The organism is Agriterribacter sp. (assembly GCF_035445465.1).
Taxonomy (GTDB): Bacteria; Bacteroidota; Bacteroidia; order Chitinophagales; family Chitinophagaceae; genus Agriterribacter.
In genome coordinates this window covers 57,672-115,342 of sequence record NZ_DAOMQT010000001.1, presented here as the reverse complement: position 1 = coordinate 115,342, position 57,671 = coordinate 57,672, and the positions used below count along the sequence as shown (strand labels likewise).

37 protein-coding genes and 1 pseudogene (1 of these 38 only partly in view) are annotated in these 57,671 nt (G+C 44.2%); 13 read left to right on the top strand and 25 right to left on the bottom strand.

The features are described from left to right. From PLE34_RS00475 to PLE34_RS00420, 12 genes and pseudogenes are all read right to left on the bottom strand, one after another. Positions 1 to 1,375: the beginning of a SusC/RagA family TonB-linked outer membrane protein gene (locus PLE34_RS00475; RefSeq protein ID WP_324552949.1), read on the bottom strand. The gene continues 1,682 nt to the left of window position 1, outside the view; only the first 1,375 of its 3,057 coding nucleotides appear in the window; it begins with the start codon at positions 1,373 to 1,375; the stop codon falls past the left edge of the window. Between the two features lie 439 nt (positions 1,376 to 1,814). Next, positions 1,815 to 2,030, bottom strand: a pseudogene (locus tag PLE34_RS00470) (RagB/SusD family nutrient uptake outer membrane protein); the annotation flags it as partial. A 41-nt stretch (positions 2,031 to 2,071) separates the two neighbouring features. Continuing rightward, positions 2,072 to 2,929: a fumarylacetoacetate hydrolase family protein gene (locus PLE34_RS00465; RefSeq protein WP_324552946.1), complete on the bottom strand. Its 858-nt coding sequence runs from the start codon at positions 2,927 to 2,929 to the stop codon at positions 2,072 to 2,074. Positions 2,930 to 3,048: 119 nt separating this feature from the next. Further along, positions 3,049 to 4,275, bottom strand: coding sequence for a DUF6786 family protein (locus PLE34_RS00460; RefSeq protein WP_324552943.1), 1,227 nt, complete (start codon positions 4,273 to 4,275; stop codon positions 3,049 to 3,051). A 143-nt stretch (positions 4,276 to 4,418) separates the two neighbouring features. Continuing rightward, the gene (locus tag PLE34_RS00455) at positions 4,419 to 5,165 is read right to left on the bottom strand and encodes a peptidase associated/transthyretin-like domain-containing protein (RefSeq protein WP_324552940.1); all 747 of its coding nucleotides are present in this window, start codon (positions 5,163 to 5,165) and stop codon (positions 4,419 to 4,421) included. A gap of 87 nt (positions 5,166 to 5,252) precedes the next feature. After that, positions 5,253 to 7,013 (bottom strand): glycoside hydrolase family 9 protein, encoded by a 1,761-nt coding sequence (locus tag PLE34_RS00450; RefSeq protein WP_324552938.1) that lies wholly within the window; start codon positions 7,011 to 7,013, stop codon positions 5,253 to 5,255. An 8-nt stretch (positions 7,014 to 7,021) separates the two neighbouring features. Next, on the bottom strand, positions 7,022 to 8,764 hold the full coding sequence (locus PLE34_RS00445; RefSeq protein WP_324552936.1) for an alpha-L-arabinofuranosidase: 1,743 nt from the start codon (positions 8,762 to 8,764) through the stop codon (positions 7,022 to 7,024). A gap of 100 nt (positions 8,765 to 8,864) precedes the next feature. Next, on the bottom strand, positions 8,865 to 9,929 hold the full coding sequence (locus PLE34_RS00440) for an IPT/TIG domain-containing protein (RefSeq protein ID WP_324552933.1): 1,065 nt from the start codon (positions 9,927 to 9,929) through the stop codon (positions 8,865 to 8,867). Between the two features lie 19 nt (positions 9,930 to 9,948). Then, a complete protein-coding gene (locus tag PLE34_RS00435) occupies positions 9,949 to 11,523 on the bottom strand; it encodes a RagB/SusD family nutrient uptake outer membrane protein (protein WP_324552931.1) in 1,575 nt (524 codons plus the stop codon). Between the two features lie 29 nt (positions 11,524 to 11,552). Then, a complete protein-coding gene (locus PLE34_RS00430; protein ID WP_324552928.1) occupies positions 11,553 to 14,726 on the bottom strand; it encodes a SusC/RagA family TonB-linked outer membrane protein in 3,174 nt (1,057 codons plus the stop codon). A 36-nt stretch (positions 14,727 to 14,762) separates the two neighbouring features. After that, the gene (locus PLE34_RS00425) at positions 14,763 to 17,651 is read right to left on the bottom strand and encodes a TIM-barrel domain-containing protein (RefSeq protein WP_324552925.1); all 2,889 of its coding nucleotides are present in this window, start codon (positions 17,649 to 17,651) and stop codon (positions 14,763 to 14,765) included. A 256-nt stretch (positions 17,652 to 17,907) separates the two neighbouring features. Beyond that, on the bottom strand, positions 17,908 to 18,726 hold the full coding sequence (locus PLE34_RS00420; protein WP_324552923.1) for a polysaccharide deacetylase family protein: 819 nt from the start codon (positions 18,724 to 18,726) through the stop codon (positions 17,908 to 17,910). Between the two features lie 97 nt (positions 18,727 to 18,823). Here PLE34_RS00420 and PLE34_RS00415 point away from each other — a divergent pair, with 97 nt between their 5' ends. From PLE34_RS00415 to PLE34_RS00400, 4 genes are all read left to right on the top strand, one after another. Continuing rightward, complete coding sequence (locus PLE34_RS00415; RefSeq protein ID WP_324552919.1) at positions 18,824 to 20,797, top strand: sialate O-acetylesterase; 1,974 nt, start codon at positions 18,824 to 18,826, stop codon at positions 20,795 to 20,797. A 539-nt stretch (positions 20,798 to 21,336) separates the two neighbouring features. Beyond that, entirely contained in the window at positions 21,337 to 24,453 is a 3,117-nt protein-coding gene (locus PLE34_RS00410) for a PVC-type heme-binding CxxCH protein (protein WP_324552916.1), read from the top strand. A 75-nt stretch (positions 24,454 to 24,528) separates the two neighbouring features. After that, the gene (locus PLE34_RS00405) at positions 24,529 to 25,452 is read left to right on the top strand and encodes a hydroxypyruvate isomerase family protein (protein WP_324552913.1); all 924 of its coding nucleotides are present in this window, start codon (positions 24,529 to 24,531) and stop codon (positions 25,450 to 25,452) included. 384 nt (positions 25,453 to 25,836) lie between these two features. Continuing rightward, positions 25,837 to 26,628 (top strand): M90 family metallopeptidase, encoded by a 792-nt coding sequence (locus PLE34_RS00400; protein ID WP_324552910.1) that lies wholly within the window; start codon positions 25,837 to 25,839, stop codon positions 26,626 to 26,628. A gap of 191 nt (positions 26,629 to 26,819) precedes the next feature. Here the strand turns inward: PLE34_RS00400 and PLE34_RS00395 are convergent, their stop codons facing one another. From PLE34_RS00395 to PLE34_RS00370, 6 genes are all read right to left on the bottom strand, one after another. Further along, on the bottom strand, positions 26,820 to 27,365 hold the full coding sequence (locus PLE34_RS00395) for a transposase (RefSeq protein ID WP_324552907.1): 546 nt from the start codon (positions 27,363 to 27,365) through the stop codon (positions 26,820 to 26,822). A gap of 72 nt (positions 27,366 to 27,437) precedes the next feature. Beyond that, a complete protein-coding gene (locus PLE34_RS00390; RefSeq protein ID WP_324552903.1) occupies positions 27,438 to 27,884 on the bottom strand; it encodes a GNAT family N-acetyltransferase in 447 nt (148 codons plus the stop codon). After that, positions 27,856 to 29,400 (bottom strand): carbon-nitrogen hydrolase family protein, encoded by a 1,545-nt coding sequence (locus tag PLE34_RS00385; protein WP_324552900.1) that lies wholly within the window; start codon positions 29,398 to 29,400, stop codon positions 27,856 to 27,858. Before PLE34_RS00385 ends, PLE34_RS00390 begins: the two co-directional genes overlap by 29 nt. A 131-nt stretch (positions 29,401 to 29,531) precedes the next feature. Then, positions 29,532 to 30,266, bottom strand: coding sequence for a YggS family pyridoxal phosphate-dependent enzyme (locus PLE34_RS00380; RefSeq protein WP_324552897.1), 735 nt, complete (start codon positions 30,264 to 30,266; stop codon positions 29,532 to 29,534). Positions 30,267 to 30,312: 46 nt separating this feature from the next. After that, the gene (locus PLE34_RS00375; protein ID WP_324552894.1) at positions 30,313 to 31,218 is read right to left on the bottom strand and encodes an alpha/beta hydrolase; all 906 of its coding nucleotides are present in this window, start codon (positions 31,216 to 31,218) and stop codon (positions 30,313 to 30,315) included. A 180-nt stretch (positions 31,219 to 31,398) separates the two neighbouring features. Continuing rightward, positions 31,399 to 32,682: a Gfo/Idh/MocA family protein gene (locus PLE34_RS00370; RefSeq protein WP_324552892.1), complete on the bottom strand. Its 1,284-nt coding sequence runs from the start codon at positions 32,680 to 32,682 to the stop codon at positions 31,399 to 31,401. A gap of 168 nt (positions 32,683 to 32,850) precedes the next feature. On the opposite strand from PLE34_RS00370, the gene PLE34_RS00365 reads away from it, so the two are divergent. Then, on the top strand, positions 32,851 to 35,406 hold the full coding sequence (locus tag PLE34_RS00365) for a glycoside hydrolase family 20 protein (protein WP_324552889.1): 2,556 nt from the start codon (positions 32,851 to 32,853) through the stop codon (positions 35,404 to 35,406). On the opposite strand, the gene PLE34_RS21810 is transcribed toward PLE34_RS00365, so the two are convergent. The 3 genes from PLE34_RS21810 to PLE34_RS00350 form a co-directional block, all read right to left on the bottom strand. Further along, positions 35,400 to 35,612: a hypothetical protein gene (locus tag PLE34_RS21810; protein ID WP_502875854.1), complete on the bottom strand. Its 213-nt coding sequence runs from the start codon at positions 35,610 to 35,612 to the stop codon at positions 35,400 to 35,402. The genes PLE34_RS00365 and PLE34_RS21810 overlap by 7 nt on opposite strands. Positions 35,613 to 35,895: 283 nt before the next feature. Further along, positions 35,896 to 36,528 (bottom strand): response regulator, encoded by a 633-nt coding sequence (locus tag PLE34_RS00355; RefSeq protein WP_324552886.1) that lies wholly within the window; start codon positions 36,526 to 36,528, stop codon positions 35,896 to 35,898. Between the two features lie 20 nt (positions 36,529 to 36,548). Then, positions 36,549 to 38,564, bottom strand: a complete 2,016-nt coding sequence (locus PLE34_RS00350; protein WP_324552883.1) for a tetratricopeptide repeat-containing sensor histidine kinase — start codon at positions 38,562 to 38,564, stop codon at positions 36,549 to 36,551. 175 nt (positions 38,565 to 38,739) lie between these two features. Between PLE34_RS00350 and PLE34_RS00345 the strand changes: the two genes are divergently transcribed. From PLE34_RS00345 to PLE34_RS00325, 5 genes are all read left to right on the top strand, one after another. After that, entirely contained in the window at positions 38,740 to 39,270 is a 531-nt protein-coding gene (locus tag PLE34_RS00345) for a hypothetical protein (RefSeq protein WP_324552880.1), read from the top strand. A gap of 98 nt (positions 39,271 to 39,368) precedes the next feature. Then, the gene (locus PLE34_RS00340; RefSeq protein WP_324552877.1) at positions 39,369 to 40,064 is read left to right on the top strand and encodes a hypothetical protein; all 696 of its coding nucleotides are present in this window, start codon (positions 39,369 to 39,371) and stop codon (positions 40,062 to 40,064) included. A gap of 20 nt (positions 40,065 to 40,084) precedes the next feature. Further along, positions 40,085 to 40,825, top strand: coding sequence for a hypothetical protein (locus PLE34_RS00335; protein ID WP_324552874.1), 741 nt, complete (start codon positions 40,085 to 40,087; stop codon positions 40,823 to 40,825). 19 nt (positions 40,826 to 40,844) lie between these two features. Beyond that, a complete protein-coding gene (locus PLE34_RS00330; RefSeq protein ID WP_324552871.1) occupies positions 40,845 to 41,642 on the top strand; it encodes a hypothetical protein in 798 nt (265 codons plus the stop codon). Between the two features lie 76 nt (positions 41,643 to 41,718). Continuing rightward, entirely contained in the window at positions 41,719 to 43,620 is a 1,902-nt protein-coding gene (locus PLE34_RS00325) for a thiol-activated cytolysin family protein (protein WP_324552869.1), read from the top strand. A gap of 505 nt (positions 43,621 to 44,125) precedes the next feature. Here the strand turns inward: PLE34_RS00325 and PLE34_RS00320 are convergent. From PLE34_RS00320 to PLE34_RS00305, 4 genes are all read right to left on the bottom strand, one after another. After that, on the bottom strand, positions 44,126 to 47,377 hold the full coding sequence (locus PLE34_RS00320; protein WP_324552866.1) for a PVC-type heme-binding CxxCH protein: 3,252 nt from the start codon (positions 47,375 to 47,377) through the stop codon (positions 44,126 to 44,128). A gap of 169 nt (positions 47,378 to 47,546) precedes the next feature. Beyond that, positions 47,547 to 49,853, bottom strand: a complete 2,307-nt coding sequence (locus PLE34_RS00315) for a DUF7133 domain-containing protein (RefSeq protein WP_324552862.1) — start codon at positions 49,851 to 49,853, stop codon at positions 47,547 to 47,549. Positions 49,854 to 49,974: 121 nt separating this feature from the next. After that, the gene (locus PLE34_RS00310; protein WP_324552859.1) at positions 49,975 to 51,360 is read right to left on the bottom strand and encodes a Gfo/Idh/MocA family protein; all 1,386 of its coding nucleotides are present in this window, start codon (positions 51,358 to 51,360) and stop codon (positions 49,975 to 49,977) included. A gap of 89 nt (positions 51,361 to 51,449) precedes the next feature. Beyond that, positions 51,450 to 52,334: a TIM barrel protein gene (locus tag PLE34_RS00305; protein ID WP_324552856.1), complete on the bottom strand. Its 885-nt coding sequence runs from the start codon at positions 52,332 to 52,334 to the stop codon at positions 51,450 to 51,452. A gap of 116 nt (positions 52,335 to 52,450) precedes the next feature. Between PLE34_RS00305 and PLE34_RS00300 the strand changes: the two genes are divergently transcribed. The 3 genes from PLE34_RS00300 to atpG all read left to right on the top strand — a co-directional run bounded on the left by PLE34_RS00300 (position 52,451) and on the right by atpG (position 57,666). Beyond that, positions 52,451 to 53,218, top strand: coding sequence for a 3-keto-disaccharide hydrolase (locus PLE34_RS00300; protein WP_324552854.1), 768 nt, complete (start codon positions 52,451 to 52,453; stop codon positions 53,216 to 53,218). 111 nt (positions 53,219 to 53,329) lie between these two features. After that, complete coding sequence (locus PLE34_RS00295; protein ID WP_324552851.1) at positions 53,330 to 56,158, top strand: TonB-dependent receptor; 2,829 nt, start codon at positions 53,330 to 53,332, stop codon at positions 56,156 to 56,158. A 623-nt stretch (positions 56,159 to 56,781) separates the two neighbouring features. Then, positions 56,782 to 57,666 (top strand): ATP synthase F1 subunit gamma, encoded by an 885-nt coding sequence (gene atpG / locus PLE34_RS00290; protein ID WP_324552848.1) that lies wholly within the window; start codon positions 56,782 to 56,784, stop codon positions 57,664 to 57,666. Positions 57,667 to 57,671 lie beyond the last annotated feature (5 nt).

Below are 57,671 nucleotides of genomic sequence, written 5' to 3'. Positions count from 1 at the left end.
TGTAATGATTGGCATCTAACCCGAAATTCGCTTTTAATTTCAATCCTTTAATAATTTCCAGTTCGGCATTTAAATTTCCCAGTATGCGGTTATTAATATTAGACGCATCCGTATTATTGGCAGTGAAAACCGGGTTGTTGATATCTCCGTATTCATTTGATGCTTTTGATGTGCCCCAGGTGCCATCGGCATTTTTAACCGGTATAAAAGGCATGAAACGGATAGCGCTCCATATAATACCATCCTGCGCTGATAAAGTATTGAGACTATTGTCTTTTGAATTGGTTAACTGGATGCTTTCGCCAATTTTCAGGCGTTTGCCTACTTTATGATCAGAGTTTACCCGTAAGCTTACCCTGCGGAAAAAAGAATTGGTGATCAGCCCTTTTTCATCGTAATAGCCGCCGGATATCATGTAAGATGATTTTGCGCCGCCGCCCGAAATAGCAATGTCGGCGTTATTTACTTTACCCGTGCCGAATAACTCCTTCTGCCAGTTGGTGCGTTGCACTGCATTGTCGGCATTGTTCCACACTTCGTTAACCGGTAAGCCATCGTTGGTATAACGTTCGCGTTTTAATTCAACCAGCGTAGCCGCATCCAGCATATCCAATGTTTTTAGCGCATTGGAAAAGCCGGTATAGGCATTGAGTGATATGGTGGAGGGTTGTTCAAAGCCTCCGCGTTTGGTAGTAACAATTACCACGCCGTTAGCTGCACGGGTACCATAAATAGCGGAAGCTGAGGCATCCTTTAATATTTCAATAGACTCTATGTCGTTGGGGTTAACCGAATTAAGACCTCCGGCAGGCACGCCATCTATAATAACCAATGGATCGGCATTGTTAATAGTGCCGGTACCCCTGATGCGGATAGAGCCCGCATTACCCGGACTGCCGCCGCTTCTTACCACGTTTACGCCCGCAGTTCTGCCCTGCAGGGCTTGTGTAACACCTGATACCGGGAGGTTCTGTACTTCAGTGCCTTTTACAGAGGCCACAGCACCGGTAACATCTTTCTTCTGCTGTGTGCCATAGCCTACCACCACCACTTCCGATAAGGAGGCAGCAGCGCTTAAAAGTGTAACATCAACCTGCGTTCTGCCGGTTACGTCAATTTCTTTTGTAGTATAGCCTGTGAAAGAAAATACCAAAACCGATTCATTGGCGGCTAAGCCAATACTATAACTGCCATTGGCATCTGAAACCGCTCCCTTGGAGGTTCCTTTTACCATAATATTTACAGATGGCAGCGCTTCACCGGAAGATTCATCCGTTACCCTGCCTGTAACAACCGTTTGCGCCATGGCAAAAGCGGAGAAAAAGATGCCGGAAATAAGCAGAAAGAGCGTTTTTGGAAACAGAAATCGTTTCATAATTGTTTGGAGTTAAGTAATGAATGACAGCAAAAACAAATGTCTTTTATAAATGCATCCTGGCATATTAAGTTTGTATGAAGCTTAATAGCACGGAAGCTATTATATCCGCTTGCGGAAAGGTTACAATAATGAAGAAGGCTAAAAAACTGCTGTAGCAAGAACAACCGGATAAACGGGTCGGGTATGGTGTTGTAACCGGAATAAGATTACATTCACAGGCATCAGCCATTTTCTCTTTTCCTGACTATTGCCGTTCGCACAACTGGTAATATTTCATCTCCGTGTATTCCCGTATAATAAAATAATAAATATACTGCCGGAGCCGGTTGCCTTGTAAAATTAATATAAATAGTTAACTACTTGTTAACCGGGGTAAACTTACTCAATATTCAATAGATAAAACGTGATAAAGGGATTGCAAACGTTTGCAATTTTTTTATTGCGGATATCCCGGATTTTGAGGTTTAAGGTTCGGATTATTAAGCATCTCCTGTACACCCAGCGGGAACAGCAGGTGTTTTTCCTGTAAAGCCTCGTTGGAGCTTTTACTGATATGTCCCACAAAGTTATCGAAGCCGTTGGTGGTTTCGTTGTATACTTTTCTGAGGCGCACCATATCAAACCAGGTAATACCCTCGTAGCACAACTCGTGCCAGCGTTCTCTCCAAAACGGGCTTCATGCCATGATATCTTCTATGCCGGAAGCGGTTTATGCATAATCCTGTTCGACAGCGTACCAATTTCATCAATGCTGATATTTACGATATCATTTTCAAGAAGCGTAAAATCGTTATCCGGCACTAAGCAGGTACCCGTCATTAAAAAACAACCATGCGGGAAGTCGGTTTCCCTGAATAAAAATGCTGCCAGTTCGGCAAGCGAGCGCTTCATCATGCTAATGGTGATGGCGCCATCAAATATGGGTTGGTTATTGCGAAGAATGCTCATACTGATGGTTGTGCCCGGATCAACGGGCTGCTCGGGGATATACAGGCAGGGGCCAAGCGCGGCGCTTCTTTCATAGGTTTTGGCCTGGGGCAGATATAAGGGATTTTCTCCTTCAATACTGCGTGAGCTCATATCATTTCCTATAGTGTAGGCCTGTATATTGCCCGCGCTGTTGATAAACAGCGTGAGCTCCGGTTCGGGAACATTCCAGGTAGAATCCCTGCGGATATACACATCCTCAAAATGACCGGCAACGCGGTGGGGTAGCGATTTGAAGAACAATTCCGGCCGTTCCGCTTCGTATACCTTATCATAAAAGGTAGCCCCGCCCGATTCTTTTGACTCTTCCATACGGGCATCGCGGCTACGCAAATACGTTACCCCCGCGGCCCATACTTCCTGGGTTCCAATAGGCGCTAAAAGCGGACGTGTTAAAAATACAGCCACTTCTTCCTCCGATAGTTTGGGAAACTTAGCCAGCGAATCCGTGAGGTATTCATAAAGGTTATTCCTGTTGATGAGTGTGTCAAAAGCCGCGCCTGATATATAATATCCGCCATCGTGCTCCAGTACAGTTCCGTTCTGCGTTTTATACAATTTCATTTGAATAATGTTTTTAAAATGTAAGAGACCGTTGTATGGCATATATACTACCGGTACATAAATTAATGCTGTGGTGAATAGTGAATGGTGAACAGGATTCACTATTGCCAATTGCCTGTTTACCTCATTTTAGCATGGTCAAGGTCAACCCCAAGAAGGTGCTGCGCCAGCGTTTTTAATGCGGCATAATCACCTTCAAAATGACAGGTAGCCTGCCGGTAGATTTGTGCTTCCCCCGGCTGTAAGGGTTTAGCGGCAGAGGACGATTCCAGTTCGTAAAAAGGTCCTAACTGGGAGCCATCTTCTAACGGTCCGTCGTTATAAGCGTTTACCACATCACCTTTATACGGCTGCTTTTGCAGTTCCCACTTGGAGTTTACGTAATCACCGTTCGGATCAATGTCGAAAAAAATGATGGTCAATATATTTCTTTTAAAATCGAAGCTGGCGGCAAGCGGCTTGGCAATAGCAGGCAACAAACCTAATTTGCTGCGGTGCTTTCCATCGCATTTTAATAGCAGCACGCTGTCTTTTATAATGAGCCGGCCGGCTGGAATTTGACCGAAATAATTGTCGGTAATAAAATCCTTAACATCCTTACGGTTGTGAAAGGGAACAATGGCAACCGTTTCATCAGAGGGCGTAAACATGCCCAGCAACCAGATGGAAAGTAGCCCCGTTTCTTTTTTCCAGGCATTTTCACCCATGTTTTTTATGATGTTTTCCGTTTCATAGGCCACCCATTTTACATTACCCGGAAGACTGGTTTGTAAGCGGCTATTGAGCGCCGCTTCATTTAACAGGCGGATATTCCTGTTGATGAAAATATTAAATTCGGTTCCGCTGTAGTTGGTAACAATGGCCTTTTGTGAAAATTCAACACTTGTGCTGTCGGAATGGGTTATCTGGTAGGCTACGGTATCAATAACAGGAGGCACCTGCCAGTTTTTGATATGGAAAGTGTCTCCTTTTTTAAAATAAAAGGAATACTGTCCGCCTTCCGGTCCTATCCATAACCGCTCCTCCCCGCCAACGGGGTTAAACTGATCCCTGAATTTTCCGGCAGCGATCAGTTCGTAGTTGATCCATCCGGCACTATTGCCCGAATCGCCGCTTGTGCTGCTGGTCATTACGCGCCCCTGGTAATCGGCGGTAAGTAATACCCTCGCGCCATGTTCATTCCATAGTTCTACTGTATTATTGATATGTTTTTTCAAAAACGCAGCATCATAGCCATAGCTGCCTTTTGCATATTCAACTGCCTTTTCAGGTTGGGTGTCATTACAAGCCATCAATACAAAAATTAAAAAGGATACGCCTGACAGAGAAGAAAAGTACTTCCTCATACTATTGCCATTTAAAAAATAAAGGATGTTAAGGTAGTAAAGTTTATAAGGACGGACAGCACTGATGCAGATTTTTTATTGCAACAGCGATCAGTCTTCAGCTTAAACCCCATACCTCACACCTTACCCCCTACTCCCTACTCCTATTTTTCCTTCCCATCCTTATCAGCTCTCCCTTTCCTTTGCATGAATGCCCGGTAGCTGTCATTGATATACAATAGCATATCTGCATTGTTGCTTCGCCGGCAAAAAGCATAGCTTGGCCGGTATTGCAGCATAAAAGTTTGCAGGGAATTACCCCGCAATCCTGTTATTTTGGAAATATAATCAAAAGGAAATTTGTAATCAATGTATAATTCTTCTTCCTGGTGTTCAAACATTTTTTTAAACCTGCGTTCGTTTCTTTCATTTTTAGAAAAAAAGCTTATAGGACTAAAAGTAATGCCCACGCCGTCTGTTGGCGTATTACCCCTGCCACCAACCAGCTTAGTGTTTCGTTTGGTGAGCACATCATTAAACTCCTGCCGCCTGCTGATGGAATCTGCCTGGTAGCGGTTCAGTCCGCCAATCTCTACTTTTTCTAATTCAATTACATGGCGGGCAAGAAAAATATCAAAGGGAGCGGTGAGTGTATTTGCTGTAACTACTATGGTATCTGTAATATAGCCCGCAGAGGAAAAAGAAAGCACATCTCCTGCAGCGGCGGGTATCCTGTAATTGCCGCCCATATCGCTTTGCGCCGTTTTGTTTTGCGATAAATTTTTTACGGTAGCGGCCATGATTACCCGGTCGTACCATTTATCCAATACTTTACCTCTTAAATGGGTTTGCGTAAAAGCAGCATGACCACAGAAAAGAAAACAGGTAAAAAATAATACAACCTTTATCATTATACCTGCAAGATATACAGGATGCTATATTGTTGTAATGTGGACGCTGGCTGTTTCAACATTATTAACATTGTATTAAGCGCGGTTTTAATGTACAGAAAACCCCGCCTCATATTGCAGTGCTTCCAGCGCCGCGGAAACATATACGAGCGGCGCGTTCCAGTTAATAGCTGTTTCATTAGAGGCGTAAGAGCAATCTGCATCTGTATAAGCTGTTTCAGGTTCTGTATACCGGTATGTACATTTATCCTGCATACCGGGGTTGGGCCCGCCGGCCAGCAATCCGGGTACAGGTTCCGCAATGCCATCGGCGACGGACAGGCGGTGATGAATATGCATGGGCGAACGGCTACCCGTTCCCGTTACAAAACAGAAGCCGGTGGCGTTTCTGCCCATTATATAATCTGCGTTGGTCAATGCCGCGTTTATAAATTGTTTGTCCCTGGTAAGCAGGTAAGCATTCAGGAGCGCGATGCCCTGGTTCAATGCCACGGCGTTGCTGCCCCATATAAAATCTCTTTTGCTTTGACCCATAATGGTGCGAAAGGCTTTGTTGCCTCCGTTGCTGATCAATGATGCGGCAAAATCAATCACCTGCTGCTGAACGGCAGGCAAAGCGAGCTGCTGATATGCTGATAATGCTTTTTTATAACGTAAAAGCGTATACGATCCCAGCATTGCAACACTGCTCCATGAGGGAAGCGGAGCTATGGCAGGCTTATACTGTTGGATGTCCTGAACATAATCTTCTTTTTTTGTTGTGGCCAATAATTCACACGCCGCCCGGAACCATTCATCCTTTACATTGCTGTCGCCGTAAGCGCCTGTGGTTATAACGGGTTGGTATAAAGCATTCATGGCATGCTGATCGTACAATACCCCCGGGTTTTCCTTCGCCCATTGCCATGCATATTGCGCGGCATGCAGGCAACTGTCGCTTAAGCCGGGCAATTGCTTTTTGAATTTTGAAACTATCCTTGCAGCCTGTGCCATTACCGCGGTAAAATTAAGCGCCGCCGCTGTGGATTTTTGTACTACATACCTGGGCTTATGGCAATCGACGGGCATGATCATTTTATCGAAAGCGGCATTGGTGCATTTGTGGTATACGCCGCCATCGTGGGGATCCTGCATGGTAAGCATCCAGCGCAGGTTGTACAGGGTTTCATTAATAATGTCCGGCAGGCCGTTACCGGTTTCGGGGATATTCGTTTGCAGGGTATCGAAGTACAACGGGAAGTCTTCATAAGCCGACAGCAGCGTGCCCATGGTAATGCCGGAGTTAACGATATATTTATTATAATCACCCGCATCATACCAGCCGCCGGGCGATGATATAACGGTATTGGCTGGCCGCTTCCCGGAAGCTGCAGAAGGATGAATGTGCACCTCTTTATCAGGATGTCCGCCCTTCCGTGCCCATTTCCCTGCATATTGCGGCAGTATAGGTGCAGACATCCGCTGGTAATAATAACTTTTTAACGCTGCTGTACCAGGGGCATGATAAATATTATTTTGGATGCTGAAAGGGTAGGAGTAGCCTGCGCCCTGTACAAACAGTATGTATTTTCCCACAGCAGTGAACGCTGAAAAATCTGCTATGCGTGTAGTAGTGGAAGAGTAGACCGAAGTTTCAGGAGTTGACAGTATGCCTTTATATACCGTATCTTTTTTACCGGCAGCCAATAAGTAAAATGTATTGGACTCAACAGGGCTTGTAACCACTGCTATTTTGGGTGAATGCGTGTAAAAGCCATGCTGGTTAAGCTGTATGCCGGTTAATGGCTGTGCCTGCAGAAAGTGGTTCCATGCTATAATGAAAAAGAATGTTGTTGCTGTTCTTTTCATAATTTTTTTTATTTTTTATCTATTACCATACATACCGCGCCTAATGGCGGCACTATAATTTTAATGCCATTAAGCGTTGTTGCAGCATAGGCTTTCAGGGTGGCATAATCGGCAGGCCCGCCGGCTGCCAGTGCCGGCCCGTTGCCGTTGACCAAAACTTTCCTGGAAAATTCTCCATTGTCGTTGCTGCCTTCCAGGCGGTACCAGTAAAAGCGATTGCCGGCATTAAAATTATTTATTTTCACTTCTGTTGTCACCGGCGAGGCGGAGGTATTGATCAAAGTAATATTTACCTCTCCCGAACTGTAAGTAGATGCATACGGGATAATAGCATTGGTATTTTTAACAGTAGCGGGTATGAACCGGTCGCCCAGCATTTTTTGAAAGAAGTACATGTAATAAAAAGACGGTCTTGGTGTCCATTTAGGAATACCAGGTTCGTTGCCATCGCTGAAAAGCCCATGGTCGTTGCCATTATCCCAGCCGTTGAGCAGATCCCACCGGGCTGCCATGCCATATTTATTTTTCAACGCTTCCCCCATGATCAGTAGAGCAAAAACACCGCTGGTATTGGATACCTGCTGTTTGGAATCCCTGGCCCACATGTTCCATTCGGTTAAGGCAACGGGCTTCACAGGAGCTCCTGTTGTTTGCAGGGTTTGCAATACAAAATCCATCATATTAGAAGGAACCGTAAACGATGCGTTAAGCACTTCAGCCGCATTGGAATTGGCGTTATAGGTTGTAAAATAATTGTGTACCACATAAAAATCATGCTTACCATCCAGTTCCGGGAGCATACCGCTGTTCCATGTTTTTACCGTGTTGGTTTGCCATGCTTCGGAAGGCGATTCTACCAATGTTGCCCCTATATAAATTTTTTTACCAATTTCCGTTGCAGCTTTTTGCATGGAATCAACAAATACCTTAAAGTGCTGCGCGTATAATTTACCGGTTAAATATTCAGGTTGCCCGTCTTCATTTTTAGTGAGGTCTATACGATAGCCCCATTCCCAGTCGCCGTAATTTTCGTTGCCAATTTCCCAGTATTGCGTGCGGCCATTATCGTAGCGTACCCAGTCGGCGGCAAGATGAGCTGCTGCTGCAACGGGGTCATCGCTTGTTCCATACCGGGCATAGCCGTAGTTAACGGTAATCATTCCCCGGTTACCGCTTTGCTGCAGCATGGCATAATATTGATCGAGGCTGGCGCTCCAGTTGGTGTTTATTTTGCCATACCAGTATCCGGGGTCTTTCAGTACCCCGTCTTTATCCATTATCTGCTGAGGAACATCCGGGGGGAGTACGTCCTGAGGCTGGTTCCAGAAATACACATCGCTTCCGCTGCCGGCGGGCCAGCGGATAATATGCGGGTGCAGGTTAGTGATATGATTCATAAACAGCGGCTCCGTTACCATAGGTGTCATCCAGGTATTGGCATTATGCCCGAACAGGGAAAGGGGTATTTTGGTAATGATAGCGCCGGCATCAACGGTTACTACGTTGGCGGTAACGGCAGTGGGAGCTGTGGTTTCATTATAAGCCGGGGCTGTGAAGGTTTTAGCCTGCCAGTCATCTAAAAAAAATCCCATAGTAGTAGCCACGGGCGGATCCGTTACCGGTTTCACCACTACCGGCGTATCGGTTGGGGGAACAGGATCGGGTGCAGGCGTTTTGGTTTTTTTGCAGGAAAATATACCTGCGCATACAAGGAGCAGCAGGGGTATAAAAATGGCAAAGGCTATCCTCATTCGTTTATTTGTAGGGATGATGCAATATGCTATAAAACAGCGGCAACTTTTCAGGGTTACCGCTGTTTATTGTATAGGGCAGTGTCAAAAGCTTTGGTTACTATTTAATAAACATAATATTGTCGAAATATAATGTTTTTCCTTCGTCGTGTATCTGGAAAAGGATAACACTTATTGAATTGATGCCCGGCATTAAAGTGGCAATTTCTTCTTTGAAATAGGTCCATTTTCCCGCTGGTATGGTCAATGTTTTTTCAGGTGAGCTAAGTGACCAGTTATTGCCCTGAACCTGAAGTTTTACCTTCTTTTCCACATCAGCTCCTTTCACCCAAAAAGTAAAATATTTGGTTCCGGCCGGAAGGGGCAGCTCGGAACCCATGCCTATTTGCAAACCACCCCAGGTTTCTGCGGGATTGTATGCTGCTTTCAGACTTTTTCCTCCGCTTACAAAATCATCAGCAGAAGCTGAATAGGTTCCTCCCCATGACCAGCTTTGCGCCGGATTAACAAAATCATTGGTAAATATCTGCAGGGCTTTGTCTACGTTCACGAATATAATATCAGTAGTCTTATCACCTCCCGTAGTAGTTAGTACCAGCTTTGTTTTATCTGCATCAGAAGCAGGCATCTGAATAACCATCTCGTTTAATGATTGTGAAATGATAGTTGCTTCATCGGTAGTGCCCTCCAGGATCACTTGTGTAACCAGGTCGAGATTGTTTCCATTGAGCTTAATGGTAGAGCCTGATTCAAATTCTGAAGGGAAGGCATTATTAACAAGCGCAAGCGGTATTACATCAAACGGAATAGTTAAGGATTTGCCCTGGCTATTGGTGAGCACAATGTTTTGCGGCCCCCTTGTAGCTGTATCCGGCACCCTGAATAAAATGGCGGTTCCGGTATTTAGTGTTGACTGAAATAAAGAAGGCGCATTGTTTTTGTCGAAGATAATACTACGCATATCACCCAAACCGCTGCCTTTAAGTGTTAGAAGCGTGCCTGGTGCTCCGCTGGAAGGTGTAATGTTTTCTAATTGCGGGTTACCGGGCTTTATATCCGGGCTGCCATCCTTCATGTCTTCTTTTGTACATGCACTCATTGTCCAGGCCATTGTGAAAACAATAACAGCAAGCACCTGGATTTTGTGAACAAATATTTTTTTCATATCAGTATGTTTATGCTTTTTAATAATATGGTACAGGATCTTTACTTAATTCCGGATCCTGCAGCACTTCTACGGCGGGTATGGGCAGGTGCATCATGCTTTCCGTGAATGTGGTTATATAAGACGGGTATTCGGCTGTGCCCCTGTTTTGCGCGCTTATAATAGATTTAGCTTTAGCAAATCCCTGTCGCTGAATATCAAACCAGTAATCGCCTTCAAATGCAAACTCAACACGGCGTTCCTTCAGAATGTCATCTGCTGTAATGGAAGATTTAACAGGTACATGTGCACGCGTACGTACTTTGTTGAACGCAGCGAGCGCTTCCGTATCGGTAGTAGATGCGTTGTCTGCCAAAACCGCTTCGGCGTAGATCAATAATATGTCTGCATAGCGCAATATCATGGTGTTGATACCGGTATTCATTCCCAATACCGTTTCTCCCCCGTATTTAGCGCCGGGGCCTACCACGTATTTTGCAATATTGGAACGGGTGTCATTTTTCTGTCCGCCATCGCCTACGGTTTGCGTGGTATCATATTTATACCCGCCTGCCATAAATGCATTGTACGTAGCATTTGAGTTTTGAGGTTTCCATGCAGACTTGCTCCAGCCATGTTCCATCATGGAGCCCTGGCGCCGCATATCTCCGCTTTCATACGCTTCCCGCATGTCCATAGTGGGAAGGTATAATTCCCACATGCTGGCTTCATCGGTTTGTAAATTCCCGGGGCCTCTGTCTGGATTTTTTTGATTACCCGAACCCCACGGATTACCTGTAAGCTGGTGCTGAACGGCAAAAATGGATTCTTTGTTATTGTTATTGGCGCTGGAATTAAACATACCGGCGTAATCTTCCACCAGGTCGTATTTGTTGGATTGGATGACTTCCAGCGCTTTTGTTTTTGCACTGTCGTAATCTTTACGGTATAAATATAGCTTAGCCATCATGCCTTTGGCTGCATATTTATTCAGCCTTCCGGGAACAGGATCGGTTTCGGGTAAACCCGCTTCAGCCAGCTTTAATTCTTCGAGCGCAAATTGTAAAACGTCTTTTTTCAAATACCGGGGAACATTAAATTGCCCGCCCAAAGCAGTTTCACCCGGATTGTTGATAATAGGCGCATCACCCCATATGCGTGCAATAAAAAAGTAAACGGTTCCTTTAAAGAAATGGCATTCGGCAATAGCCGGATCAATAAAGGAGGCATCTCCACCCATGGCTTTCTTTTGCTCCAGGGCTTTCATATACTCGCTTGTCCATCCGCCGATTTTATAAAACACTTTCCATGCGTCTGCAACGCGAACAGCCGTAGAAGCAAGCGTGAAGTTTAAAAAAGGCGCGTCATCGGCATTGCCCCCACCGGTATATTCATTGCCGGCCATTACATCGCCAATTACATCCATGGCACGATTTTCATAACCCGACCAGGGAAGCCCATACAGCGTACTGGTTAAGCTTCTTACTTCTTCAGCCGTATTGTAATAATTGGTGAGCGTTGTTCCATCAAGGGATGAACGTTCAATAAATGTTTTTTTACACGATGCCGTTATTATCACGATGGCTAATAAGGCATACAATTTTTTATTTTTCATCTTAAAAAATTTAATCTTTAAAATTCACTTTACAGTTCAATATTAGCACCCACCGTAATGGTACGCGGATTGGGATAATGACCCGCATCTACGTTCATTAAGCGGATATTATTATTGAATGCTCCTATTTCGGGGTCATATCCGCTGTATTTTGAAAAGGTGAGGAGGTTTTGTACAGACAGGTAGAGCCGTATATTATTTATTTTTGCACGATCCGTAAGGGTCTTGGGTATCCGGTATCCCAGCGTAACATTTTGTATGCGCAGGTAAGAGCCATCTTCCACATAGCGGTCAGACATAGCCACATTATTCACCTGTCCGCTTACAAACCGCGGCAGTTTGCCATTTGTATTGGCATCAGTATACCTGTCCATTACAGTGCGCAACTGGTTATGATAGATGTTATCCATCTTTTCCAGCTGCCAGCGCAGGAAGTTAAAAATTTTAGCGCCATAGCTTCCCTGTAAAAACACGGTGGCGTCAAAATCTTTGTACTGAAAAGTATTGGTAAAGCCATAAGTGAATTTGGGAAGCGGGCTGCCTATATAAGTGATATCTTTTTCATCTATCACATTATCAGGCTTGCCATCAGCGCCACCCACATCTTTAAACCGTATATCACCCAGCCATGTATGACTTTCGTCTACCGAATAGCCGAATTGCGGAAGGCTGTTATCCAGGTCCTGCTGTGTACGGAACAACCCATCTGTTACCAGCCCGAAATAAGAACCAACAGCATAGCCGGGATTGGTGTAGGAGATGATATAATTATCATAATACACTCTGCCGGTTAAGCCTGCTGTTGAATTGGCCATTTTATCCAGCTTGTTTTTGAACTGCGAAAAGATAAGGTTGGTTTTCCAGGAAAAATTATTGGTTTTAATATTGGTGCTGGTAATACTGAGATCTATGCCTGTATTAGACATTTGTCCTACGTTACCTACCGGAGCTTTCAGGTCATCCCACTGGTCGCCAACGCCTATCAGCCTTGGACCGGTAAGAAACAGCAGCATATCGGTAGTTGTTTTCTTATATACGTCTACTGTAGCATCAATTCTTCCATTTAAAAATGAAACATCTATACCGGCATTTTTAGTTACCACAGATTCCCAGCTTAAATCAGGATTGGCAATGCCGTTCAGGTAGCTTGAATTTCCAAAGCCAACAGGGCCGGGCCAAAAGCCTATTGCAGAAGTATATGGAGGATTTTGAGCGCCCGAAGGAAGGTTCTGATTGCCCACAGCACCGTAGCCCAACCTCAGTTTCAGGAAATTAATAGCGGGGCTTAAACCGTCAGCAAAACTTTCATTGCTGATGGTCCATCCAAGGGAAGCGCCGGGGAAATAACCCCATTTATTATTGGGTCCAAAATTAGAAGACCCGTCTGTTCTGAAGCTCACCGACAATGAATACCGGTCATCGAAAGAATAAGTGCCTCTTGCAAAATACGATTCCATGGCCCACTGGCTTTTTCCACCGTTCAACTCCCATGTTGTTTTATCGCTGCTGCCTGCATTTATATCTAAAATATTATTTTGCAGGTTTACTCTTTTGCCTGCAAGTCCTTCATAATACGAATATTGTGCCTCGTGTCCTGCTGTAGCTGTTATGCTGTGTTTGCCTATATATTTATTATAGTTCAGGTAATTTCTGATTGCGTAATAATAGCTGTTACCTCTGTTATCAAATAACTGGCTCTGCAAACTGGTGGTGCCTACGTTGCCGGCTAACTGGTAAGCGAGGTTATTGTTCATGCCCAATGAGTAGGAAATTTCGTTTCTCAGGTTTAATCCTTCTATGAATTGAATATCTGCATAAATATTTCCAAATACCTGCGCATTAGTAGACTTATTGCCTCTCATATTGCTTCTTGCTATAGGATTGTCCTGTCCGTATCTTACTCCGCTGATGGTATTGCCGCCACCCCATGTACCGTCAATATTTTTTACGGGGATCAAAGGATTTTGAATTGCGCCCCACCAAATGGTTCCCTCGGCAGCATCGGCTAAGGTTACATTTTGTATGCTTCTCGAAGCATTGGCGCTTACACCTATTTTTATCCAGTTTTTCAACTGGTGATCTAAGCTGAACCGGGTAGAGTAACGTTTAAAATCGGAGCCGATCAGTATGCCCGACTGGTCAAAATAGTTTAACGACAGGTAGTAATTGGTTTTATCTTTTCCACCTGAAAAACTCAACTGGTGGTTCTGAACTTCCCCTGTGCGAAACATGGCCTCCTGCCAGTCTGTTCCTGTTCCTAATAAAGAAGGATCCTGAAATTCTTCGGAAGGGGTGGCGCCTAAAATGGGCGCCACTTCATTTTGATATTGCGCAAACTCCCTCAGGTTCATTACATCTAATTTTTTAACTACATTGGATTGTCCGTAATACACATCATAATTTAATTTTCCCTCTCCCGACTTGCCCTTTTTGGTAGTGATGAGTATTACCCCGTTAGCCGCCTGCGAGCCATAAATAGATTGTGCAGAAGCATCTTTCAGCACGTCAATGGATTCAATATCATTGGGATTTAAAGTAGCCATTACACTATTACCTGTTTGCCCGTCTGAGCCGCCCAGTCCTGCATATCCCGAGTTTGACTTGGTATTGCTGATAAAAGGAACACCGTCAATTACAATCAGGGGGTCATTGCTGTTAATGGTTGTAACGCCGCGTACTTTAATAGATACGCCGCCCCCGGGCTGACCACTGTTATTGGTAACCGTTACACCTGATACTTTTCCCTGCAATGCCTGGTCAATACCGGCAACGGGCAGGTCTTTAATATCTTTTGCGCTAACTGAAGAAATGGATGAGGTTACATTGGTTCTTTTGGCGGTTCCGTAACCGATAACCACTACCTCATTCAGGTTTTGAGACACAGGCTCCAGCACCACTGCAAGGATACCGGAAGCATTAATAGGTACTTCTTTTCTGAGCATACCAACGGAACTTAATACAAGCGTTCCGGCATTGGCCGGTACCTGGATGGAGAAAACGCCGGAAGTGTTTGTTACCGTAACTAATTTTGTGCCCTTCACCTCCACCGTTACCCCCGGAAGCGCGTTTCCGCTCTCGTCTTTAACACTTCCATTGATATTTCTTGCACCCTCCTGGGCATGCACATGGGTCATCAGCAGTAGTAACGAGAAAACCGCCCATATCAGGACTTTCGTTTTTCTCATCGTTTTGATTCTTTTCATATACTTGCAATTATTGGTTTATAAAAAAATACAATTTTAAAGTTTCCCGTTCATTTTTATCGTTTGTTCATTTCCGTTATATGCTATGGCTGTATCGGATGGTGATGAAAAATCCAGCGCCGTTGATTTGTTTTTGGTTACCCAAACAATCCTGAACAGCCTGTTCTTCAGCATACCGTTATACGCGCCTTCTCTTTTGCCTATGGTTAATGTTTTGTTGGCTTCATTATAGGTAATGGGGATATTACTATACTTCCCTTTTTCGTAATTATAATTAACGTTTTCATCTTCATACAGCGTAAAGCTGCCGTCTTTGCCGGTATAAACATATAGTGTAATGTCATCTGCCGGTTTTTCGCCGGTAAACTCAATCTGCGGCCCAAAAGGGATGATGGAGCCTTCCTTTACAAATATGGGCATTCTTTCATAGGGTGCAACGGCCGTTATTTGTTGTCCGCCTGCCTTGTAGGCGCCTGTATATAAATCGTACCAGCCCTGCCCCGCGGGTAAGTACACCGAACGGGAACTGGCTTTATATGTGTATACGGGATTTACTAATAAGGAAGGACCGAACATGTACTGGTCGCCGATATTTTTAACATTAGCATCGGTACCAAAATCCATTATTAACCCGCGCATCATCGTGTAGTTATTATGATAAGTGCTGCCTGCCGCTGAATAGATATAGGGCATAAGACGATAGCGCAACTGGTTATAATACAACATGCTTTTATATGCGGGATGATCATCAGGAGCTATATTAAATATTTCACGGTACGGGTACTGACCATGAGAACGGAACAGCGGGCAAAATGCGCCGAACTGGTACCAGCGGGTATTGAGCTCACGCCATTCTTCCAAAGCATCTCCGGCAGGATGGGGTTTGTCGTATTTGTCTTCCACAAAAAAGCCGCCAATATCATTTGTCCAGTAAGGCAGGCCTGATAAAGAGAAATTAATGCCCGCCGGTATTTGCCGCTCCATTTCATCGAACCGTGCCGCAATATCGCCGCTCCAGGTAGCAGCGGCATAGCGCTGTATGCCTGCATAAGCCGAACGGGTGAGGATAAATACCCTTTGATCGGGACGTGAAGAACGCTGCCCTTCATAAATGCCTTTCGCGTTTTGCAACGGGTAGCCGTTAAAATATTGCGTGGATGATCCGGATGCGGTGGGCTGCATCAGTTGTTTCCTTTTTTCAATAGTGGCGTTCGACAAAATATCGGGCTCGGTAGCGTCTAACCACCATGCATCAACGCCTTTAATAAAAAGACTGCTGTCTAAAAGCTTCCAGAAGCCCATGCGGGCGGTGGGATTGAAAGCGTCGTAAAAAGTAGATATATACCCTTTCCCTATCCAGTCGCGTTGCTGGTCTTTTATGTTTTGTTTATAGAGCCAGTTTTGCTTATCAAAAATTTTATAGTTCTCAATCCCTTCATAAAATTTTGGCCAAACCGAAATCATGAAGCGGGTGTTATACCGTTCATGCAATCGTTTGATCATGTCGGCCGCATCCGGAAAGCGTTCTTTATCGAATTGCTGGCTGCCCCAGGCATCTTCTTTCCAGTAGCTCCAGTCTAATACAATATTATCCAGCCCTATCTTTCTTTTCCGGAATTCCGCCACTGTATTTTCAATTTCCTGGGCTGTTTTATAACGCTCGCGGCTTTGCCAGAAACCTAAAGCCCATTTGGGAAGCAGGGTAGCCCTTCCTGTTAGTTGCCGGTAACCGCCAATCACCTCATCGGCATTGGCTCCGTAAACAAAATAATAATCAATTTGTTCGGCGGCTTCAGACGATAACGTCATTTTATTATGCAGGGCAAACGGTGTGGGGCTTAGCCATTGCAGGGAAAAGAACGCCTGTGTTGATTCCGGTATCCATTCCGCTTTAAAAGCATGCTGCTGTCCTTTGTTGAGCAGGAAACGGAACTGGGAAGGCCCCGGATTCCACCCTTCACGCCATTTGTCAAATAATAAATGGCCGTCTATCCATATTTTCAGATATCCTGATGCCGATAAATAAAATTTATGTTCCCCCGTAGTATCCGCCGTAATAAATCCCTCCCAGGTAACCCTGCCTTTTTCCATCGGAAATGTGGCGGGTATATTTTGTAAGGAAGGAAGAAAGCTGTAATCTATTTTATCTTCCTGCCGCTGTATGTAAATGTGCGTACTGTCTCTCCTGTTGCTATACGTTGCCGTTAGCCCTTTGGATACGCCATCTTTGCCTGTTAGCTGCAGCAGGGATAGCTGCTGTTTTTCACGGTCGTCGCCAAAGCGGGTGATGGAATAATTATCCCAAAGCAGTCCGTAATTACGGTTCGACAGGAGGAAAGGAACAGCCACAATGGAATTGTACTGGGTGAGATCCACGTCCTGGTCCTTGTAATTGATCTGCCCTGTTTGCGGTTGTCCCAGCCCGTAAAATGCTTCTGCCGGGGGTGATTCAAATTGCTGGCGAATTGTATATAGTGGTTTTTCATCAATTATTACGGGACTGATTTCTTTTCCTCCTCCCGCTTTCTCCTGTAAAATAATATTGCCGTTCTTGTCTTTGAAAATTACTTCGCCCGTACTAAAAGATACTGATGCCACCAGCTCGCTGGTTTTAAGCAGCGCTTCATTTTCCGTTTGTCCGGCAGTCCATTCCGTGGGGGTATGATAGCCGCTGTCTATCATCAGGCTTGGTGCGGCGGCGAATTTGTCATCTGCAGACGCGGTAATGCGTATGATCTTTGGGGAAACCGCCTGTAATCTTATCCATTGGGAATTGCCGGCAGCGGTATTTTTTATTTTAACGGTTATGCCATCTTTTGTTTTTGTAAATATTTTATGCTGAGAACAGGAAGTGAATATTAGTATTAGTAATAATACAATACAAAGGAGGGGAGTTATCCGTAATGTGATGCGGGCAGCCGTCATGGTCTTCAATCGTTTAATACTTTTCCGTGCCGCAACCATATGGTGTAAAGACGGAAAAGTATGAGGTCAAAAATATAAACTACACCCCAGCAGAAGGGGCGTCATATGTTTATAAAAGGAGTAGTAAATGTTAACGGGGGGGTGTCATTTGATAACAGGAGGGTATGAAATGTTAATGCACCCACTCTTTCCTGTTTTGTTTAGCAGCTTATTTTAGTTTGGGAATATTATTTACCAGAGTTGTTGAGCAGGAGCATTATTCAGCAATCTTCCTGTGCTCATTTACATATCTGGCAATTGTTCCAACCGGGGCTATCCATATTTTATTGGTGGGATCCTGCGCATATTCGATCAGTTTTTTCAGCATGGCAAGCCGGGTGGTTTGCGGGCCGTTATTCCCCATTTCATGGCCGGCAAGCACTAACCATTGCCCATTTTTTTGAGCAGACTGTATTAAAGGCAGGAGTTCTTCAAAATCTTTACCGTCCATTTCTATCCCGGTTAATTGAGCCATATCGCAAAATGCCGGGTCGTTTGCACTTTCTGCCAGCCAGCCCCTCCCGCTGATGAAAATACCGGCTACAACAGGGATGTAGCTTTTTGTGTTTTTCCCCCGCCCCACGAAGGTTTGTCCGCAGGGATAAGCAAATACTTCCGGCTTTACGCCCAGCAATGCCTCAATCTGCCTGTTGGCCGTTTCCAGTTGGTTTTTCATTTGCCGTAAGCTGTAATCTTCAAGCGCGTTATTCCTCGACCACAAAAAATTTCCGGAGCAGGGATGGCTGATGGAATGATTGCCAATCTCATGGCCGGCGGTAACCGCTTTTTTCCAGCCGTCCAGGCGGTTTTTTACCGTGGGAGGCTGCACATAAAAAGTGGCTTTTACATTATAGGCATCTAATAAAGCCGTTCCGGTATCTACCTGGCTTGCACGGGCATCGTCAAAGCTTAAGCTGATGGCCATCTTTTTGCCCGTGGGCCAAGTAAATGCAGGTTCCTGTGCAGATGAGATATTACTGCAGGTCAACAAAACAATACAGAAATATAGCAGGGAAGAAATTCTTTTTGTTTGCATGATGTCTGCGTTTTAGTAATTATACAGCGGGTTCGGAAGGGAAGATAAATAATTTGCTTTTATTTGTATTTTTAATTTTAGCCTTCAATTACTTGCTATGCCATTCAGAATGATCCTTTCTTTCTTATGCCTGCTTTGTATTAACCAGGCCATTGCAGACGTTCGCTTACCCAAAATTTTTGATTCGCATATGGTGCTTCAGCGCAACAAGCCTATACCCGTTTGGGGCTGGGCCGATGCCGGTGAAAAAGTAACCGTTGAATTAAGCGGCAGCGGAATAACAAAACAAATCAAAACAATAAAAGCCGGTAAAGACGGTAAGTGGATCCTCCGGTTAAATGCCGCTGAAGCGGGAGGCCCTTACCAGTTGGTAGTTAAGGGAAAAAAGAATGTGCTTACGCTCGATGATGTATTGATTGGAGAAGTATGGATTTGCTCCGGTCAATCCAATATGCAGTGGACGGTAAAAGCTTCTGATAACGCGAAGGAAGAAATAGCCGCTGCTGATTACCCCCTCATTCGGCAGTTTGAAGTACCAAGAGAAATTAGTTTAACACCTGAAGATGATCTTTCGAAAGGGCAATGGAAGACCGCAACTCCCGAAAATGTGGGTCAGTTTACCGCGGTGGGTTATTTTTTTGGAAGAGAGTTGTATAAAAAGCTTGGTATACCCATTGGTTTGATCAATACTTCATGGGGCGGCACCATTGTAGAAACATGGATCAGCAAGGAAGCCATGAAAAGTTTTAATGAATTTTCGGATGTGGTGGATGCGATGCCCCTATCTATGGAAGCGCTTGGTGAAAAACGAAAAACAAGACTTACCAACGCCATTGATGAGTTGCAGGGTGGATTGCCCACTGCGGGCGATGTTCAATCATGGTCATCTGCTTCTTTTGACGACAGCAATTGGAAAACGATTGAAGTGCCCGGCAATTTTGACCGGAAGGATTTCCAATACCTTGATGGTGTGGTTTGGTTTCGCAGCGAATTTATATTGCCTGATTCATTGGCCGGTTTAAGTGTGGCGCTGTCGCTGGGCACCATTGACGATATAGACGATACTTATGTAAATGGCATAAAGGTGGGCGGTACTACCAGCAAAACTGCAAGCGGACGAATCTACATACTCGAGCCATCACAACTGCATGCAGGAAAGAACAGTATTGCAGTGCGCATTGAAGATCTTGGCGGACGTGGTGGCTTTACCGGTAAGCCTGAAGACGTAAAGATCAGCAGGGGCGCTTATGAGCAATCGCTAGCGGGAACATGGAAATTCAGGATCGAATCATATACAGACAACAACCAGTTTACGGGGCCTAATGATGCGGGAACTTTGCTGTATAACGCAATGATAGCACCGCTTATTCCCTATGCCATGCAGGGCGCTATCTGGTACCAGGGCGAATCCAATGCAGGGCGCGCCTTCCAGTACCGTAAATCTTTTCCGTTAATGATAAGCGACTGGCGTAACCGCTGGAAGGAGGAGTTTCCTTTTTTGTTTGTGCAGTTGGCCAGCTTTAATGCCAATAATGGCAACAGTAAAAATGGCAGCACCTGGGCTGAGCTGCGGGAAGCGCAGGCTTTAACCCTGCAGGCGCTGCCGCGTACAGGCATGGCCGTTATTCATGACATTGGTAATCCCCAAGATATTCATCCCACCAACAAGCAGGATGTAGGAAAAAGGCTGGCGCTCCGTGCGCTTGAGATCGCATACGGACAAAACGTGCTTTCGCAGGGCCCGCAATTTCAATCTATGCAGGCAGAAGGCAATAAGCTGGTGCTCAGCTTCAATAATGTGGGCAGCGGATTAATAGCCTCAGGTAAATACGGATACCTGCAGGGCTTTGAAATAGCCGGCGCCGATAAAGTATTTCATTGGGCGAAAGCAGAGATCCGCGATGGGAAAGTGGTGGTTTGGAGTGATACGGTTACTGATCCTGTTGCCGTGCATTATGGTTGGGCCGACGACAATATGGAAGCCAACCTTTTTAATAAGGAAGGCTTACCTGCCGCGCCCTTCCGTACCGACACCTGGAAAGGTATTACCGAAGAAGTGCGGTTCAAATAAGGCGGAGACCCGAAAGCCGGGGGAAATACAAAGAACCGGGTACCAAATGACAAGAACCAAATAACAAGAACCAAATAACAAGAACCAAATAACAAGAACCAAATAAATTACAAAACCCGAAGGTTTAAATCCGAAATCCGAAGACAAATACAACGATAAACTACAAATAAGAAAAATCGAAGGAAGCATTCAGCAATCGGCCATGAGCCAGGTGCAATACAAGAAGAAGTACTCCTCCTGTCGTTAGCAATCATTCAACTGATAGCGGCTGCTGATCGCTGATAGCAAAGCATCAAGAACCAAATGACAAGAACCAAATAAAATTCAAATCCGAAGCAAAAAATTCGAAATCCGAAGCGAAACGCAACCATAAAGCACCAACCATAACCAATAAATCAACATTGAAACGGATTTTTCCCCGAAACCTGAAACCTGAAACTTGCAACCTGAAACCTGTAACCTGCAACCTGTGTAGTACTCACCTGATCGCCGACTGCTGATCACAAAACATCAAAGACAAATATTAGAAAATTCTCAACATGAATAAAACAACGCCCTTCACCCTTATTATTTCAATTGCATTATTGGGTGCTTCCTGCAGGGAAAAGCAAACAGCAACAGCAGGCTTGCCACAGGTGCCGGAAGGCTATACAGTTGAGGTAGCGGCAGGGCCTGATCTTTTGGATTATCCCATGTTCGCTACATTGGATGAAACCGGCAGGCTCTTTGTTTTTGAATCTACCGGTAATGTATACCCTAAAACTGACTCTGCATTGAAGAATCCCCAATTCAGGATCAGGCTCCTGGAAGATACCAATGACGATGGTGTGTACGATAAGAGTACTGTTTTTGCCGATAAGGTTGGATTTCCCCAGGGCGGCGTTTTCTATAAAGGAAGTTTGTATGCTACTTCGGCGCCCGACCTGCTGAAGTTTACCGATACCGATGGCGATGGGGTGGCCGACCAGCGGGAAGTGCTGCTGAGCGGCTGGACGCTTAATGTAAATGCCAACAGCCTCATCGGCCCTTTTATGGCGCCCGATGGCTGGTTGTATATGACCAGCGCCATTGAAGGCTTTGATGTAACCAGTAAGGAAGGTGTGCGGATGAAAGGCGAAACGGCGCGCATCTGGCGTGTGCGTACCGATGGTTCGGGACTGGAATGGATATCCGCCGGAGGCATGAATAACCCTGTTGAACTTACTTTTACAGCAGCAGGCGAGCCCATTGGTACAGAAACTTATTTTACCGATCCCAAAGCGGGTGAACGCGATGCATTGGTATACTGGACAGAAGGCGGCGTATACCCGAAACCCAATAGCAATATTGACCGCGATAAGCTGGTAAGAACGGGCGACCTGATGCCGGTGGTGAGTAAATATTCACGCGTATCGCCGGCAGGTATCGGGCGGTACAGGAATACGGTGCTGGGGGATGATTTTAAAGACAACCTGTTCAGCGCCCAGTTCAATACGCACCGTATTATCAGGCATAAGCTTTTCAGGGAAGGTGCATCTTTCCGTACGGAAGACGAACCGTTTTTCTGGTCGGACAACGAAGATTTTCATCCTACAGATGTGCTGGAAGATGCAGATGGTAGCTTACTCGTGGTGGAAACAGGCGGGTGGTTCATCAAGGGATGCCCGTTATCGCAGGTGTCCAAGCCCGAATTAAAAGGATCAATCTATCGTGTTCGCCGCAAAGGGGTAAAAAAAGCGGATGATTCCTATGGCAATGCAGTGCAGTGGGAAACAGTTCAGCCCAGTGAGGCGGCAAAATATCTTGAATCAGGGAACGCTTTTGTAAGTGATCGTGCGGTGCAACGGCTGGTGGATGCCGGTAAGGCTGCTATTGAACCGATTAAAAACCTGTTTCAGCAGGCTTCCCCTGTAGAGGCAAAGGTGAAAGCGGTTTTTGCGCTCTACCGGATAGGCACACCCGAAGCGCTGGTGCAGGTAAGAACGGCGTTAAGTGATGCAGACCAACAGGTACGCATATCCGCAGCACGTGCGGCCGGACTGGCCAGGGATGTTCAGGCTGTGGATAAGTTGATTGAACTGGTGGTTAAAAGTGACCCTGCCGTGCGCCGGCAGGCGGCCACGGCACTCGGGCAAATCAAAGATAAAAAAGCTATTGGGGCTTTACTTAACGCTGCCGGTGATACAGACGACCGGTTTATCCGTCATGCCATTATTTATGCGCTCGTTTCCATTAATGAACCGGCGCTGGTTGCGTTGGGGCTTGCCGATGCTTCCGCCGGAGTGCAGGAGGCGGCGCTCATCGCGCTCGACCAGATGCCTTCCGCTGCCTTAGAGGCAAAACAGCTCACGCCTTTTCTTACCGCCAATAATATATCATTAAAGCATACCGCCTTATGGATAGCGGCTCATCATCCCGAATGGTCGGCCGATATGGTAAGGTTTCTAAGGAACCGTTTTCAGCGCAGCCCGTTAAGCAGGGAGGAAGAACAGCTCTTTGGCAATATACTGGTTTCATTTTGCGGCGATACCCGTATGCAGCAATTTATAGCAGATCAGTTCAGAGCGGCAACGCCTGCGCATAAGCTTTTCCTGCTGGCATCAATGGAGGCCTGCGGTGCAGAACAATTCCCGGGATTGTGGACAACGCAGCTGCAACAGCAACTGGCACCCGGTACAGATGCGCGGGTTCAATCGCGGGTAATGCAACTGGTTCGTTTGCGCGGGCTCACTTCCCTGTCGAAACAGTTACAACAGGTGGCGGATAATACCGGAAATACCACGGAACTAAGAGTAGAAGCGATCGCTACTTTGCTGAAGGCGGAGCCCAGGTTTACAAATCACAATTTTGATTATCTCTACAGTGTGCTGCAGGGTGAAAAAGAAGCTTCCCTGCGGCAGGAAGTGGCAACCACGCTGACACAGGGGGAACTTTCGGAAAAGCAGTTGCTGCAATTATCCGCCGGCTTTCTTCCTGTGGCGGATGCTTTTATTTTGCCCCGTATTGTTCCTGTATTTAAAGGCGCACATTCCGTGGAAACAGGCAGGGCATTGGCTGCGGCATTAGCACAGTCGCCCAGCCTTTCGGGTTTTACGGCCGAATATCTTGAAAAGATATTTGAGCAATATCCCGATGAAGTGAAATCGGCTACCGCTCCGCTCATGGCCAAGCTGCATGAAGTGAGGGCCGATCGTTTGAAGCGGCTTGAAGCATTGGAAAAGAACGTTCCAAACGGCTCCCTTGATAGCGGCCGCGCATTGTTTTTTGGAAAAGCCACCTGCTCTACCTGTCATACTATTGGCCCGGAAGGCGGGCATTTTGGCCCCGACCTCACTTCCATTCAGCTCGACCGCTCGGCACATGATCTTTTAGAAGCCATTGTATATCCAAGCGCGAGTTTCGTTCGTGAATTTGAGAGCTACCGCATCAAAACAAAGGACGGTGAACATACAGGCATCATCAGGGAAAGAACACCTGATGCCGTTATCCTTGCTACTTCTGCTCAAACTGCTGTTCGTATTGCACGTGCGGATATTTTGGCAACGGAAATACTGGATATGTCGCTGATGCCGCAGGGTTTTGACCAATTGTTAAACAACCAGGAGATGGCCGATCTTATGGCTTTTATTCTGGGGCAGGACCAGGATCCCAAAACCGATCAGCAACTGTTGCGGTAGGCTATCCAAAACAATACTAAAGATGGGAACAAAAGGCTATGCCTCTTCCCGGTATTCACTAAAAAAACTTCAGCTATGCAACGACGTAAGTTTATCAATGGGTTGCTCACCGGCGCCGCGGCATTAACGGCTGCGCAGGCTCCGTTGGCCATGGTTTCCGCAAAAGAAAAGCGCTTCGCAGAACCGCCCTTCAGGATGAAATTCTCTCCCGATTTTAATATCTTTTCTGATCTGCCGGGAAAGGATGTGGTGGATAAGATTAAGTGGGGCTACGACCAGGGCTTCAGGGCATGGGAGAATACCTTTTTGAAAAACAGAAGCGTAGAGGAGCAGGAGCGCATCAGCAAAACGATTCAGCAATTAGGCATGGAATTCGGACAATTTGTAGGCACCCATACTTTTGAGCACGTAACTTTTGCAGGCAGGGATGCTGCCTTACGCGAAAAGGTGCTGAGTGATGTTCGCGCATCAGTGGATGTTGCCAAACGGATGAATACCAAATTTATTCATAATGTGCTGGGAATGTCCGATCCCAAACTTCCCAACGATTTTCAGATGGCCAACGCTATTGAATTACTGAAACGTATAGCCGAAATTTACGAGCCGCATGGTTTGGTGATGGTAATGGAAAGCATGAACCACCGGATCAATCACCCCGGCATGTTTTTGCATACTATCCCCCAGGCCTATGCGCTGGCAAAGGCGGTGGGTAGCCCCAGCATAAAAGTGCTTTTTGATTTTTATCATGTGCAGATCGAGGAAGGAAATATTATTCCTACTCTCGACTATGCCTGGGACGAGATCGCTTATATACAGATTGGAGATACACCCGGCCGCAAAGAGCCCACTACCGGGGAGATTAATTTTGTAAATGTATTGCAGCATGTGCATGATAAAGGCTACCGCGGCTTTATGGGCATGGAGCACGGCATCAGCAGACCCGGCAGGGAAGGGGAGCTGGCTGTATTAAAGGCTTACCGGTCTATTGATCCGAAGTAAACAGCGGTATCGGCTATCAGTCTTCAGCTATCAGTTGAGTAGTTACCTGATGACAGGATGAATATTTGAATGGTGAGTACTACACAGGTTGCAGATTACACGTTGCAAGTTTCAGGGAAAAATCCGTTTCAATGTTGATTTATTGTTTATGATTGGTGCTTTATGGTTGCGTTTCGCTTCGAATTTCGGGCTTTTTGTTCCGGGTTTGAATTTTTATTTGTTTCTTGTCATTTGTTTCTTGGTTCTTTGTATTCCTTCGGATTTCGTCCCGCACGTGCGGGATCCGGCTTCGGATTTAATTTTATCTGTCATTGGCAGACGCTGAGCGGATTTGGATAATATGCATGTTTTTACAGCATCGGAGCAACTGCCTAACTTTGCCCCATGACGGCGTTCATAGTACCTGTTTTGTTTTTCGCTGTATGCATCGCTTTATTTTTTGTAATAAGAAAGAGAAAGCGATATGTATTTGCAGTGCCCGGAAATGTTGCCCAACTGTTATCGGATCATGTAGCTTATTACCGGAAGCTGAGCCCAGAAGAAAAAACGATATTTGAAAAAAGGGTAAAGGAGTTTCTTTCCTATATCCGCATTCATGGGGTGAACACCGAGGTGGAAGACATAGACAAGGTACTGGTGGCCAGCAGCGCGGTAATACCGGTTTTTGGATTTGATGAATGGCGTTATTATAATCTGAAGGACGTGCTATTGTATGGCGACAGGTTTAATATGGAAGATTTTTCCACAACGGGCGATGAACGCCATACGCTGGGAATGGTGGGAACGGGCGCCCTGCAGCGCATGATGATCTTATCGAAGCCCGCGCTCAGGCAGGATTTCCTTAATGAAAGCCGCAAAGACAATACCGGCATCCACGAATTCGTGCATTTATTGGATAAAGCCGATGGCGCAACCGATGGCATACCTGAAGCATTATTGCACCAGCAGTATACCATTCCCTGGATCAGGTATATGAGTGAAGCCATTCATCATATAAAAACCGGCCGTTCAGATATTGATGTGTACGGCGCCACCAGTCATGCGGAATTTTTTGCTGTGGCAGCCGAATATTTCTTTAATCGTCCCGACCTGTTTAAGATCAATCATCCCGAACTGTTCGCGTTGATGGAAAAAATATTTAACCAGCGGCCGTTAATTCGCGAAAGGCGTTTATAGAACCCTATTCTTCAGTATGCAGGGAAATAAGAATATCCCGTTTTTATTAGTCTCGTTTGTTGTTATTAACTTTCCTGACGCTTGGCGTGTTGGCTAATCTTTTTTTCAAAAACGCTGACGCTGAATCTTACTGTGTTGATACATTTCATGAAATGCAGGGTATTGTTATTGTTTGAAGGGTATATAAATTATTATTTCCGGAATTTGTCATTTTCCCAATTTTGGGGATTATTGATGATATAATTTGCAATGCGATGGTAGGATTGTTCATCACGAATGATATGTTCGTGGTAATTCCGTTGCCACAATTTACCCATATAATCATTTGGGAATTTTTGTTTGAATATTTCCAGGCATTGGTTTGATACCAATGATTTATATGCACCAACAATGTCGGCAACCGTAGGGGCAACCCTCGCGGTTGCCCCGTGATTGGGGGCAGGGGTGAACCCTGCCCCTACGGGATTGGTTAAAAAAATAATTCCATGCATATGGTTGGGCATGATTTGAAAAACGTCCAATTCAAAATTTTGAAACCGTTCTGATAATTTTTCCCAATGGTGGTGCGCAATATTGCCGAAATCATTTAAAATCATTTCATCATTTACAATTTCCCCAAACAAACATTGGCGGTTGTGCACGCAAATGGTAATGAAATACAACCCTGCCTGTGAATAATCGTATCCTTTCAGGCGAATGGATCTGCGATGGTGAATATTCGGGTTATACCTGTTCATTTGATTTTCGGCTGAGCTTGTAATAAGAACTGGTAAAGGAATGCATTATTGGTTTTTCGCAAGAAACATGTATTATTTCAGTTTCTTTTCAAAACATACACTGTTTTCAATGCCTTCATACTGTCCGTAATTTGGAATAATACTATACCCGTTCTTTTGATACAACGCAATGGCTTCAGGTTGTCTTTTTCCTGTTTCCAATATACATTTTTTGCAGCCCAGTTCGGTTGCCCACAATTCTAATTCACCCAATACTTTACTGGCAATACCTTTTCCCCTGTTGTCCGGACAGGTGTACATTCGTTTTATTTCCATGATGTTTGGACTATATGCTTTTAATGCACCGCAACCGGTTGGCTTATCGTTTTCATACGCAATAACTACGTATTTGATTTTGTCAACGGTATTGAACTGTGCATAAAATGAATGGTCCGCCCCGTCTCTTTCGGCTAAATCCGTATCAAGCTGTTTTACGAGTTCAATAAAATCCTTATGGTTTGAATCGGTTCTTATTATCATCAATGAGCTTTAATTCATAAAAATCCTTTCGCCTGTCTTTCAGATTTCTTACGCTGCCATAGCTGTGCAGTTCATCTAATAACGACAGGTCAACTCCTGCTATCAGTATCATTTCGGTATTGGCTGTGGCTTCGCTGATGATACAGTTGGAAGGGAAGGTAAAATCGCTGGGGGTAAATACCGCTGCCTGGGAATATTGAATGTCCATATTCTCCACTTTGGGCAGGTTACCCACACTGCCCGTAATAGCCACATAGCATTCATTTTCTATGGCACGCGCCTGAGAACAAAGCCGTACCCGCATGTAAGCGTTTTGCGTATCGGTAAGGAACGGAACAAATAAGATCTGCATTCCTTCTTCACTCAATAACCTGGGCAGCTCGGGGAATTCTACATCATAACATATGAGGATACCAATTTTGCCGGCATCGGTATCAAATACTTTTACACTGTTGCCGCCCTTTATTCCCCAGTGCTTGGCTTCATCGGGTGTGATGTGTATTTTTTCGTACTGGTCAACAGCGCCATTGCGGTGACATAAAAAACCAATATTTTTTAGCGACTCCCCTTCAATGCTGGGCAGGCTGCCCGTAATGATATTTACATTATAGCGGATGGCCAGTTCCTGGAAACGCACCTTGATCTCCGGTGTATATTGAGCCAGCGATCGCATGGCCTCTGCTTCCGGCATTTCGTTGAAGCCAGCCAGCAGCGGGCCATTGAATAATTCCGGGAACAGGGCGAAATCACTTTTATATGCAGAAACGGAATCAACAAAATACTCCGCCTGGCGAAACAATTCATCCAGATTATTATAAGGCCGCATTTGCCATTGTATTAATCCCAGCCGCACAAATGTTTTTACATTAAACAGGTGTTTGGGATCGGGAACATAATATACATTGAACCATTGCAGCAGGGTAGCAAATTCTTTGCTTTGCTCATCTTCCGGCAAATAGTTGTGCAGCACTTTTACTACATGAAAATCATTGGCAAGCTGAAAGCTCAGTACCGGGTCGTATATTTCTTTGCTTTTTACTTTTACTATGTATTCCTTGGGACTCAATTGATCTGCGTATTGATGATACATAGGCAATCGTCCGCCAAATACAATTGCTCTCAGGTTCAGATTTTCGCAAAGATCTTTGCGGGCATCATATAATCTTCTGCCCAGCCGCAGTCCGCGGTAATCGGGGTGAATAAATACTTCTATGCCATACAATACATCTCCTTTAGGATCATGCGTATTGAAGGTATAATTGCCGGTGATCTGTTTGTAGGTATGATTATCGCCAAATCTTTTATAATCTACAATGATGGATAATCCACAGCCTACCACCACGCCATCGGCTTTTATAACGATCTGACCTTCGGGAAATTTTTCAATCAGTCTTTCAATGGCGCCGGGACTCCAGTAGCCGCCCTGCCAGCCGCTGTACGATGCTTTCATTGCTTCCAGCAGTTGCCTGTAATCTTCAAAACGCAGTCCTCCTATTTCTATTTGCTCTATATTCATTTTTTATATTTTTCTCAGGTAAGAACTTCTGTAATATAAATTATTCGGTTGTTTTAAAATTCGCAGGACAAAATTACTTCGTTTCATACCGCTTGCCTAAAGAAAGCATAAGATATTATATGCGCTGTTTTTTATTTTTCGATTTGGGTTTCATTCCAGTAATAGCTGTCGGGGTGTATTCTTTTCCCAAAAACAGCCGTGCCCACCCTTACAATGGTGGCGCCTTCGGAAATAGCCGTTTCCAGGTCGCCGCTCATTCCCATCGAAAGCTCGTCCATTGCAACATTGGGCAGGTTTAAGCCGGTAATTTGCTTTTGAATATTTTTGAGCAATTGAAAACAGTTCCTGACCTTTTCGGTGTCTGCGCTAAAAATACCAATCGTCATTAATCCTTTAATCCGGATGGCGTCCATGGCGGCTATTGCTTTAACCAGTTGAAGGGCGTTTTCGGGCGCTACACCAAACTTGCTTTCTTCAGCGGAGGTGTTAACCTGTATCAAAACAGACATGCTCCTGCCTTCGTATTGGAGGCGCTGGTTGAGCTTTTGAGCCACCTCCAGCCGGTCAACAGATTGGATACAATCTGCATACCTTAGTACTTCTTTTATTTTGTTGGTTTGCAGATGCCCGATGAAATGGGTTTCGTGTGGGGTATCTTTTAATGCTTCAAATTTTTCTTTTAATTCCTGCACTTTATTTTCGCCGATCAGGGTTTCGCCCTGTTGCAAAGCAATTTTAATATTTTCGGCAGATACGGTTTTGGTGGCAAGCAATAGCTTTACCGAACCTTCATCTCTGCCGCATTGATCGCATGCGGATTTAATGCGCTGTTTAATGATCGCAAGGTTTTCAATAATCATACTCATATTAATGCAAAGGTGCCGATTAATTGAACATTGCTTCGCTGCAATCTTAAAGGATCAGCCCCATTTCTTTCATCCAGTATATGCATCTGCCAAACCATTCATCAAAGGAAGGAGTGGTTAAAAAGCCGTGTTCCCCTTTCGCATAAATATGCAGTCCGGTGGTTACGCCATTGTGTTGAAGAGCGGCATAGAAAGAAAGGCTGTTGGCTACCGGAACTACCGAGTCGGCATTGGAATGCACTAAAAAGGAGGGAGGCGTGTTTTTGTCAACCTGCAATTCATTTGAATACAGGTTAATTTGTTTTTGCGTGGGAGCATCTCCAAGCAAATTTTTCCGTGATCCCGTATGTCCTATGCTATCGGTAAAGCTGATCACGGGGTTGATAAGCAGCATGAAGTCCGGACGAAGACTCATGCTTTTTGTATTTTCAATTAAAGCGTCACGGTAATGCGTACCTGCTGTAGAAGCCAAATGACCTCCCGCCGAAAAACCCATGATGCCGATTTTTTGCGGATCAATATTCCATTCAACGGCCTTTTGGCGAACCAGTTGAATAGCTCTTTGCGCATCCTGCAATGGTCCGATGGATCTGTCTTTCATCGTTTTATCAGAAGGTAGCCGATACTTAAGCACAAAAGCCGTTACCCCCAATTTGTTGAACGTTCGGGCTACGTCGGTTCCTTCGCGTTTTGTAAGCAGCACATGGTAGCCGCCGCCCGGACAAATGATAACCGCAGTACCGTTTGCTTTGTCCTTTGGCGGAAGAAAAACAGTGAGCGTTGGAACGGATACGTTGAAGGCGAGTGAATCTACCAGTTCATTCGCTTTTCTATTTTCTTCATTTGCTGCGTCTGTTGAATTTGGAATTTTTCCGGTGTACAAAGGAATTTCCTGCTGTGCAAAACAACAATTGCATATTAATATAAAAAGTAAAGCAAGGCGGTAAAGCATATTGGCACTGAATAAATTTCATTTCAGAATAGCATTCATAACGCTTTGTTGGTTGGGAGAGCGTTTTTCACTCACGCATCACTCACCTGTTCGATATTCGTTCCTGCCTTTGTCGGGCATCAAATAAAAACACTATAATTCGTGAGCATCTCAAAATTCACTATTCACTTCTCACCTTCCCTACACCAGGTCCCACTTCTTCCTTGGCTTCCTGGAAAGCAGCCTGTTGGCTTCCTTGTCGCCAATAAACTTTTCTTTGTCAGCATTCCATTGAAGTGGTCTTCCAAGCCGGTAAGAAATCAATCCCAGGTGCATGGGTAACGTCATTTCGCGCGCATAAGCGAGGTTCGATTCGGGTTGCGATCTTGATTTTACCGCATCCACAAAATTTTGCTGGTGACCGGGCGACCGCGGAATACTTTGGGGTACTTCCGGGATATCGGTAACGGTTTCGCCGTTGATGGTAATTTCCCGCGAGCCATAATCGCAGATCAGCGTTCCTTTATCGCCTTCAAAAAAAGCGCCAATGCCGCGTTTAGCCGCTCCCGGTACATTAGGTGGTTCGGTTGTCCAGTGTATATTTAATCCGTCAAATTCGTAATCTACATTTATCCATTTGGGCGCGTCTGCTATACCGGTCGGGGCTTCGCCTTTAGAACTGATGCTTTTCAATCCCTTGGGTTGTATGGACCAGAATACGATATCCGCAATATGGCACCAGAAATCGGCAAACACGCCGCCGGAATAATCTAAAAAATAGCGATAGGTGAAATGGCATTTCGCGGGGATATAATCCACATAGGGAGCAGGGCCCAGCCACATGTCCCAATTGAGCGTAGCAGGTATGGGTGCGGGCGTTGGCGAGCCCAAATCGGGAGGCGCGCCGGTTTTCCACAAACGAACCGTATGTACTTTTCCTATAGCGCCCGACCGGATGATCTCTACCACGCGGTGAAAATTATCTCCGGCATGTATCTGGTTACCGAGCTGAAATGTCCTGTTGTATTTTGTTGCGTTTTTCAGCATTGTATTCCCTTCCTTTACATCATACGACAGTGGCTTTTCGCCATAAACATCTTTCCCGGCCTGGAATGCCAGTGATGCAATAGTAGCATGCCAATGGTCGGGCGTTGCACAGGTAATGGCGTCAATATCCTTCCTGTCGAGGATATGGCGGAAGTCGCCATAAGTTTGTGCCTTTGTATCAGGGTGAAGCCCCTGCAGGGTTTTAAGTGTACTGCCTAAGTGTAATTCATCCACATCGCAAAGCGCAACAATATCTACTTCGGGTATATTGGCAAACCATTTCAGATGATTGTTGCCCATGCCGCCCAAACCGATGTGTGCAATACGCAACTTGTCGCTGGGCGCGGCTTTGCTGTATAAAGAAGGCAAAATGGCAAAACCCGCGGCGCCTATTCCCACTGTTTTAATGAATTTTCTCCGGCTGAAATTTTGGCTCATACAAGTATTTTAGAAATAAGGAAAGATGAAAATTTATTTAAACTTAAGAAAGAAATGATTAGGATCGGTTTTATCCGTAATAATTCTGCTGATAAATCGTACCGTATTTTGACAATAGAGTGAATTTAATTTTTTAGTTTCAATTTCCCGGCACTAAATGATTTTTTTATGAACAGAAGCATTTTGTTAGTGTATTTACTATCCGCAGTATTTTCTGGTGTGTCAGCGCAGGGACCGGTCAATAAGCTGGTTCCGGGACAGTGGTTGCATTCCTGGCTGCTTTGTGGTCCCATTCCCCTGCAGGAAGATTCTTCACGGGAGCAATCATTGCAGCACTATCCCGGATTTGATACGGATTATCTTCTAAAATTGGGAGGCGAAGCCGGGCTGAAAGTTAAGGCAGGCGATGTAGTAAGATTTAAGGGAAGTTCAATCCCGTGGAAGTATGTAAATGCTCCTGATTCTATTATTGACCTGGTGGCGAATGTTTCCAGGATATCACCGGCAGCAGCTTATGCCTATTCGGAGGTAGAATGTTCTGAGGAAGGTGTCTGGCTTGCTGCGCTTGGAACCAACGACGGTGGCAGCTTGTGGATTAACGGAGTACGTCAATGGGATTATCAGCCGGCCAGGGGTATTAAGCCCGATTCGGATCTCATTCCGGTTATTCTGAAAAAAGGGAAGAATACTATTTTGCTGAAAGTGGAGCAGCGTGGCAATATGTGGGGGTTCTGTTTCAGGTTTCATCAGTTCTCTGCTGCAGAAGCATTACAAAGAGGAAGTTTTTTTAAAGTGAATACTTCAGAAGAAGGGGGCAGCAGATTGGTTTCAGGTTTTTCACCTGAAGTGCTGTCCAGGCTGCTTAAGCAGGTGCGGATTACCGTTCGTAACAGGCAGGGGAAGATTATGCTTGATGAAAAAAGAGAAAAAGAATTCAGTGGCTTGCTTGATTTGCCTGAAACAGACTACAAACCCCTTACGGCTGAATTGTTACTTCAACTTAAATCGGGCGAGGTATTGTCTCGGAAAATTGATTTTATTTCAGGTAAGCGTTTGGAATATCCTTTATTTAATCAGGGGAGAAGCAATTATCGTATTGCGCTCTCAACGGGAGCTTCAGCATCAGAAAAATGGGCCGCAAAGGAACTGCAGCACTGGCTGAAGGAAGCCTCCGGGGCAGAACTTCCCATTGTTGAATCGGAGAACAATGGTAATGGCCCCCGGATTGTGATTGGCTATCCCGGATTTTCTGCTATTGGAGAAAAAGAACCGGATACAAATGACGAATCATTCCGGTATTTCAATTCAGGGGCAAACATTTATATATACGGCGGCAGACAGCGTGGAACCATGTATGGCGTTTTTTCTTTTTTAGAACGCGAATTAGGTTGTCGTTGGTATACCCCACAGGTTGCTGTGATTCCGAAACGCGGCGAACTTAAGTTTACCTGGTTTGATCATTCGGAAAAACCCGGTGTAAGCGTTCGGAATGATTTTTATTATGAAGCTTTTGAACCCATATGGGCAGCCCGCAACCGCGTGAACGGCGCGATGTCTTACCGTAAGCAGCCGGGCGGGGTTGAAGCCTACTGGGCGGTTCATACTTTCTTCCCGCTTATGCCGCCTGAAGAATTTTACAAAAAACATCCTGGGTATTACAGTCTGATTGACGGGAAGCGCATTTATGAACGCGCACAGCTTTGTTTGTCGAATCCTGATGTGCTGCGGATTATAACGCAACGAATAAAGGAAAGAATGCGTGAAAGCCCGGAATACCTGATTTATGATGTTAGCCAGAATGACTGGGCTAACCCGTGCCAATGTGATAACTGCCAGGCAATTGTAAAACGGTATGGTGGTGAGTCGGGAATAATGATATGGTTTGTCAACCAGGTGGCTGATGCTGTAGCGCAGGAGTTCCCCGGTAAATTCATTGGAACGCTGGCTTACCAGTATACCCGTTCAGCACCACGGGATATTGTTCCGCGCAGTAATGTGATTGTACGTTTATGCAGCATTGAGTGTTGTGTAGCTCACGATTTTCACTGCTCCGCAAACCAGGCCTTCTTAACCGACTTGAAAGAGTGGTCTGCCATTTCACCGCATCTGTATATTTGGGATTATGTGGTAAACTTCGTACACTATCTGTCACCGCTCCCCAATTTTGCTACGTTACAGCCCAAAATCAAAACATTTCAGCAGCATAAGGCCATTGGAATTATGGAACAGGCAGCCTATCAAAGCAGGGGAGGTGAGTTTGCTGAGCTCAGGGCTTATCTTCTTTCCAGGATATTGTGGAACCCGGATTGTAATACGGAAGAAGTGGTTGATGATTTTTTGGCAGGGTACTATGGCCGGGCCGGAGTGGCCGTGCGCCGTTACTTTGATTTGCTGCAAAGCCTGGTAAAACCGGATATACATTTTGCATATGGTATTCAACCATCCGATGAAATATATTCAGAAGACTTTATTAACGAGGCGGAAAATATTTTTGCTGAAGCGGAAAGCGTGGCGGATAATGTTGAGGTTTTGCAGCGGGTTGAACTGGCTTCGTTACCTTTTTTGTACCTGAAGTGTATGCAGGCCCCGGCTTCGGCCAGACAGGATGGAACGTATGATAAATTCTGCCGTATTGCTGAACGGGAAGGGATCACCCATTATAACGAAGAAGGAGAATCTTATCGCAAGGCTTTTCATCAGAAGATTAAAGCGGCAGTTCAATGATATTTTGATTGCGCTTTTAGTTTCATTTTTTTGATGAAGGCCCCATTCGCGCCATAACTTAAAATAGCCATCATCAGCTCTTGCGTGATATAAACCCCTATCTGAACCTGCACTTCTTCAGAACTTTCCAGGATCAGCTTTTGTGAATGATGCAGCGGTTGGCTCAAAATGTGTTTCGCTTGTTTTGGTGTAAAGGAAAGAATCACTTTTTCCGGATTTTCGGTATAACGGTGCGTAACACCAAAACTGTATCTAAAATATTCTTTTCCGTTAAAGCCAGGATCGTTAAAATAGGATTCTGTAGCTATTTCTATGCACCGGATCCTGTCAAAGGCGAGTACAATAGAATTTTTGGTACGGGCGGAATAACAGGCAACATACCACCGGTTCCGGTACTCCTTCAGCAGGTAAGGGCGGTAAATGTGCTCTTCACTTCTTTATCGAAGGGCTAATAATTAATTTCTCAATGTCTGCTTTTCAATGATCAATTTATATCATACTTAACTTCTTTGCTGTTTTTAATAATTGCTGAGTAGAGCTTGCATTTAGTTTTTGCATTAAATTTTTACGATGGGTTTCCACCGTATAAGGGCTAATGAAAAGCCTTGCGGCAATTTGAGGCCCGTTTAAACCATCTTCCAGAAATAATAAAATTTCTTTCTCCCTTCTTGTAATGGCGGGCATTTCATTCAATGCAGAAGAAAGAGAGGAAAAATGTTCCAGCACTTTTTCATTGGCAGCCTGGCTCAGAAAAATCTTTCCGTCCATTACTTTATCGATGGCCTCTAATAATTCCTTCCGTTCCATATTTTTTAATAAATAGCCATTAGCGCCCCTGTGCAGCAACTGGGTAATAATAGAACTTTCGTTAGCGGAAGTGAGTCCAATTATTTTACTGTATTTGTTTTCTTTTCTTATGATATCGCATAGTTGCAGACCATCCATATCCGGCAGACTGATATCCAGCAAAATAATTTCCGGCTTATTGTCTTTTAAATAGGTTGCCGCTTCATTGGCAGTAGTGGCTGTGCCCGTAATATTTACATAGGCAACATCTTTCAGCATCATGGCTATGCCGCCGGCTACCAGAGGGTGATCGTCTATAATATAAATATTTATCATTGCTTGATAACCAAAAAGGGTTAAAAGATTTCGGGATCTTCGTTAATCAAAAATTCCATTAATACAGTAGTACCTACCTCGGTTTCTGAATCAATGGAAATTTGCCCGTTCAAATAATTTACGCGGCTTTTAATGGTTTCCAAACCTTTGTGTTTTTTATCATCCGATTCCTTTAAGTTAAATCCGCGTCCATTATCTTCAACTGTTACGGTAAGCCGGTCTTCTTCCCTGTTAAACTGCACAATTGCCTGTGTAGCCTGGGCATGTTTTATAATATTGGTTAATAATTCCTGCACAATACGATACAACATGATTTCTGTAGAGGCATTCATTCTTTGTTCCATGCCGTACGATTGCAGTTTTACCTGTAATTGTTTAGCAGCGCTGATATTTGAACACATATCTTCCAGTGCATGCAGCAAGCCCAGCTTCATCAATCCTTCGGGCATCATATTGTGTGCGATGCGCCGTACTTCTTCGCTGGCCGTATCGATCAAATGATAACTTTTTGCGAAAAGTGCGTTTTGCTGCAGGGTTTCCTGTTCGTATTGCAAAGTGCTCAAATACATTTTTATGGTGCTGAATAAGCCGCCAAGCCCATCGTGCAGATCCTTTGCAATTCGCGATCGTTCGGTTTCCTGTCCATTTACCATACTCTGTAACGACACGACCTGTTGCTGCTTTTTCAGGAATTCAATTTGTTCCTGGTGAAGGGTAGTTTCCTTGCGGGCTAATAGTTGTTTTTGTTTGCTGTTTCGAACCAATAGTGCTAATATAATCATCAGAGAAAGTGCTGCAAGTCCTCCACCCACTAAGAGACGATTTCGTTTAACGACTTGCAGTTCTTTAGCGGTGTTGGCCAGGGTTAAATCAGCAATTTCTTTTTCTTTTTTTTCTGTTTCATATTTCTTTTCCAGGCTAACCATTTGTTTATGCGTTTCTTCATTAATAGTGCTATCAGAATAATTTTTGAATTGATTGGCATATTGCAAAGCCTGTTGATAATTCTCCTGTGCGGCTGCAATAGCTTTCAAGGCGTCAAAACTGTTAGCAGCTCTTCTAAATTGTTTCTGCCGGATGCTCAGAACATTTGCTTCTTCTGCAAAGTGTTGGGCATTGCTGTATTGTTTTTGATTTAAATAATTAAGCGCTATATTATTCGCCACATCCGATTTCAGGTTATCATCTTTAGCGCTATCACATAAATGGTAGGCTTTCAGGAAAGCTTCCAAAGCCAGTTTTGATTTGCCCAGTTTTTGAAAATAAATTCCTTGAGTGTTAAAAGTTTGTATGGCAATAACAATATTGTTGAGCAGTTCATTTTCTGCCACTGCCATTGAAATGTGCGCTCCCGCTTCAGTAAGTTGATTAAGTTTGAGATAGGCATCGCCTATTTCCAACAGCAGTAAAACGCGGTAACGTTGCTCATCGGGGTAATTGGTAATTTTTAATGCCTTTTTATCGTACTCAATCGTTTTTAAAAATTGTTTTTGCGCTTTCAGCCCGGCGCCAATATCCCAGTAAAGCTTGGGTATTATTTTGATAATTGCAGAATCGGAAGAGCGTTCTGCAATTTTTGCACCCTTTATTGCATAATCCAATGAGGTTTCATAATCATTCTGGTAGCGATATTGAATGGAAAAATTACTGTAGCAATGCACCAGCAGGAAAGAATCTTTTCTTTCTAATGCTTCTTTTTCTGCCAAACGGGTATAATATACTGCACTATCATAATGGTAAAGGTTTGTGTAGATGGATCCTAAATTGTAATACGCTTTTGCCAGCCCGTCTCTGTCATTTATATTTTTTGTTACAGCAATGGCCAGATGTGCATAATTGAAGGCGGAGTCATACAATCCGGCATTAAAAAAAATCCGTTGAAGTGTTTTAATAGCGATGACAGAATTGCTGTCCGGTTTATCTTTTAATGCAATAGCCAATAGACTATCTTTTGTCTTATCATTCTGAGCAAACAGCAATGATCCGTTCACCAAAAAGATAAAAAATATAAAAGAATATAGCCAGCGGTCTCTCAATGTATAATTTTCAATAAATATAAATGAATTGCCTAAATACCCATCTACCTGAATACAGGTAATTTTCTAATGCCTAAATGGTGCCTTTCAGGTATTGTAAAAAAATAAGAAACAGGCCATTTTTACAATCATTATTATCTGATAGAATTTAAATCATTTAAGAAAATACATCACCATGAAGAAGCGTATTTTATTTTTAATTACCGGGTTCATTTTATTTAACGCTGCTGCTTATACGCAAACAATTCCCGGTAAAGTACCCGTTTCCGGTAAGGCATCCTTTTCCGGTAAAATCTCCGTGTCCGGCTTTAGCAAAGATGGACGCATTAAAGAACAAACAGCGGCTGGCCTTTTTAAGAGCTTTAAAGAAGATAAATATCGGATAGGGTTTACCTTCTGGCCCGGAGGAACATATCCGCCACAGCAGCCGGTATTGTTTGATATGCGTACAACTGTAAAAAGGAACGGAAGAGTAATTGGTTCTTCCAGCAGATCGGGTTGGCCCTGGTTACCCGGAGATATGTTTCTGCCGGCTGAAGCTTTTGATTTTATTCCGATGCTTCATAAGGAAGCGGGCAGCAGGATCAAAGACTCTAAAATGAATGCACTTTCCGGTCGCTACGATATTATTTTGGAAATGAAAGTTTCTTCCGGACAGGAAATCTCCGGCTCTATACCGCCTGTAACAATTTCATTCATATTTTAAAAAAATTAGCCAGGTGCATTCCCAAAAAAATGTTCTCATTCGGCAACTATATCTTTTATTGTTAGTATAAAGCAAATAATAAACTAATGCATACACTTATGAAAGTCTTACTGACAGCGATTTTACTGGCTACCACTGTTTTCGCCTATGCACAAAAATGGAGTGGTAAAATTGAAGGGCATGACAAAGGAGAAATGGACATCGTGCTAACTATGTTTGGGATGGAAAAACCGGTTAAAATAGGTACACTAAATGCCAACGGCGATTTTGAAATCAATCTGTCTGTAGATCCTACAGAAAAGCTGTCGGAAGAAGAGCGTGAACTGTATATCTCTAACCTTAGTTATGGGTTTCAATATGTATGCGGCAATCCTGGGGACTTCCCGGAGGGAGAAGCCAAAATAGCCAGCAGTGCGCGACACATTGCTTTGTGGGCAGACAATACCTGGGCGGGTGTGCTTTTCCCGGTTTCAAATCTCAAACTCCAACTATGGATGGAGAACAACGGTTTTAACGATGCAGTTGAGGGCTCGTTTTATCAAGTTTTACTCGTAACAGAAGATGTCAACCTTCAGAAGAAGTGTATCAATTTTGACTATTACAATGATGAGGATATTGAGGTAAATGTTGAATATGATCTCAAGTTAAAAAAAGGGTTAAACCTGATAGCGTACCAACTTGAATCGGTTTACAAAACTAACCCTGATATAAGGGCTTCCTTTCCGAAAAAAATAAGAATGACCAATGCCGGTGATAATCCGAAGATAATGTGGATTGCAAAATACTTTTTTTAAATACCATAATTAGAACAATAATGAAAGTCCTTGTTGCTTTTTTCCTGATCACATCCTCTCTGTTGCTGCTTTCCTGCGATAGTAAAAGCAGTCCATCCGACACATCAAACCCGGGTAAAGCCGTTTCCTCTGCAGCCATAAAGCCAAGCCAAATAGATGCAGCTGATTTTAAAGGGAAACTTGATGAACTGTTGACAGTTGAGATGGCAGCTAAGGTGAGTGGCTTCGACAAATCTAAAGCGACTAAAGATTATGAAAATAAGACAGCCGGATTTTTGGGTGGCAAAAATGCTCCGCCACGTGAATGCAACTATTTGTGGACGAATGGCAGGACAAGATCCGTAACGATTGGCGGGAAAACGGTAAACCCTCCTTACCTGGACAAAGTGGGCATCAATTCGGTTGCAAACACCACGCTCGAAAGGTTCAAACGAAATTACCGTAGCCTCTCCGATGAAGAGAAAGCGGCAGCCGGCAAAAAACTTAAAGAGCAAGCAAACGAGAAGCAACCTAAACAGACCGATACGGAAATAGGAAGAAAAGTGACGGACATAGGCACTGGGTTAATCAATAACCTTCAGCCGGAAGAGATTAATGGAGTCGGACAAGCTGCCGCATGGTATCCAAACTTCAACGAACTGAAAGTGTTTTACCACGGACTGAGTTTTGCTCTGGTAATTGACATTACTGAAGATAAAAGTCTGAACAGAGAGAAATGTATTGAACTGGCAAGAATGATTATAGATGAAAAATTAAAATAAACTTTTAAACCCGGAAATTATGAAATGGATACTACTGATTGCAGTTTTGATTGCCGCCGTCGGGACGAAAAATGTAAACGGACAGTTTTTAAAAGATCTGAAAAATCGCACATTGGAGCGGAGCAAGGATGTTGTTTTAGGGAAAACGGCTGAAAAGGCCGCTGATAAAACCGGCCAGGCAATGGACAAAATTCTCAATCCTGATTTTAGCAGGCTGATGAAACCGGGCGGTAAAAAAGTTGATATGTCAAATGTGCCCGACACTTACAACTTCAACTATCGCTACGCTCTGAAAATGACCACCCGGGAAGGAGCAATAGACATCGACTATTACCTCAGTAAAACCGAACCCTATATGGGGGTAAAAATGAATATGGGGATGGAAATGTTTATGGTATTTGACGAAGGCAACAAAATAATGTTCACGAAAGTGAACGGTATGGCAACGGCTACGAAAATGGATTTAAACAGTGAAGTGAACCTGGAAGACCTGAACATATATAATGATTACACTTTTAAAGAACTGCCCAATCGTCAATTTTTAGATTACGATTGTGTTGGGCGCGAAATGGAGAATGATGACTATAAATTCACCATTTATATAGCTCCTGATATGGAAGCAGGATTTGGAACCATGTTTAAAAGCGAGCATGCCAACATCCCCCCAGCTATGCAAAAATTCGCCGGGGAATACGAAAACGGCCTGATGATGTACATGGAAATGGTGGATAAGAAAAGCAAAAAAAAGAAAAATACCAGCGCCACCATGGAATGTGTTGCCTTTGAACCCAACGAAATGGTGCTAAACACAAAATAATAAGCAATCAAAATGAATGGAATTAAACCAAAGCCAGCCTTCCATAAATACTATTTACTACATTAAAATCAGCAATATGAAAAAGGTTTTTTCTGCAATAACAATTATCTTCCTGCTCATATTTACAAGCAGCTTACATGCGCAGATACAACGTAAAACTACAATTGATGTAAAGCCTGCAACAAAAGATCAAACCGTTGACTTAAATAAATTAAATCATCCTGGAGTACCGGTAAATAATTTATCAAAATTGAACATCAAACATTTCACCACGGTGAAAACCGGCGCCCCATCTCAAAAACAGGGTGAAAATGAATTGTTGGTAGTTAATGAGAATTTCCCTGGTTTGAATACCACAAAGGTCACCCCCAAAGGCAAAAAAACAGCAATGGGATATATTACTGTAACAGAAGACCTTTCTATTAATGTCAATGCCAGGAATTTCAGTCATTTTTCAGAAAGCCCTGAATCGTGGCTTAAACCCGGTCAGATCTTTACTGCACAGTCATTTATCAGCGGCCAACCGACGACAGTGATGAGTCCAAGAAATCCGACAACACTGGGCATCAGCTTAACCGGTGTTACCAAATCCTCATTTCAGGTTCAGAACCCCGAACAAAATTCGCAGCTACTTGACGCTATAAATGTTTTAATGTCACAAAATGCCAATCCGCCGCCGGCTAGTCTTTCATTTTCTTTTCACAAGATTCATTCAGTAGAAGAAATGGAATTTAAATTAACAGGGAAGTACAGGGGCGCTTTAGGTACTTTTTCAGCAAATTTTGGTTTAAAAGCTGGGAATCAACAGGAATACCACTACTATATGCTCGAATTCCAACAAAATATGTTTAGCATCCAGGCGGATGGGATGACACCCGCTAATGTATTCAAACAGCCGGTCTCTGATATGTCTGGCTATGTTTATATTGACCAGGTTGATTATGGACGGAAAAGCATTATTATCTTCAAGTCTACCCGCACTTTAGATGAGTTGGGTATTAGTGCTGCTGCAGGTTACAACTCCGGACTTACTGAGGCAAAAATGAGTACAGCTTATAAGCAGCTAAGTGGAAAAAAGGAAGTAGAAGTATTTGCGCGTTTTTACGGAGGATCTGCTCCCGATGTAATTCAGGCGATGGAGAATACGGTGAACAGTGGAGTTCCCGATATCTTTACCTACATTAGGGCGCAACCCAACAATTACCGGCTGGCGCTGCCTTTAGGCTTCACTTTAAAGAATATGAATAACCAGGTGGTTGGTCAAAAAAGCAAAAAGACACAAACAGTTACCACCCAAACCCCAGTACCGCTTGCATCCGTATTTAAACTAAAAGTTACTCTTACAGACATTCAATGTATTAATGGCAGAGATGGTGGTGGCGCCAATCCTGACGACTATGCTATCCAGCAGTATATTGTTTACCAGGCAAATAAAGCAGAAAAAAAATATGTAAGTCGCGATATCAATAAATTCCCCAATCGGATTGATCTTGGTGGCCAGGTTCCCGGTATTAAGAACATGCTTGTTAACGGCGACATGAATAACCAGATCCATGTAAGAGAAGATGGTGATATAAAGCAACGTAACCGGAACATGATCAATAATTCATTGGTATTTAATGTTACATTGAATGAATTAAACGATCCAAATGCATCCTTTAAGATTTTTACCTGGTTGAAGGAATACTCTATCACTACTTTAGGGAGCAATAATGACAAAGTTCTGATGAACAACGATCCGATAAATGTAAAAATAAGTGAAGTAATTAAAATTTTATTGGGCTTAAAAAGTTTGAATCCAACTGAAAATTTTCCCGACTTAACGATTGGCAGAGGAGTAAAGTTTCACGATTTCAATGATGGTTTAATGCTTGCAAAAATCCGGGACCTTACACCCATGGTTTTAGAAGGCCCAATTCGCGTCGGTAGTCCTGGCCAGAAAGCTGCAGTTTGGGTTCAGTTTGAGTTGATAAATTAAAATTAGTAAAGCAGTAAGGACTACTACTAAGTTCGTCAATAAACCCGATTGCTTTTATGGATGCTCTGTCGCCAGGGTTATATGAAAGTCTGTAGGGCTCAATTTGGTTTGTATCCTTAATTACAGTGTAATGCACGTTTGCACCTTGCGAACCCGGTGAACAATTCAGAAGTGTCAAAAAGATGAAGTATAGAGAAATTCGCATGATGGTTTTAATGGAATTTAATGTTGAAGGCTTGGTGGCGGGCTGATATTCAATAGGCGTCATACCAGAACGTCGGCCGATTGAAAAACTACAGCCGAATGTAAATACAAAAAGCTGCTATTTATTCGTCTGCTGTAAGTGTTGCTGATGACCTACTGATATACAGACAAGCACCGTGGCAGGAGTCTGGATAAAAAGAAGCCGTTTTAATAGCAACGAACAACTTTGTGGTGGCATCGGCTCTTTTTATGTATTGCCGAACCGGGCCATTGATGAATACAGGCGATTTTTGTTTCTGATCTATTTCACCACTTTTATTACTCCTTTCATGGTTTGCCAGTGACCCGGAAAAGAGCAAATGAAAGGATAATCTCCGGGTTTGTCAGGCACTGTAAAATCGAGTCTGAAATTTTCACCGCTATTTACCAGTGGCGTAGCGAATAGCACTTCGGGCATTTGGGGTACAAAACTTTTTTCATACCCATCTTTTTGCGCTGCCATGGCTTCTGCCGCCTTGCCTACTTTTTCGGAACTGCCCGGTTTTATTATTACAACATTGTGGGGCATCCCATCTGCATTTTCAAAAATAAGTGCAACCTCGGCACCCGCCTTAACCGTAATGGACGTTTTATCAAAAGCCATTCGGGCAGGTACTGCGCTCAGGCGAAGTACTGTTTTTCCGGGAATGGAAATTGCTGCGTTTTTTGTTCTTTCAACAGGCGCTTGCATGTTTTTTCTGAAATTACTTACTGCTGTTACATCTTTTAATTCGTTGTAATCCTTTTCTGTAAGCGCTTTGTATCCATATTTCGGCCAGGCCGGATCATCGGTGATAAAGCCGGGAACCTGCAATTCCTTTTCATTTGAAAGTGAGCCTAACAAATAACGGGCTTTTGCGGGTTCGTTGAACAAAAAGTTCTTATCTTTTTTAAACATGGCCATCCATACAGGCTTTAAGTGCCTGAAAGACTCTTTTAGTGCATAGTCAATGTAATCGTCAACCGGCAGCGTTGTTGTTGCCAGCAAAGCGTTTAATGTATTTTCGGTATTATAATGACTTAATGATATAATGGCCTGCAATCTTACTTTCGCAGAACTGTCCTGGGACAAGGCAATCAATTTATTTTCTGCATCTTTTATATCCGTTCTCCAGTAAAATAAAACTCTTGTAGCGGCAGTTTTTATATACGGATTTTTGCTTTGCAATAATTCGTTCAGCAATTGTTCATAAGGATGATTGAATTGCTGGTATACCCATAGCGCCTCCAGTTTGTTTTGTTCGTACTCCTTATCATTGCCATCGAGACCGGCGGTCCATTTCTCTAATGCCGGAATAACCGTTTCAGCGGGCAGTTGCCTGAGCTGCGTTCTGGTGGTGTACCTGTGCCTGTCTTCGTATACTTTTAGCTGATCAAGTAATTGTTCTATCGAAAGTTTGGTAAGATCAACCGGCGTTAATAATTTTTTATGTTTATAGGTCAGTCGCCATATTCTCCCATGTGTATGATCTCTCAGCGGATCACGCAAAGCTCTTTCACCATGATTGATGATTGGATTGTACCAGTCTACTATATACAATGCGCCATCGGGGCCAAACCGCAGATCAACCGGGCGGAAATTGGGATCTGTGGATTGCAATAAAGGTTCTGTTTCATGGGCGATGATGCCGCTGCCATCTTCGTGTACACGGTGCTGTTTGATGCCCTGGAAGCCAATGAAGGTGTTGAACAGCACATTGCCCTGCACGTCATCGGGGAAATGCCTGCTTGAAATGATCTCGGTACCGCAGGTTTTGGGCTTTGCGGCGGAAGTTAAAAAGTCCCTCATGCCGGTATGCTTTACAGGATAAGTGCTGGCAACAGAAAGCGGGGGAGCGAAATAGTTCATTCCGGTAGAAACATCACTTATAATTTGTGTTCCGTTTCGCAAAAAAACATGCCCCCATGGATTGGCATATGGATAAGAAACGTAGGGCTCTAATTTTTGTGTTTCAGGTTCAAAACGCCATGTAACGCCATAGTCTCCTCTTTGAGGCCCATAAGGCGTTTCAACCTGCGAATGGAGGAAAGTGCCGGTATGCCAGTACAACGCACCATCCGGTCCCCATGTATAGGTATCTATGGAATGATGCACGTCTTCCGTTCCAAATCCGTGCAGTATGATCTCTTTCTGATCTGCTTTTCCATCCCCGTCTGTATCTTTTAAAAACAAAATATTCGGCGGCTGCGATACGTATACGCCTCCATTGCCCAGCTCTATACTGGTGGGCATGTATAAGCTGTCTGCAAAAATGGTTTCTTTATCGGCTATGCCATCGCCATTGCTGTCTTCCAGCACAACAATTTTATCATTGGGTTGTGCGCCCGGCAGGTATTGAGGGTAGGAAGCCATATCGGCAACCCATAGCCTGCCTTGCGGGTCGAACGTTATTTTTACGGGATTGCTGATAGAAAAATCAACTTCGGAAGCAAAAAGATTGATCTCGTATCCTTCCGGTAAAATAAACTGATCAGCAGATGGTGCGGTAAGCGCCGCTTTATCTATTGGTATAAATTGAATGGTATCATTTAATATGTTATCTGCCTGCACAAAGTGACCGGCATCATTTGTTTTGCTTTGCGCCCACACGATACTGTCTAACCGGGTAACCATGTTATTTAATTTTGCCAGCTCACCGGGATAGGAGATGGGCCCGCCGGGCGGCTGCACCCAGGGTTCCTTACGCCTGCCTACAATGTATTCGCTGTTTACCGCCCTGTATAAATAAAAGAACTGCTGATTTTTCTGATCAATCAGTTTTTTCAGATTGATGGAATAATTATCAGTTTCCCATGCTGAAACCTGAAGCCCTAATGATTTTGCCATTACCTCGCTCACCGCTTTGTATCCTTTATCGTTAAGATGAATACCGTTAATGGTAACGGAATCGGCGCCTGCCGCCATTTTTTTTGAAGACTCAAAAAGATTGATGAAAGGGATACCTAATTTTTGTGCAACTTCCTGCATGCCTTTTGTATAGAGGGCAAGGTTTTTATTATGTGCTGCCGGGTCGGGCAAAAAACCGCCCAGCTTTTCATGAGCGATGGGAGATACCAGTATAATTTCCGGCGGTGTATTGCCATTGTACTTTTGCTGCTGCATGTGCTGCAGGTAAGCGGATAGCTGTTGTTTAAAGCTGTCAAGACTATCGGGTCCTTTAAACGCTTCATTCAAACCATAGCAGGCAAAAATGATATCCGCTTTCAGCTTTGCCAGGTATTCATCCTGGGAGGGAAAGTTTAAAGGGCGGGATTGCATATTGATCTCATCCGCGCTCCATCCCAGGTTTCTTACGGTAAGGTCCCGGTCGGGGAAGCTTGCATACAATAATGGCTCAAAGTAGTTGTAGTTCTGCAACCGCTCCGCGAAAGTGTTTCCTATAAAAACGATGTGGCTGTTGGACTGAGGGTTAAGCTGGTGAACTACACGCACTTTTGTGGAGCAGGAAAATAAAAGGAAAGTGTAAAAGAATAATGTATGGTAAGGGAGCCGGGACATATATTTCCTGAGCATAAACGTAATTAGATTAATGGTAGCGCCTGTTTCCCCGTGAACTTGCGCAATATAAAAATGATTTCCCCGGGAAGATAGAACAATAGCAATAAACAGGTATCCTGTACATACATGTTGAACAATATTTCAATATCGTATTCCTTCTGACAGATCTGTTTCAGCAGATTATTTACCACTTCATCAGCTCCTCCGCCGTAAAAGGTTGCTGCCGTTCATTCCAGTGCTGCCGTATCTTTAATACTTCATCGCTTGTTATGCCGGAGGCGTTGTTGTTCCAGCTCTTCCTGATATAGCTCAGCACCTGTGCAATGGTTTCATCTGTAATGTCTTTATTCTGCGCAAGCCCGGGCATATCACCGCTGATCTCGGGTGATTTGTATAGTTTTTTGTTCACCTTAACCGGTCCGGTTAACCCGTACAATACAATGGCGATCAGCTTATCCTTGTCGCCCGTTACCCAATCTGAATTGTTCAGCGGGGGAGCCAGCGCGGCTATACCATTGCCGTCTTCGCCATGACAGGTTTGGCAGGTGGAGTTAAACAAGCTGATGCCCGCGGGGAATTGTTTCCTGAACAGGGCCGTATCTTTTCTGATGGGTTTGCTATTGATATTGGCAATTGTTTTTTTGAGCTGTTGTATAATGGCAAGATTCGAATCTGCAGGAGCGGGTGCGAGCTTTTGATAAAACACAGCTTCACGGTTCTCCAGGTTGCTGATTACAGCATCGCTTACGAATGGATTGCCAGCGTAAGTTTTTGCAAGGGCCATTAGCATATCATCGGCTATGGATTTATTAAAAGGCCCGATAGCCCGTATGCCAAAAGCAATATAGGGCGCGGCAATGCTGTCGTTACTGCTTATCATTTGCTGCAGCACCGGCACAAACTGTTTGTAATTGGTTTTGTTTACTACGAATGGCAGCGTGGCAATAGCCTGTACCCTGATCTTATCATTGCTGTGCTGCGTGAGTGGCAATACCTCTTCCGCCTGCAATACTCCCATACCCTCTAAGGTCCAAAGCGAATGAATAAGCGTTAAGGGATCATCCGTTTTTTTAAGATTGTTGCGCAATACGGGTACGGCTTTTGTAAGCTTTCCGTCTACCAGCATTTGTTGTGCCTTATCTCTTATCCATCCGTTAGGCGACTGCAGGAGTGCGGCGAGTTTCACGGGGTCGTGAGGCATCACTACCGGCTTCAATGACGCGCCTTCCGGAACTACCTTATAGATACGGCCGCAGTTCAGCGGTTGGGAAAGCGACCGCCCGCTGATCTCTTTTTTCAGGTAATCGGTTAAATAAAATTTATGCTGGATGATGCCTCTATACATATCCGTTATGTACAGGGCGCCGTCGGGGCCATTATACAAATTTACCGGCCGGAAACGTTCATCAATGCTCGTAAGAAATTCTTTTCCTGCATAGGCCTGCTTCCCTTTAATAACATAGCCATCTTCCTCCAGTATATTTCTCTTGATAAGGTTCGCCGAAGGTTCTGCAACAAAAGCATTGTTGTGATAGGCTGCTTTAAATAGCCCGCCCCGGTAAATAACGGGGCCGCAGGCAGCGGTAAAGTTTACTAAGCGTAAGCTGTCGTCGAGGATGTTTTCCATATAACCCCTGTTTACACCGGGTGTGGGACGCGCGGGATATACCCGGTTGCTTTCTACTATTTTTACATTGTATCCCGCCAGGCTGCGCTGGTTGACATTACCCGTTCCGGTGGCCGGCAGGAAATAGTCGCCCAATAAATTCTGTGAATTATTATTGTAGAACAACCGGCCGTAATCATCCTGCGTTATCCCCCATTGCCCGCGAAAGCGCGTCCACTCCGTAAGCCAGTACCCGTTTTTCTTCCTGTACCTCTTTTCAGTATTGGCACTGTATATCCAGTTATCCATGGCTCTCATTAAGCCATTGGCATCATGTTCCACATTGTTGCCGGAAGTATATGCTGCATCTACCAAAACTTTTTTACCCGGACGGTCGTGCTTTATTTCAACATACCAGAGCTCAGGAGGTGCCGCCACCAGGATGCCATCTTCTATTAAGCATATGGCTCTTGGCAATACCAATGAATCCATAAACACTTTCCTGTTATCTGCAACGCCGTCTCCGTTCTTATCTTCTAATATTACAATCTTACCATTAGGACGGTCTTCACCTGTACCGGATGTGTCGGGCATATACCCTTCCATTTCCAGCGCCCATATTCTTCCTTTATCATCGAAGGTTAACGCAATGGGTGTGCTGATAAGGGGTTCGGCGGCTACAAGCTGTACTTCAAAGCCTTCTTCCACTTCCATTGCCGCAAGCGATTTTTCAGGCGATAGTACCGGGGATTGACTTATTATCTCTTTCCGTTCAAGTGAATCTAATGGGGTGGGCTTTATACCCGGGCCTTTACCGGAATGGCAGCCCGCCAATAAACAAACAACTATAAAACAAGAAAAGCATTGAATTATTCTTCTGATCATTTTTACCAATTCCTTAATTAAATTGCCACAGATTCGCAGATTAATATACCCTGTATAAAAACCTGCGGATCTGTGGCTAAAAGATCATGCCATTATATCATCGTTAACCTCGAAATCTTTACTATACTTCATTTGGTACGATGTACGGTGGACGGTATACCCGGGTAAGCATGGCATCCGCTTCCGTATCATTTACAAATTTTTCATTGTCCCTGTTGCCGCCCATAAATTTCAGATCGCGGTTGAGGCGGTAAGAAATGTTGGCTAATAAAGGAAGCGATGATGAGAAGAAGCCTTCATTGATGTCGCAATGCAGATCATTATTATTGCCTGAGCGTATGGCGTCAATAAAATTGGCATAATGTTCAGTGCCTCCCGGGGGCGTTCTTGGGTCAACCGGCTTTTTGGCGTCTGTTTTTTGCGAACCGGCAAAAGGCTTGTCTTCCCTTTTGCGGAATGCTTTCCATGTGCCGCCATCTAATTCAAGATAACCTTCCGTACCATAAAACATATTGCCAATGCGGATATCAAGACTTGACTCTCCATTAGAATACCTGCCGCGGGTTTCAAACTCCAGCATCTTCCCGTCTTCGTATTTGAAAATGGAAGTTTGGGTATTGGGCGTTTCCTGCGCGCATTCTTTAGGGTCAATACCATATATGCCACCATGCGAATAAATGGAAACAGGGTGTTCATTTTTATTGAGTCCCCAACGGGCGATATCAAACTGGTGCGGTCCCTGGTTCCCGGTATCACCATTGCCGGTATCCCAGAACCAATGCCAGTTATAATGTCCTTTCTTCTCATTATAGGGCCGGTAAGTAACGGGGCCTAACCAGCGGTCGTAATGAAGCGTAGCGGGGGGCGTGCTGTCTTTGGCTATGCCGAAAGAATCACGTGGCTTAATGCAAAGTCCTCTTGCCATAAATACATCGCCGATACCGCCATCGTGCAGAAATTTCATGGCTTCCATTACATTGCTGATGGAGCGGTTCTGAAATCCTACCTGAACACGCCTGTCGTATTTTCGGGCGGCTTCAATCATTTTACGCCCTTCCCATACATCGTGCGATGCGGGTTTTTCTACATATACATGTTTCCCCGCCTGGCAGGCCCAAATGGTGCCCAGGGCATGCCAGTGATTGGGTGTTGCAAACGAAACCGCGTCTATTTCCTTGTCGTCGAATACTTTGCGCATATCCCACTCCGTTAGTGGCTTTTCGCCCATCTTATCGCTCACTATCTTAGCCCTGGAGTCAAACCACTGTTCATCCGCATCACAAATTGTTTTAAGCCGGATATTACGGCTGGTTTTAAGCGCGCACCAGTTATTGATATGGGTTTGTCCCTGTCCGTGAATGCCTATAACCGCTATGTTAAGCCGCTCATTAGCGCCGGGTATGGCGGCATACGATTTAGCGCTTAAGCCCATAGCGGTGATACCGATACCTGCACCGGCCATAGCTGATTTTTTAATAAACTCCCTTCTCGGGTAATTTTTTTGCATGGTTGTTTTGTTTTTTTATATGAACAAATCGTTTTTTATTGGAATTAGCCTGCCTGCCCTGCACCCTGAAACTTGCACCCTGTAACTCTTTACCTTCGCTGTGCTTTGGCGGTCATTTCGTTAAACACCGCCAGTTGTTCTTTCATGGCTAGTATCCTGTCCTGGGGTTCGGTACGGGCTTCTAAAAGTATCCACCCGTTATATTTTATACCGGTAAAAAGATTCATGAGTTGCTGGTAGGGATACTCGTTAGTATTCAATTCGCGTACATGAACAGTATCTCCGAACCATTTTTTTACTGAATTAAAATTGGCTTCCAGCCCGGGAGGGAGGAGGTCTTCGGGATTGCAGTTCCAGCAGATCTTTACATTGGGTTCGGTAACCTGTTCAAAAATAGCTTTCATGTTAGGAATTTCCTGCGTAAGGTTACCGTGCACTTCCACCCGCACCAATTGCCCGAGATTTTTTGCAAATTTTCCCACTTCATTAAAAGAGGAGGCTATTTGTGCAATTGTTTTTTCTTTGGGAACAGCAGCCGGCAGGTTATTGGGTTTTACTTTTATGCCTGTGGCCCCAATATCTTTACAAAGCTGTATGTATGCTTTTGTTTGTTCAATATTTTTTTTCAGTTCAGCAGGGTCGGGACTGTGATATTCAAAATTAGAACCATAGCCGATACAGGTAACCGGGCTGTTGGCAAAGCGTTTCTTCACCTCTGCCCGTTCTGCCGCAGACAGATTGATCTCAACCTTATGTGCATGCTGGGTTCTGAGCTCAACGCCCCATAAGCCCGTTTTTTCACAATTGGCAAGTAGTGTGGGTAAATCCCAGTCTCTTCCCCACTGGTAAGTTACCAATCCAAACCGCATTTTGGGACCGGCATTGTAAAAGCTGCTTAATGTTCCGGCGGCGGTTAATCCTAAGCCCGCAATAGTGGTTTTGCGTAAGAAATCACGGCGTGACAGGTCTTTCATTTTTTCCTGGTGGGGATTTTTATTGATTATTTATTTTTTATGACTATGTTGGTGCTTATAACAGATAAACAGGAACGGTTTCCTATCCTGGATTTTATTTTTATAATTAAAGTTAAATGAAAAATATATTAAAAATCACAAAGCCACAACTATGTGTTGTTGTGATGCTGATTATTGGCAGCTTTGCTTACGCGCAAAAAGCAACATTAGCATTTGGAAAAGTGAAGCCGCTTAATACGATTACTTCAGGTTTAAATGAGGGCACTCCCATACAATGGATCAATGTAAATACAGCGGAAGATACGTGGTCGTTAAAAGATGACATTCTTATTTGTAAGGGCTTGCCCATTGGTGTAATGAGAAGTGAAAGACAGTTTGAGAATTTCATTATGCATGTTGAATGGAAGCATATGGAGGCGGGAGGGAACTCGGGCGTGTTTGTATGGAGCAGCGCCCGCCCTGGCAGCAATCGCCTGCCGGATGGCGTGGAGGTACAAATGCTGGAGTTAGACTGGGTGAAGCTGAATAAGCAAAATGGCGTTACACCGCCTATCGCTTATGTGCATGGCGAGCTTTTTGGCGTGGGTGGAGTAACCACTACTCCCGATAATCCGCGCGGCGAGCGCAGTAAATCTATTGAGAACCTGTGTAAAGGCCGCGGCGAATGGAATACCTACGATGTGGTGTGCGTGGATGGTGTGATCAAACTTTCCGTAAATGGAAAATTTGTTAATGGCGTGGCACATGCATCTCAAAAAAAAGGTTACCTGTGCTTAGAATCGGAAGGTGCCCTTATCCATTTCCGCAACCTGCAAATTATTGAGCTTCCGCCGGGAGTAACGGCTGCAAGCCAGGCCGCGCCGTTGTTTGAAGCTAAGGATTGATAAACATTAACCTTTATTAACCTCTGTTCTTTTTATTATAGTATGGTTGAAGCTATCTTTGGCGGCATCTGGCTTGTGGTGAATGATTACAGATAACCCTACAATACTATAATGAAACCCGGTATTCTGATTTTTATATTGCTGATTAGCTTTTCCATAGCAAGTATTGCCCAAACAAACCGTACGGTACGGGGTAAGGTATACGACAGCAGCCATGTGGTTTTACCCGGCGCAACGGTAATGCTTATTCCCGATGCAGGTAAAGACACTTTAAAAACAGTAACGGACAAAACCGGGCAGTTCATTTTTTTACAGGTGGCAACAAAAAGATTTACATTAAAGATTACCAATGCAGGGCTGGAAGATGTGATCAACGCGTATGACGTTGAAGAAGGCAAATCCGATTTTAATATTGGCAGTATTACCATGCTGCCCGCTTTCCAAACACTGCAGGAAATAGTGATCAGCCCGCCGCCGGTTGTTATTAAGGAAGATACCATTGAATTCCGGGCGGATTCTTTTAGGGTAAGGCCCAATTCATCGGTGGAGGATCTTTTAAAAAAGCTGCCGGGTCTGGAGGTAGATAAGGATGGCAATATTACCGCGCAGGGTAAAACGGTAACTAAAATTAAAGTAAATGGCAAAGACTTTTTTGGCGGCGATCCCAAAACCGCTTCCCGCGAATTGCCGGCAGATATTATAGACAAAGTGCAGGTGGTGGACGATTACGGTGAACTTGCTGCTGCATCGGGTATTAAGGATGGCGATCCGGATATCATCATTAACCTCCAGCTAAAGAAAGATAAGAACCAGGGCGTATTTGGCCGCGCTTCCGCCGGGTACGGTACGGATGACCGTTACCAGGGTACCCTGAATGCTAACGTGTTCAGGGAAAGCACACAGCTTTCCGTTCTGGGGAATATGAATAATATTAATCAGAACCTCTTTAATTTCAGTGGTAATGCAGGCGGCGGCAACAGGGGCGGCGGTGGCGGAAGAGGCGGCGGAGGAGGAAATTCAGGGGGCGGTGATGGCGGCTCTTCAGATACCAATGCGGATCAGAATGGCATTACCGATAATAAATCCATCGGGGCTAATTTCAGAACGGATTTCAAAAACAAGAAAGGTTCTTTTTACGGTAACTATAGCTTTGCCAACCGCAACACGGTTACCTTACGTAATACCTCGCAGGAGAATTTCTTTGGTGACGGCTCATTCGTCAATAATAAAAACAGCCTTTCCGATAACATTAATAATAATCACCGCGCCAATCTCAATTTTGAATACAATTTCGATTCGCTGAATTATCTTAAGGTGAGCCCCAACTTTTCTTACGGGTATTCCAATAGCAGGAGTAACAGCGATTTTAATTATTGGGAAGATAATATATTTAAAACGCAGGAAGGATATAACGGGGATACGGTTCACCGGAAAACGCCCAATTTCAGCGGAGACATCAATTATAATCACCGCTTCAGAAAAAGGGGCAGGAACTTTTCGGTTAATATCGGGCTGGGCACTTCTTCCGTGTTAAGTGATGACGATAAGATCAACTTTACACGGGAATTCCTGAAGGCGGGTGGGTATTCGGATGCTTATCTCGACCAGTTGATCACACAGGATAATAACAATTATAACTACGGCATCCGCGCCACCTACACGGAACCGGTTGCCAGCAACAGGTTCCTTGATATCAGCTACGCCTATAATAACTCGTATGTGAAAAATGACCGCCGCACTTTCGACCGCGACGCCCTCGGCAGTGCCCTTTCTTTTAACGACAGTCTTAGCAATGCGTATGAAAATACCTTTATCAATCAAAGAGCAGGGGTTAGCTTACGCACGGTTAATAAAAAATATAATTATAGCGTAGGGTTAACAGTGCAGCCTATGGAGATCAACGGCTATTCTATTACCAAAGACAGCGCATATACACCGCAACGGAGAATAAGCGTGGCGCCTTCCGCAAGGCTTTCCTACAATTTTTCCCGGACCAAACGGCTGAATATGAACTATAATGCCAACTACGAGCAACCCTCTTTTGACCAGTTGCAGCCGGTTAAGGATGTATCTAACCCGCAATACCAAACCCAGGGTAACCCCAATCTGCGGCCGGCATTCAACCATAATTTCCGTGCTTTTTTTAATAATTTTAATTATACAAGCGGCCGCACCATGTTTGTGGGGATGAGGGGAAATATGATCAATAACCGGATTGTAAATAATAATATGCGGATAGACAGCAGCGGCGCGCAGTTAAGCATGCCTGAAAATGTAAAGGGCAACTACAGCTTATCCGGTTTTTATAATTATGCGCAGCCTTTCCGGAACAGGAAATACGTTGTTTCCTTAAATGGAAATGTAAATTATAATCATGATGTTGGACTGGTAGACAGCAAAAAGAACATCGGTAATAACTGGGTTGCCACCCAGCGGCTGAATCTTGAATTTAATTATAAAGAATGGCTTGAGTTAAACTTTAGCGGGGCTTACAGTCTTAATTCCACAAAATACACCCTCTCCCAAAATGGTGAACGCCTTGGTTCAGACGCATGGACATTGAGGAGTAATATGCGCATGGATATCCCGGGGGGACTGATACTGCGTTATGATATCAATTATCTTATTAATAACGGACTGGCATCCACTGTAAATGGCAATCCCACCTTATTCAATGCTTCTATTGAGAAAACCATCTTTAAAAAGAAGAATGGTTTTATACGGGTATCGGGGTTTGATATTTTTAACCAGAATACCAATATCAGCAGGCAGGTAACCGGCAACTCCATTATAGACAGCAGGGTAAACCGGCTTACCCGTTATTTCATGCTTACTTTTTCTTACCGGCTGATGCAGTTTAAAAGCGGGCAGCAAACCACTGAACAGAGCGGGGAAACAGGTCCGGGACGGGGAGGAAGAAGAGGAGATCGTCAGTGGTGAGGAGGAGGTATGAGGTAGAAGGTGTAAGGTGTAAGGTGTAAGGTATAAGGTATAAGGTATAAGGTATGATTAGCGAAAGTACCGGTACACCATAAGTTTAAAAATACGAAGCCGGAATTTCGAAATTCGAAAAGAAGAACCAAAAACCCAATCACAAAAACATATAAAACTCAAACCCGAAGCCAAAAGTCTTAAATCCGAAGCGAATACAACCATAACAATAAACGTAAACTAAAACAAAAAATCCGTTGCCCCATCAGGGGATTGCCTACTGCCGGTAGGCAGGCTTCGACCCCTTAAAAATAATACACATCATTCAAATTGGTTTGGGAACTCGCAATGACGGGTAAAATCCGAAGCGGGATGCAACTATAAACTATAAACCATAAACCACAAATAACAAACCATAAGCGCATATTAAAACGAACATCCTATCCTGAGCCCGGTGCCTGCAACCTCCAACTTGTATCCTGTACCCTGCAACTTGTATCCCGCAACTTGCTTCCCCCTATGGTTTTTTCACGCAATTCAAATACCTTTGCGGTCATTTTGCGATAACCTGTAAGGAATAACAGGTTGTTATTCAATTAACTAATTATCAATCAACTACTTAACTTTTTAATATGGCCGGCGCCTTAAAAGAAGTTCGTAACCGGATCAAAAGCGTTCAAAGTACGCAGCAAATAACCAAGGCCATGAAAATGGTAAGTGCGGCAAAACTACGCCGTGCCCAGGATGCTATTATTCAAATGCGTCCTTATGCCAAAAAGCTGCAGGAGATGCTCAGCAATTTAGTGAGTAATACAGATGGTGATAGCAGCGGGGATCTGGCTGCCGAACGGCCGGTGGAAAAAGTATTGCTGATCGTTATTTCCTCCGACCGCGGTTTATGCGGCGCCTATAATGCCAATGTTATTAAGCTTGCCCGTTCTGTAGCGCAGGAAAAGTATCCTTCGCAAATGGCAAAAGGCAATATCAACATTTGGCCTGTAGGAAAAAAGGCGTTTGATTTTTTTCAGAGAGGAAGTTTTAAAGTAAATCCCGCCTATAAAGATGTATTGCAGCATATTTCTTTCGAACACATTCAGCAGGTAGCCCAGGATGCCATAGAAGCTTTTGCAAAAAAAGAATTTGATGTGGTAGAAGTGGTTTACAGTGAGTTCAGGAACGCGGCCACACAGCGATTTACCGTAGAAAGATTTTTGCCTATTCCAAAAGCGGAAAATAAAGACGGTAAAACAACCAAAGCAGATTTTATTTTTGAGCCTGATAAAGAAGCCCTCATAGCGGAACTGATGCCTAAGATATTAAATACCCAGTTATATAAAGCAGTGCTTGATGCCAATGCCAGCGAGCATGGGGCAAGAATGACGGCCATGGATAAGGCCAGTGAAAACGCGAACGAATTGCTGAAAAGTCTCCGTATTTCTTATAACAGGGCAAGACAGGCTGCTATTACCACCGAGCTTACCGAAATTGTGAGCGGCGCTGCTGCATTGCAGGGGTAGTTACC

Bases quoted from the DNA above. Each gene is read 5' to 3' on its own strand.
- PLE34_RS00465 (WP_324552946.1), bottom strand. From the start codon at position 2,929: ATGAAATTGTATAAAACGCAGAACGGAACTGTACTGGAGCACGATGGC.
- PLE34_RS00460 (WP_324552943.1), bottom strand. From the start codon at position 4,275: ATGAGGAAGTACTTTTCTTCTCTGTCAGGCGTATCCTTTTTAATTTTT.
- PLE34_RS00455 (WP_324552940.1), bottom strand. From the start codon at position 5,165: ATGATAAAGGTTGTATTATTTTTTACCTGTTTTCTTTTCTGTGGTCAT.
- PLE34_RS00450 (WP_324552938.1), bottom strand. From the start codon at position 7,013: ATGAAAAGAACAGCAACAACATTCTTTTTCATTATAGCATGGAACCAC.
- PLE34_RS00445 (WP_324552936.1), bottom strand. From the start codon at position 8,764: ATGAGGATAGCCTTTGCCATTTTTATACCCCTGCTGCTCCTTGTATGC.
- PLE34_RS00440 (WP_324552933.1), bottom strand. From the start codon at position 9,929: ATGAAAAAAATATTTGTTCACAAAATCCAGGTGCTTGCTGTTATTGTT.
- PLE34_RS00435 (WP_324552931.1), bottom strand. From the start codon at position 11,523: ATGAAAAATAAAAAATTGTATGCCTTATTAGCCATCGTGATAATAACG.
- PLE34_RS00430 (WP_324552928.1), bottom strand. From the start codon at position 14,726: ATGAAAAGAATCAAAACGATGAGAAAAACGAAAGTCCTGATATGGGCG.
- PLE34_RS00425 (WP_324552925.1), bottom strand. From the start codon at position 17,651: ATGACGGCTGCCCGCATCACATTACGGATAACTCCCCTCCTTTGTATT.
- PLE34_RS00420 (WP_324552923.1), bottom strand. From the start codon at position 18,726: ATGCAAACAAAAAGAATTTCTTCCCTGCTATATTTCTGTATTGTTTTG.
- PLE34_RS00415 (WP_324552919.1), top strand. From the start codon at position 18,824: ATGCCATTCAGAATGATCCTTTCTTTCTTATGCCTGCTTTGTATTAAC.
- PLE34_RS00410 (WP_324552916.1), top strand. From the start codon at position 21,337: ATGAATAAAACAACGCCCTTCACCCTTATTATTTCAATTGCATTATTG.
- PLE34_RS00405 (WP_324552913.1), top strand. From the start codon at position 24,529: ATGCAACGACGTAAGTTTATCAATGGGTTGCTCACCGGCGCCGCGGCA.
- PLE34_RS00400 (WP_324552910.1), top strand. From the start codon at position 25,837: ATGACGGCGTTCATAGTACCTGTTTTGTTTTTCGCTGTATGCATCGCT.
- PLE34_RS00395 (WP_324552907.1), bottom strand. From the start codon at position 27,365: ATGAACAGGTATAACCCGAATATTCACCATCGCAGATCCATTCGCCTG.
- PLE34_RS00390 (WP_324552903.1), bottom strand. From the start codon at position 27,884: ATGATAATAAGAACCGATTCAAACCATAAGGATTTTATTGAACTCGTA.
- PLE34_RS00385 (WP_324552900.1), bottom strand. From the start codon at position 29,400: ATGAATATAGAGCAAATAGAAATAGGAGGACTGCGTTTTGAAGATTAC.
- PLE34_RS00380 (WP_324552897.1), bottom strand. From the start codon at position 30,266: ATGAGTATGATTATTGAAAACCTTGCGATCATTAAACAGCGCATTAAA.
- PLE34_RS00375 (WP_324552894.1), bottom strand. From the start codon at position 31,218: ATGCTTTACCGCCTTGCTTTACTTTTTATATTAATATGCAATTGTTGT.
- PLE34_RS00370 (WP_324552892.1), bottom strand. From the start codon at position 32,682: ATGAGCCAAAATTTCAGCCGGAGAAAATTCATTAAAACAGTGGGAATA.
- PLE34_RS00365 (WP_324552889.1), top strand. From the start codon at position 32,851: ATGAACAGAAGCATTTTGTTAGTGTATTTACTATCCGCAGTATTTTCT.
- PLE34_RS00355 (WP_324552886.1), bottom strand. From the start codon at position 36,528: ATGATAAATATTTATATTATAGACGATCACCCTCTGGTAGCCGGCGGC.
- PLE34_RS00345 (WP_324552880.1), top strand. From the start codon at position 38,740: ATGAAGAAGCGTATTTTATTTTTAATTACCGGGTTCATTTTATTTAAC.
- PLE34_RS00340 (WP_324552877.1), top strand. From the start codon at position 39,369: ATGAAAGTCTTACTGACAGCGATTTTACTGGCTACCACTGTTTTCGCC.
- PLE34_RS00335 (WP_324552874.1), top strand. From the start codon at position 40,085: ATGAAAGTCCTTGTTGCTTTTTTCCTGATCACATCCTCTCTGTTGCTG.
- PLE34_RS00330 (WP_324552871.1), top strand. From the start codon at position 40,845: ATGAAATGGATACTACTGATTGCAGTTTTGATTGCCGCCGTCGGGACG.
- PLE34_RS00325 (WP_324552869.1), top strand. From the start codon at position 41,719: ATGAAAAAGGTTTTTTCTGCAATAACAATTATCTTCCTGCTCATATTT.
- PLE34_RS00320 (WP_324552866.1), bottom strand. From the start codon at position 47,377: ATGCTCAGGAAATATATGTCCCGGCTCCCTTACCATACATTATTCTTT.
- PLE34_RS00315 (WP_324552862.1), bottom strand. From the start codon at position 49,853: ATGATCAGAAGAATAATTCAATGCTTTTCTTGTTTTATAGTTGTTTGT.
- PLE34_RS00310 (WP_324552859.1), bottom strand. From the start codon at position 51,360: ATGCAAAAAAATTACCCGAGAAGGGAGTTTATTAAAAAATCAGCTATG.
- PLE34_RS00305 (WP_324552856.1), bottom strand. From the start codon at position 52,334: ATGAAAGACCTGTCACGCCGTGATTTCTTACGCAAAACCACTATTGCG.
- PLE34_RS00300 (WP_324552854.1), top strand. From the start codon at position 52,451: ATGAAAAATATATTAAAAATCACAAAGCCACAACTATGTGTTGTTGTG.
- PLE34_RS00295 (WP_324552851.1), top strand. From the start codon at position 53,330: ATGAAACCCGGTATTCTGATTTTTATATTGCTGATTAGCTTTTCCATA.
- atpG (WP_324552848.1), top strand. From the start codon at position 56,782: ATGGCCGGCGCCTTAAAAGAAGTTCGTAACCGGATCAAAAGCGTTCAA.